Origin of the sequence: Paraburkholderia sp. SG-MS1, from assembly GCF_012275575.1 — a bacterium.
GTDB lineage: Bacteria > Pseudomonadota > Gammaproteobacteria > Burkholderiales > Burkholderiaceae > Paraburkholderia.
Genome location: NZ_NPIH01000101.1, coordinates 1 through 49,294, shown reverse-complemented (window position 1 = coordinate 49,294; position 49,294 = coordinate 1). Strand labels below are relative to the sequence as shown.

Here is a 49,294-nt window from a genome sequence, read left to right as displayed (position 1 = left end):
GCACGACGCCATCGCCGCCCTGCATCACGCCGGCATCGCGCTCGATGCGCCGCGCAGCGCCGCGCTCTACGTGCAGCGCAATGGCGAACGCATTCCGCTGTTCGGCGGCTGCGACGCGGGCGGCTACTTCACCGCCGCGTGCGCCGCCCATCCATTCGATACGCGCGGCTATTCGATGGACGTCAACCCGAACGGCGACACCTACCTGCAGCTCGTTTCGTTCGACGGGGATCAGGTGCTTGCGCGGACCTTGCTCGCGTCGTCCGAATCCGGCGACCCGGCCTCGCCCCACTATGCCGACGCGACGCGCGACTATGCCGCGCGACGCTGGCTGAGCATTCCGTTTTCCGAAGCGTCGATCGCGCGCGATTCCGCGTTGCGCGTGCACACCTTGAGTTCGTCGGATGCGCCAGCGCGCTAACCGCCCCACTGGCATGGAGCATCTGGGCGCAGGTCCATTCAACTGGCCAACAGGTCGACGCGGCGTCGAGCCGCATCGAACGTGAGCATCACGTGATCGTCCCACGCGAGATCGAGCGTGATCAACGCACCGCCGCTCATATTCATGCTCGACCGACATCTCTGGCTTTATACCCGGCTTTCATTCATACCGGTTGCGTGCCGTTCAAATCACCATTGCGATAGGCCGGGCTAAAAGCATAATCGACGGGGTTCGCCCATTCGTTCCAGCCACGCCCGGCACCGACGCGCCCGGCAAGGCCCCACTCATGCGGTTTAGCTGTATCGGACTTTGTGCGCCCGGCGCCGGCATCGCGTCGCTTTCAATTGCATTGGCGCGGTGATTTGACAAGCAGGTCAAACCTTGTAAGATCGACGGAAGTTTTTGCCGTGGGCATTAAGAAGTATCAAGTATCAAGTATCAAGCTCGTTGTCCGCATGAAAGCGCATTGCTGAAACACCGGATCAAAATGCTGGCCTTCAGTGAGAATACGCATGAAACACCTTTCTTCCATTACAACGCGGGTTCAGGCAACTTGCAATTGGACGCAAGCGTGCAATACGCCGGCTGCAACGGCCGCTCGGCAGCCATAAGAAAAACACCGCCGTCACACTGCAAGACCGTCAGACTGCAAGCAATTCAAAGCGAAAAAGAGTGCCTTCACCGAGGAGTTTCTCTTGCCCTGCTCCGCGTCAAGCTTATGTAGTCGTGCCGTATTCGTTGTCATCACCGGTTTGCCGCTGGTGCTCGCCGCCTGCGGCGACAGGCAGGATGCGCCCGCCGCGGCCATGCCGCCGGTGCCCGTACTGGTGGAGACGGTGGCCGCGTCGAACGTGCCGGACGTCGTCGAACTGCCTGGCCGGATCGAGGCGGTCCGCACCGCGGAGATCCGCGCGCGGGTCGACGGCATCGTCGAGCGCACGCTTTATCGGGAAGGCACGGACCTGAAGGCCAACGCGCCGCTGTTCCAGATCGACGACCGGGACTACCGCGCACAGTTGCAGCAGGCGCAGGCTGCATTGACGCGCGCGAACGCCGTGTACAAAAACGCGGCTTCGGTGGTGGATCGCTTCAGGCCGCTGCTCGAGCGGCACGCGGTCAGCGCACAGGAAAACGACGCCGCAGTCGCAACGATGCAGCAGGCCCAAGCCAACGTCGCCGATGCGCAGGCCGCCGTGACGCTCGCCAATCTGCGGCTCGAACGCTCGGTCGTCCGCACGCCGATCGCCGGACGCGTGGGCCGCGCGCAAGTCACCGAAGGCGCGCTCGTCAGCGCCGGCGCGGCCACGATGATGGCGCAGGTCAATCAGCTCTCGCCCATCAACGCGGTGTTCACGAAATCGAACACGGCGATGCTCGACGTCGAGCAACAGATCCAGTCGGGCACGCGCAAGGCGTTCGATATGAAACACGTCGAGGTCGAACTGCTGCTCGCCAACGGCCAGGTCTACGACGAGCGCGGCTTTCTCGACTTCGCCGACCTGGTCGTCGATCCGTCGACCGGCACGCAAACGGTGCGCGCCCAGTTCGCCAATCCATCGCGCACGCTGTTGCCCGGGCAGTTCGTGCGCGGGCGCATCATCACGGCGGGCAACCGGCAAGGCATCCGGATTCCCGAGCGCGCGGTGCAACTGGACAACGGCATCGCCAGCGTCGCGCTCGTCGCGGACGATGGCACCGTGGTTCACCGCAACATCGATCTCGGTGAGCAAGGCGAAGGACGCTGGACCGTGCGCGACGGGTTGAAGCCCGGCGAGCGTGTGATCGTCGACGGATGGCAGCGCGTCCAGCCCGGCCAGCGAGTCGATGCGCGGCCTGCCCCCGCAGCGGGGACAGCGGCGCCGACACCGGCTTCGGCCACGCGCTGACGGGAGCCCGATGAATCGTTTCTTCGTTTCCCGCCCGGTCTTCGCCTGGGTCATCGCACTGTTCACGGTGCTGTTCGGCACGTTGGCCGTCGCGCTTCTGCCAGTCGAACAATATCCGGACGTCGCGCCCCCCTCGCTCAGCATCTCGGCGATCTTCAGCGGCGCCGACGCGCGCACGCTCGATCGCACCGTTACCTCGATCATCGAAGACGAGATGAACGGCATCGAGAATTTTCTCTACATGTCATCGGTCAGCCGCTCCAACGGCACCGCGCAAATCACCGTGGTGCTCAAGCCGGGCACCAATCTCGACATCGCGCGCACCCAGGTGCAGGACCGCCTGAGCCGGGTCGAGCCGCGCCTGCCGCTGGAAGTGCGGCAACGCGGCATCAGCGTGACCAAGGCGTCGTCGGGCTTTCTGATGCTGCTCGCGCTGCAGAACGCCGACGGCTCCACCAATGCGACGGCGATGGGCAACTTCGCGTCCAGCAACATCGTCAATGAGTTGCGCCGGATCGACGGGGTCGGCGACGTGCAGCTGTTCGGCTCGTCGTACGCGATGCGCATCTGGCTCGACCCGACCAGGCTGGCGGGCTTCGGTTTGTCGGCGAGCGAGGTGTTGCAGGCCGTGCAGGAGCAGAACAGCCAGACGGCAGGCGGCGGACTCGGCGACCAGCCCAACGCGGGCGGCTCGGAATTCACCGCGCAGATCGTCACGCAAAGCCGCTTCTCGACGCCTGAGCAGTTCCGCGAAATCATCGTGCGCGCCAATCCGGACGGCTCGACCGTGCGCCTCGGCGATGTCGCGCGCGTCGAGCTCGGCAACGACAGCTACGGCACCCGGTTGAGCGTCAACGGCAAGGAGTCGGCCGGCATCGCGATCCAGCTCGCGAGCGGCGCCAACGCGCTCGCGGTCGCCAATCACGTGCGCCAGCGCATGACCGAATTGCAGCCGACCTTCCCGCGCGGCGTGACGTGGGCGGTGCCGTTCGATACGACGCCGTTCATCACGACGTCGGTCCATAGCGTGATACGCACGATGATCGAGGCGCTGCTGCTCGTCACCGTCGTGGTCTTCCTGTTCCTGCAGGACTGGCGCGCCACGCTCATTCCGACGCTGGTCGTGCCGGTCGCGCTGATCGGCACCTGCGCGGGGCTGTATCTGTTCGGGCTGTCGATCAACATTCTGTCGCTGTTCGGCATGGTGGTGGCAATCGGTATCCTTAACGACGACGCGATCGTGGTCGTCGAAAACGTCGCGCGCATCATGCGCGAAGAAGGGCTCAGCGCGCCGCGCGCCACCGTCAAGGCGGTCGGGCAGATTTCCGGCGCGGTGATCGCGAGTACGCTGGTGCTGGTCGCGGTGTTCATTCCGATGGCATTCTTCCCTGGCTCGACCGGCGGCATCTACCGGCAGTTCTCGGTGACGCTCGCGGTGTCGATCACCCTCTCCACCCTGCTCGCCCTCACGCTCGGCGCCGCGTTGTGTGCCGCGTTGCTACGCAACGAAACCTATAGCGACTCCGCGCCGACAAGCGCCGCCGGCAAACTGTTGCAGCGGGTGTTCGACGGCTTTAACCGCGGGCTCGGCGCGGGCACCGACCGTTATATTCGCGGCGTCGACGCGATGCTGCGCTCGCCGCTGCGCTGGCTGCTGCTGTTCGTGGTGGCCTGCGTGATGACCGCCTGGCTTTTCATACGGTTGCCGGGCGGCTTTCTGCCAACCGAGGACCAGGGACATCTGTTCATCACCTACACCGGCGCGCCGGGCTCCACCGAGCAGCGCACCCAGCATGCGGTCAACCAGGTCGAAGCGTTTTTGCGGCAACAGCCGCAGGTGCGTAACGTGGCCTCGGTCACCGGCTTCAGCTTCTTCGGCCAAGGTCAATCGGCGGCGCTCTCCTTCGTCGATCTGAAGCCGTGGGACGAGCGGCCAGGCGAGGCGAACTCCGCGAGCGCGCTGGTGCGCCGCGCCAACGGCGCGTTCCGGCAGATTCCCGAAGCGATGATTTTCGCGCTCGATCCGCCGGCCATCCCCTCGCTCGGCAACGCGACCGGCTTCACGATGAAGATTCAGGACCGTAGCGGCGTCGGCGGCGATGCGTTGCAACAGGCGGCGCGGCGCATCATGATCGAGGCGGCGCAAAGCCCGATTCTCGCGGGCGTGCGCTCCGAGGGCATGCCCGAGGCGCCGCAGCTGTACGTCGAGATCGACCGCGTCAAGGCGCGCGCGCTGGGCCTGCAGATCGGCCAGGTGAATCAGGCACTGGCGCTGTCGTTCGGCTCGAACTACGTGAACGACTTCGTGTTCGAGGGCAATGTGCTGCGGGTCTTTCTGCAAGCGGATGCCGAGCATCGGATGAGAGCGGAAGACGTGAGCGCGCTGCAATTGCGCAACAACCGCAACGAGATGGTGCCGTTCTCGGCATTTAGCCGCGTGCGCTGGATTTCCGGCCCGCAGCAGCTCGAACGTTATAACGGCTTTCCGTCGGCCACCGTGTCGGGCCAGGCGGCAGCGGGCCGCTCGAGCGGCGCGGCGCTCACTGAAATGGAACGCATCGCTTCGCATGTGCTCACCGGCAATCTCACGTACGAATGGACCGGCACCGCGTTCGAGGAGAAACAGGCCGGCGGCCAGATCGGCCTGCTGCTCGGTCTGTCGCTGGTGGTGGTGTTCCTGCTGCTCGCCGCCCTGTACGAAAGCTGGGCGATTCCGGCCTCGGTGCTGCTGATCATTCCGTTCGGCGTGATCGGCGCGGTGGTGCTGACGATGCTGCGCGGCCTCTCTGCCGACGTCTACTTCAACATCGGGCTCGTGACCATCATCGGGCTCGCAGCGAAGAACGCGATCCTGATCGTCGAGTTCGCGATCAAAGAGGAATCCGAAGGAAAAGACGCGATTGCCGCCGCGAAGAACGGCGCGCAGCAGCGTCTGCGTCCGATCCTGATGACCAGCGTCACTTTCGTGCTCGGCATGATGCCGCTCGTGCTCGCGACCGGCGCGGGCGCCGCGAGCCGGCGCGCGGTCGGCACCGGCGTGATGGGCAGCATGTTGACGGCGACGCTGTTCGGCATCTTCTTCACGCCGCTGTTCTATGTGGCCGCGCGTCGCTGGCTGAGCCGCAAGAAACGCAAGGTCGATCTCGACGACGATGACCTGTCCGCGCCCGCATCCAGCGGCGGCGAACCGGCGGGAGGCAAGCAAGATGCGTAAGCGCCTGCTCATCCCGCTCCTGCCGCTCGTCTGCTCGCTGGGCGCGTGCAATTTCGCGCCGACCTACCGCCAGCCCGAACTGCCGATTGCGGAGCGCTTCGACACCTCGGCGACGCTCCATGCCGAAGGCACTCACCTCGCAACCGAGGTCGACTGGGAAACGTTTTTCGCCGATCCGCACCTGAAGCTGCTGATCGCCACGGCGCTGCAACGCAACCGCGATCTGGCGGCGTCGGTCGCGCGCATCGAACAGGCGCGCGCGTTCTATCGCATCCAGAACGCGCAGCGCTTCCCGCAAGTCAACGTGAACGCCGGCGCGACGCGCACCAAAACGCCGCTCAGTTCGATCGAACCGGAACTTCCCGACAGCAACACGTCGATCCAGTTCAACCAGTACAACGTGCAGGCGGCGGTGACGTCGTTTGAACTCGACTTCTGGGGCCGCGTGCGCAATCTCAGCGACGCCGCGCGCCTGCGCTATCTCGCCACCGTCGAAGCGCAGCGCGCGTTCCGTTTGTCACTGATCGGCAATGTCGCGGCGAACTATTACGCGATCCGCTCGGGCGAGGAAGGCATCGATCTCGCCGAACGGACGCTGGCGAGCCGCCGCTATGCGCTGGAAGTCGCGAAGCTGCGGCTCGATGCCGGCGTGACGTCGATGGTCGACTACGAGCAGGCCGCGATTCTCGTCACGCAGGCGCAGACCCAGTTGGCGGAATTGCAAAGGACCACCGCGCAGCAGCGCAATCAACTGGAAGTGGTGATCGGCGGACCGCTGCAGGACACGCTACCCCCAGCGGCGCCGATCGCCGACGCGAAACAGTTCGGCGAGCTGGACCCGGGTTTGCCGTCCGCGTTGCTCGTCAATCGGCCCGACATCGTGCAGGCCGAACAGCAGCTTCGCGCAGCCGACGCGGACATCGGCGCGGCGCGCGCGGACTTTTTCCCGCGCATCGCACTGACGGGGAGTTTCGGTTATGTATCGGCGGAATTGAGCGACCTCTTCGTGCCAGGCAAACAGGCGTGGTCGGTAGGCGCGCTGGTCGCGATGCCGATCTTCGATGCCGGCCAGCGTCAGGCGCAACTCGCGCAGACGCGCGCACGGCGCGACGAACTGGTCGCCGATTATCAGCGCACCGTGCAGACGGCTTTTCGTGAGGTGTCCGATGCATTGGTCGGACGGCAACGCTATAAGGAGCAGATCACCGCGCAGGAACAGGCGGTCGAAGCGCAGCGGCAGCTCGCCGAAACGGCTGAGCTTCGCTATGAGAATGGGATCTCGATCTATCTCGAGGTGGTGGATGCGCGGCGCAATCTTTTTTCTGCCGAGCAACAGCTGATTCAGCTTCGCGCCACCGCGTTGCAGAACGGCGTATCGCTTTACGTCGCGCTGGGCGGCGGTCCCGACGCGCCGCCAATGCAACAGCTGCAAACGGTCGGGAACAGTCAGTCCAACTGAGGCACTGGCGCAATGTGCTGCGCGCAGTGCCGTTTTCGTCGATGCGTAGTTCGTCGATGTAATGCCGGCAGGTTAGCCGAGGTTCACGGTCACCGACGCTTCTTCACCATCGCGCACTACCGTCAGCGAAACGCTGTCGTCGGCCTGCGCGATCATCTGCTTGAGTTGCTGGACGCCGCGAATCAGCTTGCCATCCACCGCGACGATGATGTCGCCGGCCTGAATGCCCGCAGCGGCGGCCGGACCACCGGCCTGTTGCACGAGCACCCCGCCGGGCAGCGAGGCTTCCTGCTGCTCGTCCGCAGTCAGCGGGCGAACTGCCACACCGAGACGCGGGCGGGACTGCTCCGGCTGCGGCTGTTGTTGCGGTTGCCGCGCACGCGGCGACTCGGATGCAACTTGCGACGACTGCACACCGACCGTCACCGACAGCTTGCGCTCGGCGCCATTACGCCAGACGCTGAGCGTCGCCGTGCTGCCCGGCGTCAGTTGCGAAACCTGGCCCACCAGTTCGCGCGTGCCCTCGATGCGCGTGCCGTTCACGCTGACGATCACATCGCCCTGGCGCAAGCCGGCCGCTTGAGCCGGGCCGCTGGGATCGACCGAGCCGACCAGCGCGCCATGCGTCGAGGCCAGACCCAACGACTTTGCCTGCTCTGCGCTGACCGGTTGCACACCCACGCCGATGCGGCCGCGGCTCACATGCCCGGTGCTGACGAGCTGGTCTTTCACGTGCATCGCCGCGTCGATCGGAATCGCGAACGACAGGCCCTGGAAGCCGCCCGTGCGCGAATAGATCATCGAGTTGATGCCGATCACTTCACCGTTCAGATTGAAGAGCGGTCCACCCGAGTTGCCCGGATTGACCGGCACGTCGGTCTGAATGAACGGGATCGGGCTGTCGTCGGAGAACTGGCGCGCTTTTGCGCTGATGATGCCGGAGGTCACCGTGCTGTCGAAACCATAGGGAGAACCGATCGCCACGACCCATTCGCCGACCTTGCTGTTGGCCGGGTCGCCGATTTTCACGGTTGGCAGGTTCGATGCGTCGATCTTCAGAACAGCGACGTCGGACGTCTTGTCCGTACCCACCACGCGAGCGCGGAATTCGCGGCCGTCGGTCAGCTTCACGGTGACCTTGTCGGCACCTTCGACCACGTGATTGTTCGTCAGAACGTAGCCGTCCTGGCTGATGATGAAACCTGACCCGAGGGCCTCCCCGCCATGTCCGCCTTCACCGTCTTCACCACCGGTAGCGGCCTGCCTGGCGCCGATATGCACGACCGCCGCGCCGTAGCGCGAAACGATGCCGGAGAAGTCCGGCGCCGAGGAACGCGTGCCGGTGATGCCTGCCGAAGCGCCTGCGGCGGAGACTTCGCCGTGGGCATTGCTGACGGATGCGTCGGCTTCGCGGTGGCTGATTGCATAGGTACCGGCGATCGCCAGCACAACGCATGCGGCAGCGCTGCCGCGCCAATATTTCCTGGTGGTCATAGTCTGAAAGTGTGGGGTGGGTTACGTGGAGGTGGCGTACTGTAGGGGCCTCCTCTTAAAGGAGGCTTAAAGATGGTGAGCGATCAAGAGACACCTGTACGCCTTGATTCACGACCACACCAAGGCGCTTACGGACATTCGACGATCTTTACGCGCGCGTCGCCAAACGCCTTGTGGCCGGGCACCGGGGCCGTTTCAAAGCATCCGCCACGTCTTCCGTTTGAGAACTTGGTAAGTGATTTCCCCAGGATTGACCCCAGCTCATGCCCTTCCGATAATAGCCATATCGTGGACTATATGTCCACAATGCGGACACTTCAGAAAGGATCTCCATGCCCGAGGCTACCCACTCCCCCATGACGCCGTATCAGTTGCCTTTTCCAAAGGAAGCGCAGCAGGAAATCGTCGTTCCCTTCGCCATTCCGACTGATGAGCGCGTCTGGGTCCCGCAGGCGGAAAACGTCTCGTTCCGCCCGTTGTGCCTGAACGCGTCGCAGGGCTACTGGATGAACCTGCTGCGGGTTCGCAAGTCGGGCGTGCTGAGCCGCCATCGTCATCCGCAAAGCGTGCACGGCATGGTGCTCAAGGGCCGCTGGCGTTATCTGGAACACGACTGGGAAGCCACCGAGGGCAGCTATGTCTACGAGCCGCCCGGTGAAACGCATACGCTCTACGTGCCCGACGACGTCGAGGAAATGATCACGTACTTCCAGGTCAACGGGGTGATGTTCTACTGCGACCCCTACGGCAACTACACCGGCTACGAGGACGTGTTCACCAAGATCGACATGTGCCGCAAGCACTACACGGCCGTCGGCCTCGGTGAGGACTACGTGGACCAGTTCACCCGATGAGCGCGCCCGCGAGCCTTGCCCACTACGATTTCTCCGGGCGCGTCGCCGTCGTGACGGGGGCAGGCAGCGGCATCGGCCGCGCGATCTGCGAGGCGTTCGCGCGCAATGGCGCATCGGCAGTCAACTGGGACCGCGTGCCGGGTGAAGAGGACGCGCCCCGCGCGCTGCGTCACTTCCCGGTGGACATTACGCGCCCCGAATCGATCGAGACCGCACTCGCGGCAACACTCGACGCATACGGACGCGTCGACTATCTGGTGAACAACGCGGGTTTCGCAGGTCCTACGGTGCCGCTCGACGAATACGATCCGCTCGAATGGCAGCGCGTAATCGACGTGAACCTGCTCGGCACCTATCACGTCAGCCGCTTCGTCGTGCCGGTGATGCGCCGCGCGAACGCCGGGCGCATCGTCAATGTTGCGTCGCTGGCGGGCAAGGAAGGCACGCCGAACGCGTCTGCGTACAGCGCGGCGAAAGCCGGCGTGATCGCGATGACGAAGTCGCTTGGCAAGGAGCTCGCGCAGACCGGCATCCTCGTGAACGGCATCGCGCCCGCCGCGGTGAAAACCGCGCTGCTCGCGCAGATGTCGCCAGCCCACGTGCAAACGATGATCGATAAGAGTCCGCTGCGACGGCTCGGCACCACGGATGAAGTCGCGCAGCTCGCCTTGTGGCTTTGTTCGGATTCCTGCTCGTTCAGTACCGGCGCGATTTTCGATCTGTCTGGCGGACGGGCGACTTATTGACGTCTTCGTTGCAGATCGTGTTTTAACCGTTGTATTCGTACTATTCCAAACATCCGCAAGACCTCTTGCGCAGGAGACAAACATGCTTCAGAAGTCACAGCGTCTGAAACGTATTCAGGTGGTCGCGGTCGCCTTTCTGACGATTGCGGGCATCATCAATTACCTCGATCGCAGCACGCTGTCGATCGCGAATCACCTGGTGAGCGAGGAGCTTCATCTGTCCGCGTCGCAGATGGGGCTGCTGCTATCGGCGTTCTCGCTGTCCTATGCGTTCGCGCAGTTGCCGGTGGGCGCGTTGCTCGACCGTTTCGGCTCGCGCGTCATGCTCGGGCTCGGCATGCTGGTCTGGTCGATCGCGCAGGTGATGGGTGGCTTCATCCAGTCGCTCAATCATTTCCTGTTCGCGCGGGTCGTACTCGGCGTGGCCGAGGCGCCGCTGTTCCCGGCGGGCGCGAAGGTCGTCAACGAATGGTTTGCGGTACGCGAGCGCGGGCGGCCGACCGGCATGTTCATCTCGTCGTCGACCATCGCGCCGATGATCGCCCCGCCACTGCTCACCGTGCTGATGCTTTCGTTCGGATGGCGAACCATGTTCATCATCATGGGCGTGCTCGGCATTCTGGTGGCCGTGGGCTGGTACATGTTCTATCGCAACCGCGATGAACTGGTACTCACCGAAGCCGACACGGCGCACCTCGAAGAAGGTTCGCTGAACACCGAAGGTCCGAAAGGCCTGAGCTGGTCCGAATGGGGCGCGCTCTTCAAGCTGCGCAACACGTGGGGAATGATTTTCGGCTTCATGGGCGTGATCTACATGGTCTGGCTGTACCTCACGTGGCTGCCCGGCTATCTGGAGAAAGAGCGCCACCTGAGCATCGCGCATACCGGCTGGCTGGTATCGATTCCGTACATCTTCGGCACCATCGGCATGCTGAGCAGCGGCGTGATCGCCGACTATCTGCTCAAGCGCGGCATGGCGCCGATCCGCAGCCGCAAGTGGCCGCTGTGCATCGGCCTGATCGGCGCGGCGGCATTCACGGTGCCTGCCGCGTACACGCCGAGCACCACGCTCGCGATCGTCTATGTGTCCTGTGCGATGTTCTTCGTGAATATGTCGAGCGGCACCGCGTGGGCGCTCGTCAGCGTCGCGGCGCCGCGCCACCTCGTGGCATCGCTCGGCAGCATGCAGAACTTCGGCGGTTACCTGGGCGGCTCGTTCGCGCCGGTGATCACCGGCATCGTCGTCGATCAGACGCATTCGTTCGTCAACGCGCTGCTGATCAGCGCGGGCGTCGCGTTCGCCGCCGCCTTCGTCTACCTGTTCGTCGTGAAGGAAGTGGCTCCCGCGCCGCTGCCGAGCGCCGTCAAAACACAACCCACCTGAGCACTCGTTGCTGACTCACATGACATTCCAGAACAATCTACTTGAAGGCAAGGTCGCAATCGTCACGGGCGGCCTCTCCGGAATCGGCGCGGCCATTGCGAACGGGCTCGCGAAACTCGGTGCGCAAACGGTCGCGGCCGGTTTGCCGCTGCCCGAGGGGGTGCCGGATACGCTCGATCGCGAGATCCGGCGCGTCACGCTCGACGTGCGTTCGAGCGACGACGTCGCCGCGGCGCTGCAGGCGTTCGAGCGGCTCGACATCGTGGTCAATTGCGCGGGCGTGATCAGCCGGGTGGAAGAACACCGCATCGAGGTGTTCGAACGGGTGATGGACATCAACCTGAACGGCACGATGCGCGTGTGTTCGGCCGCGCGTGAATTGCTGAAGGCGTCGTCGGGCTGCATCGTGAATACGGCGTCGATGCTGAGTTTCTTCGGCGGCGGTCTGGTGCCGGCCTATAGCGCGAGCAAAGGCGCGGTCGCGCAACTGACCAAGTCGCTCGCGCTCGCCTATGCGGCCGACGGCATTCGCGTCAATGCGATCGCGCCGGGCTGGATTGCGACGCCGCTGACCCAGGCGTTACAGGACGACGACGGTCGCTCGCAGGCCATTCTGGATCGTACGCCGATGCGCCGCTGGGGCACGCCCGATGAAGTCGCGCAGGTCGCGGCGTTTCTGTGCACGCCGGCCGCGTCGTTCATGACGGGTGCGATCGTGCCGGTCGACGGCGGCTATCTGGTCGCGTGACGAACCGGCCCGGTGTCGATGGCATTGCGCCCGGGAAAGAAGGGCATAATTGCTCCACTGTGTCCGACCGTAGCCTGATGTCCACCTCCGATTCCAAGCCCTCCTCCGACACCGGCCAACCCGGCGAAAGCGTGGCCGCCGGCACGGCCAGTGCCGCCGATGCGAAGACCGTTGCCGGCGCCGCCGCGTTCTCCAAGTTCATTGCCGTGCTGCAACTGGTCGCCGATGCGCAGACGCCGCCCAACGTCGCCAGGCTGAGCGCGGCAAGCGGCTATCCGCGCCCTACTGTCCACCGTATCGTGGCCGCGTTGCAGGCCGAAGGGCTGATCGTCGGCGCGGGGAGCGGCAACACGTTCGCTCTCGGCCCACGCCTCGTCAACCTGGCGAGCCGCAGCTGGGAGCGCTCGGACTTGCGCCTCGCGGCGGTCGATGCACTGATGGAACTGCGCAATCTCACATCGGAAACGATCCATCTCGCCGTGCCGAGTCAGGGCGAGATGGTGTACATCGAGAAACTGGAAAGTCCGCACGCGGTGCGCATGGCGTCGCGCATCGGCACGCGGGTGTCGCTGACGTCGAGCTCGGTGGGTAAGGCCTATCTCGCGACGCTCGGCGTGACCGAACGCGAGGCGTTGCTGAAAGACGCGCCGCTGCGCCGCTTCACCGATCACACGCTCACTACGCTCGACGAGGTCCGTCGCGAGCTGATCGCCACGGAGCAACGCGGCTACGCCGAGGACCGCGAAGAGAACGAAGTCGCGATCTCCTGCTATGGTGCGGCGATTCGCGGCGCGGACGGACGCGCGCTCGGCTGCGTGAGCATCAGCATGCCGACCTTTCGCCTGGAGCGCGACGCGCAAACGCGCTATATCGAGCCGTTGCTGGCGGCTTGCCGGACTGTCGCGGCGCGTCTCGGGCCGGCTTCGGGACGCTGAGCAACGGGCGGTGCGCCCTCCCCGCGTCGCACGTCGTCAACACGGAAGCGGGCGCGGAATCTGCTACTCGATTAACCCGTTGATCGCTCGCCCGATACGCCGCTCAACGGCCCACCAGCGAGGCGACGCAATTTCAACGGAAGAATCGGGGCATCCGGTCGCGCATTCTTGAGCGTCAAGAGAAGCCGCCGGAGCCATCCGACCCGTCGAATCGAACGAGGAGAACCACGATGACCCTGCTCATTTACCTGGCCGGCTGGATCATTCTGATTGCCGGCGTGTCATGGGGACTGGTGACACTGCACGTCGCTCAACACACTGTCGAAATCGTGGCGGTCATTCTGCTGGGCGTGGCGGTAATTACCGGCGCCACGCGGGCACGCAGCCGCGACAAGACCTAGACTCGCACGCCCGTCCAAGCCTGACACCGTTCGGACGGGCGCATGGCTTATTACTCGCCGCTGCCCCCAACGACCCGCCGCCGGCATTGCCGCCGCATCCGAAACTGTTATTCTTCCCTCTCTCCCGACCGTCAACCGGTCGCCTGGCGCCATGGCGCGGCACTCCCCCATCGGCGCTCACGCGCCCGACCTCACAGAGACAGGAATTTGCATGTTCGGTTTTCTGCGCGGCTATTTTTCCAACGACCTGGCCATCGACCTCGGCACGTCGAACACGCTGATCTACATGCGTGGCAAAGGCATCGTGCTCGACGAACCCTCGGTGGTCTCGATTCGCCAGGAAGGCGGCCCGAATGGCAAGAAGATCATTCTGGCCGTCGGCAAGGAAGCGAAACAGATGCTCGGCAAAGTGCCGGGCAACATCGAGGCGATCCGCCCGATGAAAGACGGCGTGATCGCCGACTTCAACATCACCCAGCAGATGATCAAGCGCTTCATCCAGATGGCGCATGAATCGCGGATGTTCGCGCCGTCGCCGCGCATCATCATCTGCGTGCCGTGCGGTTCGACCCAGGTCGAGCGGCGTGCGATCAAGGAAGCCGCTCATAGCGCGGGCGCGTCGCAGGTCTATCTGATCGAGGAACCGATGGCCGCGGCAACCGGCGCGGGCCTGCCGGTATCGGACGCGACCGGCTCGATGGTGGTCGACATCGGCGGCGGCACAACCGAAGTGGGCGTGATCTCGCTCGGCGGCATCGTGTACAAGGGCTCGGTGCGCGTGGGTGGCGACAAGTTCGACGACGCGATCGTCAACTACATCCGCCGCAACTACGGCATGCTGATCGGCGAACAGACCGCCGAAGCGATCAAGAAGGAAATCGGCTCCGCATTTCCGGGCTCCGAAGTCAAGGAAATGGAAGTCAAGGGCCGCAATATGTCCGAAGGCATACCACGCAGTTTCACCGTGTCCAGCAACGAAATTCTCGAAGCGCTCACCGATCCGCTGAACCAGATCGTGTCGGCCGTGAAGATCGCCCTGGAACAGACGCCTCCCGAACTCGGCGCCGATATCGCCGAGCGCGGCATCATGCTGGCGGGCGGCGGTGCGCTGCTGCGCGACCTCGACCGGCTGCTGGCGGAAGAAACGGGGCTGCCGGTGTTCGTCGCCGAAGCGCCGCTCACGTGCGTGGTGCGCGGCTCCGGCATGGCGCTCGAACGGATCGAGAAATTCGGTGGCTTCTTCTCTTATGAATGAGCCCGCGCGGCGGTGAGTGATTGCGCCGCGTGTCTGCTGGCGACCGGATCACGCGCTGCCTGTGCGCCCGCGGCCTCATGCCTGTTGCGGCGTCGCACGGATTATTTTCGGCGCCGCGCGCGAACTTATACTTCCGACTCCGGCGCGCTCAAGCGCAACTCATCCCCGTAGCGGAGCAAGCATGCACGACTCGCGACTCGCCTGTGCCATCGACGGCATGGTCACCAGCCCCCATGCGTTGGCGAGCGAGGCTGGCCGCGACGTCTTGCGGGCGGGCGGCAATGCGATCGAAGCGGCCATCGCGATCGGCGCGGCGCTGTGCGTGACGTATCCGCATTTCACCGGACTCGGCGGCGACGCCTTCTGGGTGATCGGCGACCGCACGGGGACATTGCGCACGCTGTCGGGCATCGGCCAGGCCGCGGCTGAACTGCCCGCGTTCGATGCCGCGATTCCCGTGCGCGGCGCGGCGTCCGCGCTCACGACTGCCGCCACCGTCGATACCTGGCACCAGGCATACGAGATCAGTCAAAGCACGTGGGGCGGCACGCAGCCGTGGTCGTCGCTGTTCGAGCGTGCGCTCGATTATGCAAGCAACGGTTTTCCGGTCACGCCGTCCCAACATTTCTGGCAAAGCCTGCGCGCCGACGAACTGAGCGCATTACCCGGCTTCGCGGCGGCCTTCGCGCCGCATGGCAGGATTCCGGCCATCGACGAGCATTTTGCGCAACCGGCGTTGGCGAAAAGCATCGAACGGATTGCCCGTTTTGGCGCGCGCGAGTTTTATGAAGGCGAGCTGGCCGAGCGAATCGCACGCGGTTTGCAGCAGGCCGGATCGCCGCTCACCGCGAGCGATCTCGCCAGAACCCGCGCGCGCGACGAGGCGCCGTTACGGGTCGCGTATCGCGGCGGCGAACTGGTGAGCCTGCGCCCGCCCACGCAAGGGGTGACGACGCTGCAGATCATGGGTACGCTCGATCGCTTCGACCTCGCCTCGATTCGCGAAGGCAGCGCCGATTACTACCACCTGCTGGTGGAAGCGGTGAAATGCGCGTTCGTCGATCGCGACCGTTTCGTTTCCGATCCGGAGTTCAACGACGTGCCAGTCGAGCAGATGCTCTCGCGCGCGACCCTCGACGCGCATGCCGCGTCGATCGACTTGCAGCAGGCCCGCGCCTGGCCGCACGTGTTCCGCCCGGGCGACACGGTGTTCATCGGCGCGACGGATCGCGAGGGACGCAGTGTCAGCGTGCTGCAAACGGTCTACTTCGATTGGGGCAGTGGCGTGGTCGCGGGCGACACCGGCGTTCTGTGGCACAACCGCGGCGCGTCGTTCAGCACGCACCCCGCGCATCATAACGTCGTGCAACCGGGCAAGCGCCCCTTTCATACGCTGAACCCGGGCATGTATCTGAAAGACGGCCGCCCGCACTTGCTGTTCGGCACGCAAGGCGCCGACGGTCAGCCGCAAACGCTCGCCGCGATTCTCACGCGGCTGATCGACTACAGGATGAACCCGCTCACCGCCCTCGCCCGCCCGCGCTTTCTGCTCGGCAAGACGTTCTCCGACACGCGCGATGCGTTGAAGCTCGAAGAGGACGCGGGCGCCGACGTGTTCGCGGCGCTGGCCGCGCGCGGCCACGAGGTCAGTACGATCGCGGCGCAAAGTCCGCTCGCGGGTCACCCGGGCGTGATTCGCATCGATGCCGACGGCACGGTTTCAGGCGCGCACGATCCGCGCAGCGACGGGCGCGCGCTGGGCGTGTGATCAGGGTGGTGCCGGGGCTGCGCGATCGAACGGCTGAACGCCGTCACCCGAGCGTAAACCGGTCGCGTGTCGTCACATAGTCGCTCGCACCAAATCGGCCCACCGGAAAGTAGTGCTGCAAGCGCACGCGCCACGTCTCGATGTCGATCAGTTCGTCGCGCGCATGCAGCCGATGCACGCGGCCGATAAAGATCTGCCGGCTGCTCGTCTCCAACGTCTCCCAGATCGTGCATTCGAACGCGACCGGCGCTTCGGTGATGCGCGGCGGCGCAACGTGCGAACTCGCCACCGGCGTCAAGCCGACCTCCGCGAGTTCGCTCACATGAGGCGGCAGCCTTGCGCCGCAGCGATGCATTTTTTCGGCGATAGCCTCGTCCGCGAGATGCACGACGAACTCACCGGTCCGCATGATATTGGCCGCCGTGTCCTTGAGCGTGCCGTCCGCGCCGCGGTTCACGCTGATCATCACGATAGGCGGCTCTTCGCCGAGCATGTTGAACATCGAGAACGGCGCGGCGTTGATCGTGCCGTCGGGCCCGAGCGTCGTGACGAGCGCGATCGGACGCGGCACGATCAGGCTCGCCATCAGCTTGTAGCGCTGGTATTCGGTGATCGCTGCGAAATCAATTTCCATGTCGGTCCGCCTGGTTCGTGGTCGCGTGTCCAATGATGCCGAGTAATTGGCCGAGACTCCTCTCGCCACGCATCCGCGAAGTTTCAATGCGCTCTTCGAGATCGCGCAGATGCGCTTCCATATGCGCGATCGCGCCTGCCGCGTCGCGCGCCTCGATGCAATCGACGATGGCCGCATGCTCCGCGTGCTCGCACGGCGCATGCCCCGGCGGTTCGTACACACCCACGATCAGCGAACAACGCGACACCAGTTCCTTCAGATAGTTTTGCAGGATCGAGTTGCCCGCCAGCGCGGCGATGCGCATATGAAAGCCGCTCGCGAGCGTCGCCCACGATGGCTGGTCGAAACGATGCATCGCGTCGTGCTCGCTCGCGAGCTGCTGACGCAGCGCCTTGATATCGCGCGCGCTCGCACGCTGCACGGCCAGTTCGACGAGCATCCGTTCGACCGAGCGCCGCGCCTCGAAAATCTCGCGGGTTTCCTCGGGCGTCGGCTCCGCGATCACTGCGCCCTTGTTCGGCCGCAACACGACGATGCCGTCATAAGCGAGTTTTTCCAGCACGCGACGCACGACCGCGCGGCCCACACCGAATAGCTGGCACAGCTCGGGTTCGGGCAGCTTCGTACCGGGCGTCAAACGATGATTGAGCACGCCATCGAAAATCGACTGGTAGATGCGCGCATCGATGTCGGCCTCTTCACCACGAGCCTTTTTCGCGGTGGCCGCGCCGTCTCGCGGGCTCATACCGCAGCCGGGCGCACGATGCCGTCCCGCTCCAGATCGTCCATATGATTTGCGATCGCGCCCGGTGTGGTGATCCACACATCGCCTCGCGCACGCGCCGCGGCAATATGCTCGAGCGCACGGCGCAGATGCCGCAACCTGTACGGCTGCCCGACCAGATACGGATGCAGCGCGATGCCCATCACCAGGGCCTGCGGTTGCGAACCGCGATTAGCCTGTTCGAGCATCTCATCGAACTGGTCGACGATCATGTCGGCGAACGCACGGCCGTCCATGTGGCGGCCCACCATCATCGGCAGGTCGTTGAGTTCCTGCGGATACGGAATCGACCAGAGGGGCGCGCCGCGCGTGGCCATGCGCACGGGGCGGTCGTCGTGACACCAGTTCAGGGTGTAGCGATAGCCGGTCTCGGCCAGCAGATCGGGCGTCAGATGCGATTCGGAAATCCACGGCGACAACCAGCCTTGCGGCGGTGTACCGGACTCTTCCGCGATCCGTTCGCGGCAATGCAGAAGCAGGTCACGCTCGCCGCGTTCGTCGAGCTCGCTCTGCCGGTGCGCATTCGTGTGGCCATGACCAATCAGTTCATCGCCACGCGCAACGCAAGCCGCGATCAGTTCAGGACAGTGATCGTAGAGCGCGGTGTTGATCAGCGTGCCGGCGGGCAAGGCGAGTTGGTCGAACAGTTCGATGCAGCGCCACGCCCCGACGCGATTGCCGTATTCACGCCAGCTATGGTTCAGCACGTCCGGTTGCGGTGAAAGCGGCCCGAGCGCCGCACCGAGTCCTTCACCGAACGCAAAGTGCTCGATGTTGAAGCCGAGATAGACCGCAAGTCCCGCGCCGCCAGGCCAGCGGAACGCGTCGCTATCCGTGATCGGCCTATATGCAAAACGTCCATGCGTGGCGAGCGATTGACGCGCGCGGTTCTCTATTGCAGGCATGTGCGTGTCGTTCATGAGAAGAAACCGTGGATGACGAAAAACGCCGCGTCACGTCATGGATGAACCGGATTGACCGGTTCATGCCCCGAGACGGACCGCTGACGCACCGTGATCGCGCAAATCCATCCTGCTGATCGCTAACGATCGACGCTGCGGATCGTTTGCAATATGTGCGCCAACTCGTAGACGTTAGGCCCAACGGTACGTCCGCATACCGCGAGCGCCGTCGTGCGATGGATGGCACATGTCTTGCGTTTGCATCGCCTCGCATAGGTGGCGTAGCTGTTTTGGCGCGCGCCCACTGTTCGCCGTTCACGAGGACACTTCCTTCATGATTCAGCCTGCTTCAACGGTGCTCGATACTCAAGCCGCCGATATCGAACTGGTTCACGTGTCGAAGCAATACGGCGATTCGCTGGCCGTCGACGCGATCGACCTGCGCATCGCCGGCGGTCAATACTGCTGCCTGCTCGGACCGTCGGGCTGCGGCAAGACCTCGACTCTGCGCATGATCGCCGGTCATGAATCCGTCACCGATGGTGACATTCTGATCGCGGGCCGCAACGTCACGCGCGCCGAACCCGCCGCGCGCGGCACCGCGATGGTGTTTCAGAACTATGCACTCTTCCCGCATCTGAGCGCGCTCGACAACGTCGCGTTCAGCCTGAAGATGCGCGGCGTCGCGAAGGACGTGCGGCGCAAGCGCGCCGCCGAACTGCTCGAACTCGTCGCCATGTCCGCGTATGCCGCGCGCAAGCCGGCACAACTCTCCGGCGGCCAGCAGCAACGCGTCGCGCTCGCGCGCGCCTTGCTGAATCAGCCGGGCTGCCTGCTGCTCGACGAACCGCTCTCCGCGCTCGACCCGTTCCTGCGCGTGCAAATGCGCGCCGAACTCAAGCGCTGGCAGAAAGAACTCGGCATCACCTTCGTCCACGTCACGCACTCGCAGGAAGAAGCAATGGCGCTTGCCGATCTCGTCGTGGTGATGAGTCACGGCCGTATCGAACAGAGCGGCACACCGCATGAAGTCTTCAACCGGCCACGTACCGAATTCGTCGCGCGCTTTCTCGGCGGACATAACGTCTTCAACACGAATGGCCGCTCGTTTACCGTGCGCGCCGATCATCTGCGCGTGGTGCCGCATGGAGTTACACCCGTGCACAACGCCGGCGGCGAGGGCGGCCTGCCCCGCATCGGCGGCGTGCCCTGCAAGGTCCGCGAAGCCGAGTACCAGGGCACGCATTTGCGCATGACGCTCGATCCGCTCGACGGCTCGCCCGAACTGATCTCGCTCGTGAGCGACGGCGACTACGACGCGGCGCGGCTCGGCCCCGAGGCGCGCGTGGTGGTGTGGTGGAACGAGCAGGACGCGCATCCGCTCGCGGCCTGAGCGTTTGAACGCGGCCGGCGCGGCCCAGTGAACAAACCATTGAATGAGCGTCAATCGAACGTCAACTGAGGAGAAAGCAATGAACGAAACGAACGGGAGTCCGGCAGCGGCGGCAGTGGATGGAACGGATGTGAAGGAAAAGGGCCTGTCGCGCCGCACGTTCATCAAGGGTGCAGTGGCGGCGGCCGGCATTGCCGGTTTTCCGTACGTGCATGCGCAGGAAAAGATCACGTTGCGCTACCTCGGCACAGCGGTCAATCAGAGCGCCGACATCGCGAAGAAATTCAAGGAAGACACGGGCATCGAGATTCAATACGTACCGGTGACCACCGACGACGTCGCCAAGCGCATCATCACGCAGCCCAACTCGTTCGATATCGTCGACACCGAATATTTCGCGCTGAAGAAACTGATCCCGGCCGGCACGCTCGCGGGCATGGACTTCAAACGCATCAAGCTCGCCGACAAGATCACGCCGGTGCTCACGCGCGGCGAAGTCAACGGCAAGAAGATCGGCGACCAGGGCACCGCGCCGAAAAAGGTGATGTTCCTCACCGGCCCGCGCTCGACCCAGTTCTCGGCGACGCCGACCGAATGGATGACACTGATCCCGACCACCTACAACGCGGACACACTCGGCATTCGTCCCGATCTGATCAAGCGGCCGGTGGACAGCTGGGCGGAACTGCTCAATCCGCAATTCAAGGGCAAGGCGGCGCTGCTGAACATTCCCGCGATCGGCATCATGGACTCGGCGATGGCGATCGAGGCGATGGGCCATATGAAGTACGGCGACAAAGGCAACATGACGAAGGCCGAGATCGACCAGACCATCAAGGTCCTGATCGAGGCCAAGCATGCCGGCCAGTTCCGCGCGTTCTGGAAAGACTTCAACGAGAGCGTGAATCTGATGGCGTCGGGCGAAGTCGTGATCCAGTCGATGTGGTCGCCCGCGGTGACGAAGGTGCGCACGATGGGCATCGCGTGCAAGTTCCAGCCGCTCAAGGAAGGCTATCGTTCTTGGGCCTCGGGCTTCGGCTTTCCACGCTCGCTGCAAGGCAAGAAGCTCGACGCCGCCTATGAGTTCGTCAACTGGTTCCAGGACGGCTGGGCCGGCGCCTACCTGATGCGCCAGGGCTATTACCCCGGCGTGATCGAAACCGCGAAGACGCACATGCAGCCGTACGAATGGGACTACTGGATCGAAGGCAAACCCGCCGCGCAGGACATCAAGGCGCCGGACGGCCAGTTGCTCGAAAAGGCCGGCGCGGTGCGCGACGGCGGCTCTTACACGCAGCGCATGAGCGCGATTGCGTGCTGGAACGCGGTGATGGACGAGAACATCTACATGGTGCAGAAGTGGAACGAGTTCATCGCGGCGTGATCGAGCGTAACGCCGTGCGTTGTGTTTGCCGGTGCATGACGCGCCGGCCAACGCATCGGCAAACACGGCGCCGGTTCGCCGCGTAGAGATTTCCCCGCGCGCGGCGCTACGGCCGCGCACGTCAATCGACAGACACACTCGCCCATGGCAACGATCGACCTTCCCTCGCTCACGCAGGACGCGCCCGTCAAACATCGCCGTGCACCGGCATGGTTGCAGGCGACGCCGCTGTCGCTGACGTTCCTGCTGTTTTTCATCGTGCCGCTCGTGATCACGTTGATCGTCAGCTTCTGGGACTTCAACGAATACCAGATCATTCCGGCGTTCACGCTGAAGAACTACGCGGCGATTTTCGACGGCTGTTCGTCGATGACCGACGTCTGCGTAACCTTCAAGACGTACTGGTCGACGCTCAAGTTCTGCGCGATCGTGTGGGCCGTGACCTTGCTGCTGGGCTTTTCGATCGCTTACTTTCTCGCGTTCCACGTTCGCACGACGAGCATGCAGACGGTACTGTTTCTCGTCTGCACGATTCCGTTCTGGACGTCCAACGTGATCCGGATGATTTCGTGGATGCCGCTGCTCGGCCGCAACGGCCTCGTGAATCAGGCGCTGCTCGGCGCGCATCTGATCGATCAGCCGCTCGAATGGCTGCTGTATTCGAACTTTTCGGTGGTGCTCGCGTTCGTGCATCTGTACACGTTCTTCATGATCGTGCCGATTTTCAACGCGATGATGCGTATCGACCGGGCGCTGCTCGAAGCCGCGCGCGATGCCGGTGCGAGCGGCTGGCAGGTGGTGCGCGACGTGGTCCTGCCGTTGTCGAAGACCGGCATCGTGATCGGCTCGATCTTCGTGATCACGATCGTGATGGGCGATTTCCTGACCGTCGGCGTGATGGGCGGGCAGCAGATCGCGTCGGTGGGCAAGATCATTCAGGTGCAGACCGGCTACCTGCAATTTCCCGCCGCGGCGGCCAACGCGATCATTCTGCTCGCCGTCGTGCTGATGATCGTGTGGGGATTGACGCGCGTCGTCGATATTCGCAAGGAGCTATGAAGATGCAGACCATTCGCGTCAAACATCGCGAACGCCGTCCGGCCAGCTTCTACTGGCTCGCGCTGCTGTTCGGCCTGTTCGTGCTGTTCCTGTACGGACCGGTGATCACGATTTTCATTCTGTCGTTTCAAGGCCCCGAGGGCGGTCTGACCTTCCCGATGCGGGGTGTTTCGCTGCACTGGTTCGCGGTGCTGCGCAACGGCGTCGCCGATATCGACATCTGGGCCGCCTTCGGCCGGTCCGTGCGGCTCGCTTTGGTGGTCACGGTGCTGACGGTGGTGTTCTCGGTCGCGGCGGGTCTCGCGTTCCGTCGAAAATTTCGCGGCGACACTGCGGTGTTCTACGTGTCGGTGGCGAGTCTGATCATGCCGTCAATCATCGTGTCGCTCGGTATCGGCCTGACGTTCCGGCTGCTGGATAACGGCGTGAAGTACCTCGCGTCGGCGTGGGGCTATCAGTCGTTCGCCGATGCCTATACGACCTCGATGGGCCTCTTCACGTCCGCGCTCGGCGCGCATCTGACGTGGACGCTGCCGTTCGGCCTGCTGGTGATGTTCGCGGTGTTCAACCGCTTCAACCCGGCTTACGAGGAAGCGTCGCGCGATCTCGGTGCAACGCCGTGGCAGAGCTTCCGGCATGTCGTGCTGCCGATCATCGGGCCTTCGGTGGTCGGCGTCGCGATGTTCGGCTTCACGCTGTCATGGGACGAGATCGCCCGCACCTCGCAGGCGATCGGCGAACAGAACACATTGCCGCTCGAATTGCAGGGGCTCACGACGTCGGTGACGACGCCGGTCATCTACGCGCTCGGCACGATGACGACCGTGTTGTCGTTCACGGTGATGGGCACCTGTCTGCTGGCGGTGAAGCTGCTGGCACGCCGGCGTACCGTGGCGGCGCTCAAATAAAAGCGACGCGGCCGTGCATGCGAAAGCCATTGCACGCACTCTGCTAAGAATCGGCGAAATACTTCGTTGCTGGCGCCCCGCGTCCTCCCGTACCGTACTCCGATTGCGCCGCGTACGCGCTTCATTTCGGAGAACACATGTCAGCAGTTCAATCACAACACAGCCCGGTTCATCCCGTCGCCGACGCCGCTCAACTGTTCGGCGACGACCCGCTGACCCGCCGCTTCGCGCCGCTCCTCGCGCGCATCGCCGAAGGCGCGGTGCAGCGCGAGCAACATCGGGAACTCGCCTACGAACCGGTGGAGTGGCTGCGTGAAGCGGGCTACACGCGGCTGCGCGTGCCGCAACAATACGGCGGCGAAGGCGTCTCGCTCACGCAGTTCTTCGCGCTGGTCACGCGCCTCGGCGAAGCCGATTCGAATCTGCCGCAAATCCTGCGCGTGCATGGTGGCTTTGTCGAATCGCTGCTGGAAAACAGCGACGCGGCGCTGCGCGACCGCTGGCTCACGCGCGTGGCCCAAGGGCAGATTGTCGGCGGCGCGGTGTCCGAGCGTACCGGCGTGACCAACAACAGCGTGCGTCTCACGCAGACCGACGGTGCGTGGCATCTCGACGGCGAGAAGTACTACACCACCGGCACGCTCTACGCCGATTGGGTGGACGTCACCGCGCATGATGGCCAGAGCGACGTGCGCGTGCTCGTCAAGGCCGATACGCCGGGCGTCGAACGTATCGACGACTGGGACGGCTTCGGCCAGCGTCTGACCGGCAGCGGTACCGCGCGTTTCGAGCGCGTGCCGGTTTCACCCGACAATCTGTACCGTCGCTACCAGGCGTCCGAACCACGCCGCAACAGCCTGCTGACCGCGTACTACCAGGCGCTGCACGTCGCCAACCTCGCGGGTATCAGCCGCGCGGCGCTGCGCGACGCCGTGACCTTCACGCAGGCAAGGACGAGAACCTTCGGCATCCCCGGCGAGTCGAGCCCGCGCGACAATCCGCTCGTGCATCGCGTGGTCGGCCGCCTCGCGAGTCTCGCTTACTCGACGCAGAGCATCAGCGCAGCGCTGGCGCGTGCAATCGACGAGGTTTGCGTCGCGCGCGCCGAGGGCCGCACCGATGAGCAAACCTATATCCGCCTCGACATCCAGACCTTTCAGGCGCAGCAGATCGTCATCGAGCAAACACTGCAGGCGGCCACGCTGCTGTTCGAAGTGGGCGGCGCATCGGCCACCAGCGAATCGCGCCGCTTCGACCGCTACTGGCGCAATGCGCGAGTGCTCGCCTCGCACAATCCGGCGATCATTCGGGAGGCGGCGATCGGTGACTTCTATCTGAACGGCAAGGCGCACAACGAACGGTTCGGCGTCGCGCGTGAAGGCTCGCCCGCTTGATGGGCTCGACTGAGTGACTGGCCTGCACTGTTCGGCACAGGAACGTGCTGAACAGTGCCTTTCCTTACTTCGCCGACGGCGTCCAGATCCGGATGTCGGTCGCCTTCAGTGCAGCGGGAATGAGTCCGGCCGCGCGATACGTATCCGCGATACGCTGCTGCTCCGCCAACTGATCGCGCTGCACCGGCACGATGTCATAGCTGCGGCGGCTATTGGCCAGCTCGACTGTCGGCGCGGGAATGTTCCCCCACACCGGGCCGAGAATCTGCGCGGCGTCCTGCGGATGCGCCTTGACCCATTTGCCGGTCGTGTTCAGTTCATCGAATACGACGCGCAGCACGTCCGGATGCTTGTCCGCGAACGCGGTCGTCGCCGTATAGAAACGGTTGTATTGCGCGACTCCGCTGGTGCCGTCGGCAATCACGCGCACGTGCGCATCACGCTGCTGCGCGGCGAGGAACGGGTCCCAGATCGCCCATGCGTCGATGTTGCCGCCGCGAAACGCGGCGAGCGCGTCGGGCGCTTCCAGATAGCGCACCTGAATGTCGTTGATGGTCATTCCCGCTTTGGCCAATGCGCTCAGCAACAGGTAATTACAGCCCGAGCCTTTCGCCACCGCGACGCGTTTTCCCTTCAGGTCCGCAACCGAGCGGATCGGCGAGCCCGGCGGCACGATGATCGCCTGAGCCGTCGGCGCCGAGGTTTCCTCTGCGTAGTAAGTCAGCGGCGCGTTGGCGGCCTGCGTGAAAAGCGCGAATGCATCGGCGACGTCCGCATGCAGATCCACACTGCCCGCGTTCAGCGATTGCAGCAGGCCCGTCGAGAACTCGTGCCAGCTCACGTCATAGCCCAGCGGTTTGAGCTTCTTCTCCAATGCACCGGTGCGCTTGAGCAGAATGAACAGCGTCGACGAACGCTGATAGCTGATCGAAACCGTTTCGTTGGCTTGTGCGAAGCCGGCGGACAGCACCCCGCCGATCAACGTCAATGACACGCAAAAGTGCAGCAGACGGCGAGAGCCGGAGAAAGTGACAGGCATCGATCGAATTCCAGAAAGGTAGGCGCAATCGCTGAATATATAAAAGTTCGCGGCACGTCCATAGACCGATTTCATCGAACGATATAGACAGAAATTGGAACGCGTGGCGACGGCATCCCGCATCATTCAAAGCTTTGATGCGAGTCGAACAAATCGCAAGCACCGCTTTTCCGTGGAGATTTTCGCTTTATGTCGACACTGCCTCCGCGCTTCGGCGTCTGGGCCCTGGTTCATGGCAGCCGCGCCGCACTGCAGGACCCCGATGAACCGTACGACGCGTCATGGGCGCGCAACAAAGCTCTCGTACTCGAAGCCGAGCGCCTCGGCTACGACTCGGTGCTCGTCGCCCAACACACGATCAATCCGCACAATCCCGACTTCGATCAGCTCGAAGCGTGGACCGCGTCGGCCGCGCTCGCGGCGTTGACCGAACGCATCGAAATCATCGCGGCCATCAAGCCTTATCTGTATCACCCGGTCGTGTTGGCGAAAATGGCGCAGCAGATCGAGCACATCAGCGGCGGGCGCTTCGCAATTAATCTTGTCAATGCGTGGAATCGCCCGGAGCTGGAGCGCGCCGGTATCGGCTTTGCGGAGCACGACGCGCGTTACGCGTATGGGCGCGAGTGGATCACCGTGGTCGATGCGTTGTTGCGCGGCGAACGCACGCGTTTTCACGGCGAACACTTTAATGTGGATGACTATCTATTGCGCCCTGCCGATCCGTATCGCGAACGGCCGCTCATCTACGTGGGCGGTGAATCGGAGCCCGCGCGCCAGCTGGTCGCCGACAAAGGCGACGTGTGGTTCATCAACGGCCAGCCGTTGCCGGACGTCGAAGCGCTGATCGCCGACCTGCGCGCCCGCAAGCGGCCTGCGGCGCACGCGCCGTTGCGTTTCGGCCTGTCGGCATTTGTGATCGCCCGTGAAACCGACGACGACGCAACCCGGCACCTCGATCATCTGTTCGCCCTCGCCGCGAGAGATGCGCCGCTGCGCGCGCAGCAGAAATCGAACATCGACCCGAAGGCGGTGATGTTCCAGACCTTCGCGCAAACGCCGCGCGTCGGCTCGAACGGCGGCACCGCGGCGGGACTGGTCGGCAGCTATGACACGGTCGCCGCGCGCATCGCCCGCTTTCATCACGCGGGGATCGAATTGTTCATGCTGCAATTCCAGCCGTTCGAGCGCGACATGCGCGTCTTTGCGGAAGAAGTATTGCCCCGCGTGCGGCGCCTGACTCGCTGAGCGACCTGACTGGCCGATGCAGCTACGCGCGATATCCGGCTTGATGCTTCGATGTGGCACAGTATCGTCAGGCGCACGCGTTATGCTTGCGCCGCCGAACCGCCCCGACAAGCGCCATGACGACACTGCCCGCCTACGAGCCCCCGGTCGACGAAGACCAGCTTCTGCTGAAATGGATTCGCCGCGCGCGTGAATCCCAGATGAGCCATTACGACATGGCGGATCTGCTGTCGGCGCGCGACCGTCAGCTCGGCTGGCTGGTGACCGCCCTCACCGCGTTCGTGGGGACCGCCGTGTTCGCGTCGTTGACGTTGACGGCGGTGACGATTGAACAGCGGCTCTTCGTGGGGTTCGTGAGCGCCGCGGCCGCCGTCTCGGCCGCGTTGAAACTGTTCCTGCGCTACGCGGAGCGCGCGGAGAAACACCGCGCGGCCGGCGCACGCTATGGCGCCGTGCGTCGCAGGCTCGAAGCAGTATTCGCCGGCGACGCCGACGCGCGCGACGGCCACTACCTCACCGCGATTCGCGACGAGCTCGACCGGCTTGCTCAGGATTCGCCGAACGTGCCGCCGCGCATCTTCTATCGCACGCAACGCATGCTGTCGACAAACACTCAGCGCAGCCGCGACGCGTGAGCCATCGGTTTCTAGCCATCGCCACGCCAGAAAGACCACCACGTCGCCCGCTTCGACATTCGCTCAAAGATCGTCGACGCCGATCCCCAACTCCGCCGCCATCCGCCGCACGATCGCATGAAGCCGGGCCACCTCATCGGCGAGCCGCTTCTGCTCGGCCTTGATCGCTTCGAACGCGGACAACGGCACCGTGTCGTCCTCGCCGGCCGGGTGCGCGATCTCGCTTGCGCTCACCTCGCCGCACAGCAGATGCATCCAGCGATGCTCGCGCTCTCCCGGCGTGCGGGCCAGCTTCACGACGCGGGGCGGCGCGTTGCCGGCCAGTTCGTCGAGAAACGCCTCGACCGACGAGATGTCGGCAAAGCCATGGAAACGCGCACTGTTCAGGCGCAATTCAGCTGCCGTCTGCGGGCCGCGCAGCAACAAGGTGGTCAGCAGGGCCGCCGACTGGCTCGGCAACCCAAGCACGCGATTCATGTTGTGCTCGAAGCGCGGCACGCGGCTGCTGCTGCCTTCCATGACGAGGCTCAATCGTTTCAGGCCATCGACGGCGCTCAGCACTTCGGCCTCGGTCGCGTTCATCACGGGCGCGCGGCCGGTTTTCTGATTGCAGCCCAGCGTCAGCGCGTTCAGCGAAAGCGGATAACTGTCCGGCACGGTGTGCTGCTTTTCGACGAGCACGCCGAGCACGCGCCCCTCGAGCAGCGTCAGTTCACGAATCGGGGGACGGGAGGAAGCATCGGGAGTGGTGTTCATGGATGATGGTGCGGCATGAGTCGCCGGGTCTCGTGGATGATGCGCGTTACCGTTGTGTAGCGAGGCGGCGCGTTCTGGTTGGTGGCCACTATGATAAACGCCAGCGGTCGGGACGGCGCACGAATCTCGATGACGGATGAGCCGCCCTACACCGCCCGCGCGCCATTCTTTTCCGATTGACTCATTTCCATATTAGAGATAATTTCCCGAATATGGAAAATCCAGCTACCGACGACACGCTCATCGACCGCCGCATCGCGCAGCGTTTGCGGGCCTTGCGCGCGGAGCGCAACTGGTCGCTCGACGACCTTGCCACGCGCAGCAACGTCAGCCGCGCCACGCTGTCGCGGCTGGAAAATGCAGCCGTGAGTCCCACCGCGAGCGTGCTCGGTCGGCTCTGCGTGGCGTACGGGCTGCCCATGTCGCGGCTGATGCGCATGGTCGAGGAGGACTTCGCACCCCGGGTGCCACGCACCGCGCAACCGGTCTGGAGCGACGCGAGCGCGGGCTTTCGGCGCCGCTCGGTGTCGCCGCCCGCGCAAGCGCTCGCGGGCGAGGCGCTGGAATGCGAACTCGACGCGGGCGCGTGCATCGCGTACGACGCCTCGCCACGCCCCGGCCTCGAACATCATCTGATCCTGCTGGAGGGCCGGCTGCAGATCACCGTCGACGGCCAGCGCCACGACCTCGCCCCCGGCGACTGCCTGCGTTATCTGCTGTTCGGCCCGAGCGCCTTCGTGACGCCCGCCGATAGTTCGGCACGCTATCTTCTCTTCATCGTGTGAGCCAGCATGAGCGCGATCACCATTACGCCTTTTTCCGCCGACGACCTCGTTCGGCACCTCCCCGAACTCGGCGCGCTGCTGCATGCCTGTGTGCATGACGGCGCGAGCGTCGGCTTCGTGATGCCGTACGGCGTCGCCGATAGCGAAGCGTTCTGGCGTGGCAAAGTGCTGCCCTCGTTACGCGCGGGCGGACTGATGCTGTTCGTCGCGCGCGAGGGCGACGCGATCGCCGGCACCGTGCAACTGGATTACGACACAATGCCGAACCAGCGTCACCGCGCGGAGGTGCGCAAGCTGCTGGTCCATCCCGCGTTTCGCCGCCGGGGCATCGCGCGGGCGTTGATGACGGAACTGGAGCGCCATGCGCGGCACTTGCGGCGCAGCCTGCTCACGCTGGACACCCGCACCGGCGACCACGCCGAACCGCTCTATGCCGCGCTTGGCTATCAAACCGTCGGCGTGATTCCAGGCTATGCCCAAGCCCCGCACGACGAAGGGCGGCTCGACGCCACCACCGTCATGTACAAGGCGCTGTGAATGGGTGCGCGCCGCTTGCGGCAGGCGTCGGCCATCAGGCCGTCTTCGAATATTTGAACGTGCCCTGCGCGCTCGCGATCAACAGCTTGCCGTCTACCCATGCTTCGCCGCGCGAAAAGAAAATCGAGCGGCCCTGGCGTTCCAGAAAGCCCTTCGCCGTCACCGATTCGCCGAGTCCCTTGTCGAGATAGTTGGTGGTCAGCGACAACGTGAATGCATGCCGCGCCGGTTGTCCTACCGCCGCATGCAGACCCGCATAGCCCGCCGCCGCATCGAGCAGCGTCGCGATCGCGCCGCCTTGCAGCACGCCCTGGCGATTGAGCTTGCTCGCATCAATCGCCATGACCAGCTCCGCGTAGCCGTCGCGCCATTGCGTCAGACGCACGCCGAGCGATTCGAGAAACGGGTTGTCGATGGGAAAGTCGGGCATGGTCGAAGCCTTTGCTGTTCAGGGTGAGGAAGGTGTGGCGCGCGAGCGGCGGGCACGCCGGTGACGAGCCGTCAGCATACTAGCGTTCGGTATGGAACATCGGCGATGCGCGCGTGCAGTTCACATCACGAGCGGATGGATGCCCGGCGGTGTATTGTCCAATGGGTGGGCGTTCAAAGGAGCGCAGCCGGGTCCGGCGCAGCCCTAAGCCTTTCCGGCCCACCTGCAAAATCCCACGCATCTGCTAGTGTTGTTCAATCACTGTTCTCCGTGGAGGACCCATGTCATCCGCTCGCGCCGACAAACGCAAGCTACCTGGCGCAGGCTGGGAGACGGGCAAAGGATCCGGCGCCGGCGCTCGCCTGAGCGATGCGCAAATCGCCGCGGAAGCGACCCGCCGCCTGGCTTGGGACTCGGCGGTCCCTGAACATAGCGTGAAGGTGAAGGTCTCACGTGGCCGCATCACGCTGCACGGCGAGCTGCAACGCCCGCAGCAAAGAACCGCTGCGCTGGAAGACGTGACGCGCCTGTTCGGCGTGACAGGCGTGCTGGATCACACCGTCATCAAGGCTAAATGAAGCGCAAGAGACGGTAACGGCCTCAGCCGGCCTCTGCTCGCAACAACGTCCGGCAATGCCGTGCTATCTGCTTTTCCTCTTCAGTGTGAAGCGTCATCACCTTGCCAGCCGGATCGCCTTCCGTCAGCCCCATGAAAGCGAGCCCGTCGCACACGCGCCGGCGAATCGTGGCGCTGTGTTCGCCGATCCCGCCCGTGAACACCAGCAGATCGATCCCGCCGAGCAACGCCGCATAGCCGCCGATCGTCTTGCGCACCGCGCCCGCGAACACGTCGAGCGCGAGCGATGCGTTCGCGTCGCCCGCCGCCGCGCGCTTTTCCAGCGCCTGCATATCGCTCTCGCCGTCGGCATAACCGGCGAGGCCGCTGTGACGATTGAGCAGCGTCTCCAATGCATCCGCACCGAGCTTCTCGACGCGCATCAGATACAGCAGCACACCGGGATCGAGATCGCCGCAACGCGTGCCCATCGGCACGCCGCCGGTCGGCGTGAGACCCATTGACGTATCGATCGATTGGCCATCGCGCAACGCACACACGCTCGAACCGTTGCCGAGATGCGCGAACACCGCGCGTGAGGGCATCTGCGAGCCGAGCTGCGTCACCAGCGATTCGTACGAAAGCCCGTGAAAGCCGTAGCGGATCACGCCGGCCTGCGCATAGCGGCGCGGCAACGCGAGTTGCGCCGCGCGCGGCGGCAGCGTCGTATGGAACGCCGTGTCGAAACAGGCGAAATGCGCCGCGCCGCCGAAAATCTTCGTGGCCTCGTCGATCAGCGCGAGCGCCGGTGGAATATGCAGCGGCGCGAAGTGCACCGCCTCCTGCAGACGGCGGCGCAGCTCGGGCGTGATGCGCTGATGCGCGCGCAAATGCGGGCCGCCATGCACGACCCGATGGCCGAGCGCCGCCGGCTGCGCATGGTGCTGTTGCGCCAGCACCTGCGAGAGCTTGCGCAATGCATCGGTTTGCGACTCCAGCACGTGCTCCTGCTGCACCAGCACGCCGCCGTCGGGCGAACTGATCCGCAAGCTCCCGTCGCTGCGGCCGATCCCCTCGGCGCTGCCCTCCAGCAGCAGGGATTCATCGTCGTCCACGTGTGCGAACAGCCCGAATTTCAGCGACGACGAGCCGCTGTTGAGCACCAGAATCGTTTGCTTCGCCGCTGCGTCTTCCGTGTGCATCGTCGCCCTCGCTCAGCTCTTCCAGGTCCAGTTGCGGATCTCTTCCTTGTCGATACCCTCGGCATGCGCATACGCGAGATGCTCGATGACCTGCCCGCGCAGCCATTCCTTCGCATGATCGCCGACGCCGCGCAAGGCCGGCACGCGATCGATCACGTCGATCGCGAGCGAAAAGCGGTCGACCTGATTGACGATCGCCAGTTCGAGCGGCGTGTTGATGTTGCCTTTCTCGTGATAGCCGTGCACATGCAAATTCTCGTGATTCGCGCGGTTATAGGTGAGCTTGTGCACGAGCGACGCATACGAATGGAAGTTGAAGATCACCGGCTTGCTGGTGGTGAACAGCGAATCGAAATCACGGTCGGACAGTCCGTGCGGATGCGCATGCTCGGGCATCAAGCGGAACAGATCGACCACGTTGACGAAGCGGATCTTCAGCGCGGCGAAGCGCTCCTTCAGAATCTGCACGGCGGCGAGCGCTTCCATCGTCGCGATGTCGCCCGCGCAGGCGATCACCACGTCCGGCTCGACGCCCTGATCGGTCGACGCCCAGTCCCAGATACCGATGCCCTTCGTGCAATGCGTGACGGCCGCGTCCATGTCGAGATACTGCGGATGCGGCTGCTTGTCGGACACGATCACGTTGACGTAATCGCGCGAGCGCAGGCAATGATCGGCCACGCTCAACAGGCAGTTGCCATCCGGCGGCAGATAGATGCGCACCACGTCCGGGCTTTTATTGGTGACGACGTCGAGAAAGCCTGGATCCTGATGCGTGAAGCCGTTGTGATCCTGACGCCAGACGAGCGACGTGATCAGCAGGTTGATCGACGGCACCGGCTGGCGCCAGCCCAGCTCGCGCTTGGCCTTCTCCAGCCACTTCGCGTGCTGGTTGAACATCGAGTCGATCACGTGGACGAACGCCTCGTAGGTCGCGAACAGGCCATGCCGGCCGGTCAGCACGTAGCCTTCGAACCAGCCTTCGAGCGTGTGTTCGCTGAGCATTTCCATCACGCGGCCGTCGGGCGCGAGTTCGCCGCCGTCCGCGTCACCGGGTTCGGTGTCGGCGAGCCAGGTTTTCGGCGACGCTTCATAGACCGCGTTGAGCTTGTTGCTCGCGGTTTCGTCGGGACCGAACAGGCGGAAGTTCGTCATGTTCTTGCGCATCACGTCGCACAGAAACTTGCCTAGCACGCCGGTCGGCGACGTGTACGAAGCGGCCGGCTTTTTCACCGTCACCGCGTAGTCGCGAAACGGCGGCATGTCGAGCGCCTTGCACAGCAACCCGCCGTTCGCATGCGGGTTCGCGCTGATGCGGCGCGCGCCCTCGGGCGCGAGTTCGCGCAGTTCGTCGACCAGACGGCCACCCGCGTCGAACAGCGACTCGGGCCCATAGCTGCGCAGCCAGCCCTCGACCAGTTTCAGGCTCTTGCCATTGGTGACCGGATCGAGCACCGGCACCTGGTGCGCGCGCCACGAGCCTTCCACCTTGTGACCGTCGACTTCCTTCGGGCCGGTCCAGCCTTTCGGCGAGCGCAGCACGATCATCGGCCAGCGCGGCCGCGTCGCGTCGCGATTCGCGCGCGCATGCTGCTGGATCGCGCGGATTTCGCCGATGCACTGTTCGAGCGTGGCAGCCATCTGCTGATGCATCGTGTCGGGATCGTCGCCTTCGACGAAATACGGCTTGTGCCCATAGCCGATCAGCAGCGCTTCGAGTTCCTCGCGGGGAATCCGTGCGAGGATGGTCGGATTGGCGATCTTGTAGCCGTTCAGATGCAGCACCGGCAGCACCGCGCCATCGCGGATCGGGTTGAGGAATTTGTTCGAATGCCATGAGGTGGCGAGCGGCCCGGTTTCCGCCTCGCCGTCGCCGATCATCACGGCGACGATCAGCTCGGGGTTATCGAACGCGGCGCCGTAGCCGTGCGACAGGCTGTAGCCGAGTTCGCCGCCTTCGTGGATCGAGCCCGGCGTCTCCGGCGTGCAATGCGAACCGATGCCTCCGGGAAACGAGAACTGCCGGAAGAAGCGCCGCATGCCGGCCTCGTCTTCGCTGCGGTCCGGATAGATTTCCGAGTAGTGGCCTTCGAGATAACAGTGCGCAAGACTCGCCGGCGCGCCATGTCCGGGGCCGGATAGATAGATCACGTCCAGATCGAGCTTGCGGATCAGCCGGTTCAGATGCACGAGTACGAAGCTCTGGCCCGGGTCCGAGCCCCAGTGGCCGAGCAGCCGGTTCTTGATGTGTTCGGGTTTGAGCGGTTCGCGCAGCAGCGGATTGTCGCGCAGATAGATCATGCCTACCGACAGATAATTGCACGCGCGCCAATAGCGATCCATCTTGCGCAGCGTGTCGGGGTCCAGCGTTTGGGACGGAGCGGGATGCGAGCTTGCTTCAACCATGGCGTCACTCCTTGAAAAGGACTGTCAGGCAGGTTAGCGGGTGCTGCAGCGGGTGTTCGTGATGATGGCGTGATGAGGCGTCGTTATGCCGATGGCGTCGATAGCGTCAGTAAGGCCCGTGAAAGCGATAGCGGGGCCGCTGCGTCATGCGCGGCGCAGGTGGCGTGGGCCGATCTGCGCAGCTGCATCAGCCGGGATTTCACGGCTGTTTCCCGAGTGTCGCCCGCGCTCGTCACGCGAGTGTGACAGACGGCGCGCGCCATGGTTCGACGTTTTCGCGCAATGCGCCGCCAGCGTCGGTGGCGAGATGCGCGAACGCCGTCTTGCGCTAGACTCCGAACACGTCCCGATCGAACCCGGCACGCTGGCTAAACTGGCGCGACCGCTCGACACCACCCAACCGAATGCGCAGCGGCGGCACGCGTCTGACACGTCCCGCTCCCCTTCCCTTCACCTATAACGACCGCCATGTCTAAACCCAGTCCCGCCAAAGTGCTCGTGACCCTTGTCCTGTCGATCGTGTTGCTGAGCGCGGGACTGACTATCCTGATCGGCCTGTTCGGCGTCCTGGTCAAGCTGTTCGGCGCCGGCTAGCGCGCCGCCGGGCGGGCATCCGCGAGAGATAATGTGTATCCTGATTGCTGTCCTGGCGCCGCCGTGGCGCCCTCATCGATAGCAAGGAGATTTCATTGACGGACTCCGCCAATACCGCCCCGCCGTCCCGAGCGCAGATCGATCCCGAACTGCTCGCACTCGCCCAGGAGGTCTTCGACCTCGCGCGGCGCGGCGATGCATCGATGCTCGCCGCAGTGCTCGAAAAAGGCGTGCCGCCGAATCTGCGTAACGACAAGGGCGACAGTCTCGTGATGCTCGCGAGCTACCACGGTCACGTGGATGCGGTGCGCGCGCTGCTCGAGCGCGGCGCCGATCCGGATCTGCGCAACGATAACGGCCAGACGCCGATCGCCGGTGCCGCGTTCAAGGGCTTCGACAAGGTCATCGAGACGTTGCTTGCGCACGGCGCGGACGTCGAGGGCGCATCGCCGGACGGCCGCACCGCGCTGATGGTGGCCGCGATGTTCAATCGCACCGCGATCGTGGACTTGCTGATTGCGCACGGCGCGAACCCGAATGCTCACGACGCGAACGGCGTGAAGGCCAGCGACGCAGCCGCGCGCATGGGAGCCGGCGAGGCGCAGGCGCGGTTGAAGGAGTTGGGCGCCTGACGTGCTGCGTCTGCGTCTGCGCGTCTGCGTGTCGCCCGCCATCAGATACACGGACCTGCGGGCGGCGCGCACGCAGACGAAGAGCGCTGCGTCTACCCGCGCGCGCCCATCAACGCATCGACGTCGAAATCGGCCAGCTCACCAATCCGCTCGATGCTTACATCGGCAGGCGGATTGCTTGCAATCTCCTTCGGATCGACAGCATAGTGCCCCTGGCGTGGAAAGACCGTTGTCAGCTTTCCGCCCCATGCCTTCTTCATGGCCGTGAGGATCCGCAGCTTGTCGTCGACCATCACGTAGTGGCGCGCCGGGTAGCATTCCATCACCTGATCGAGCATCAGTTCCTTGTGGATGTAAATCAGCACACGACCCTCGACTTCGTCCCACAAGCCCGAACGCGCAATCTTGCGCGGCTGGAACACCACGTCGCCGTCGGAGAGAATCACCGTGGGCCCGCGCGTGCCCAGATGCCGCAACGCATCCAGCGCGCCCGGATAGAGCCGGTTCGCGAACGGATACCCGATCAGGAACGACGCCATCAACAGCAGCCGCGTGTCGCGCGGATGCTCCACCCGGTAACGCTGCAGCGCACCCAGGTAATCGGCATAGCCCAGCTCCGCGCGCAGATCCTCGAAGATCTGCCAGTAGCGCGCGCTGTTCTCCGCGCCGAACTCCCGGGTCATGTGCGCGCGCAAGTCCGTGAGCACGTGATCGTTGTCGAGCAGGGTGTTGTCGCAGTCGAACAGAAACACGACGTCGTGCGGCGTGGAGGGAGTGTCTGGCATCGCGGGGTCCTTGGCTGAAAGTGGGTGCGCCTCGGTGAGGGTTGCAGTGAGCTCTTCGGTGGGCGCTCCGCTCAGCCCTTTGGCGCACTGCCCGGCTCGGCCGTTTTTTCGACGTGGCCGCCGAAATCATGCCGCATGGCCGATAGCACGCGGTTCGCGAAGTCCGCTTCGCCGCGCGAACTGAAGCGCGCGAACAACGCCGCGCTGAGCACCGGCGTGGGCACGCCTTCGTCGATCGCGGCGGCCACCGTCCAGCGGCCCTCGCCCGAATCGGAGACGCGGCCGGTGTAATTCTGCAGATCGGCGTCGCTGACGAGCGACCCCGCGATCAGGTCGAGCAGCCACGAGCCGATCACACTGCCGCGCCGCCAGACTTCGGTGACCTCGGCGAGATTCAGATCGTATTGGTACAGCTCGGGACGCCGCAGCGGCGAGGTTTCCGCATCGGCTTCGCGCGCGTGCTTGCCGGCATCGGCGTGGCGCAGAATGTTCAGGCCTTCCGCATAGGCGGCCATGATGCCGTATTCGATGCCGTTGTGGACCATCTTCACGAAGTGCCCCGCGCCTTGCGGTCCGCAATGCAGGAAGCCCTGGTCGGCAGTGCTCCCGCTCGTCGCGGTGCGGCCCGGGGTGGGCGGCGCCGCGGCGGCGCCCGGCGCGAGCGTCGCGAAAATCGGTTCGAGCCGCTTCACGACCTCAGGCTCGCCGCCGATCATCAGGCAGTAGCCCCGCTCGCGGCCCGCAACGCCGCCGCTCGTGCCGACGTCCACATAGTGAAGCTGGCGTGCGCCGAGTTCGTTGGCCCGGCGGATGTCGTCGTGATAGTAGGAGTTGCCGCCGTCGATCACGACGTCGCCGGGTTCCAGCAAGGGCACGAGCTTTTCGAGTGTCGCGTCGACGACGGCGGCCGGCACCATCAGCCACACGGCGCGCGGCTTCTCGAGTTGCGCGACGAGGTCCTGCAGCGACGCCGCGCCCGCCACGCCTTCCTGCTTCAGCCGGTCTACCGCGGCGGACTGCACGTCGTAGGCGATGCATTGCTGACCGCCTTTGGTCAGGCGTCGCACCATGTCGGCGCCCATGCGCCCTAATCCAATCATGCCTAGCTGCATATCTCGCTCCGGAAGGTGGCTCGTTGCGCTGCCCGATGTGGGTTCGGCGTGTTGCTGCGATGCGGTTGTTGCGCCGGGTGTTATGCCGGGTGTTATGCCGGTGGCAGCTCTGGTTGCGGCTCCGTCGTTGCCTGGTTTTTGCTCCGTCGTTGCCTGGCTGTTGCCTGGCTGTTGCCTGGCTGTTGCCTCGGCGATGAACTCAACGGTCGATTCAGCCGCAAATTCAGCGGTGAAGCAGGCGGCCTCGCCTCACCCACGCAAGCTACTTTAGTCGCGTGGAGGCAAGCATGCCGGACATGCCGTAGCCGTCTGGTTCATTCCGACATGCGCAGCGCGCATCGCCGCGCGCGTGAAAAGACGATACGCCTCTTTGCAGAGGCGTGGCGTAACGTAAAGTTCCTGGCGCGTGCGTTATTCACGCCTCTATGCCTGGCGGGCACGCATGCGGCTGCCGATGTGCCACATCGCGCTCGCGTGCGTCACCTCATTCGCCACGCCCCGTCACCCGTTGACGCCGCTTCGCCTGCAGCTTGGCATACTGTTCGCGTGCGAAGCGCTTCACCGCGCGCCACATCAGCGGATAACGATACCCGGGCACCGCGAACAGCACCCATGCACAGAGCGCCAGCAAGCCGCAGAACAGAAATGTGCCGCGATAGCTGAACGCCTGCACCAGCAGGCCCGACAACACGCCCGACAGAATCGAGCCGACCCGCGCCGCGTTGAAGAACAGCGCGGTGGCGCGGCCGGGCGAGTGCGGCATCAGGTCCTGCACGTAGGTCATGCCGAGACACGAAGTCACGGCGACCACGAACGCATTGAGCATCTGCATCGGGATCAGCACGTTGACGTTGCCCGCGAGCGACATCCCGACGAAATACACCGCATGCACCGCCGCGCACGCGGCCAGCCAGTTCGGCTTGTGCAGCGCCGACGACTTCGCGCCGAGCGCGAGCATCATCGGAATTTCCATTAGCGCGCCGAGGCCGAGCATCACCGAAACGTCCAGATGCGAGCCGTTCAAACCATGCACGATGTAGAGCGGCAGCACGATCATCGTCGCGTTCGCGGCGAGGCCGAGCAGCGTGAGCGCGGCCACCGCGCGGCCGATGTCGTTGGCCGACGCGACGCCGGGCAGGTCTTCGTGCGCGTCCTCGCCCGGCGCGGTCAGCGGCGGGACCGTGATCGACGCCGACGGTTCGGACGCGGTGTCCTGCACCGTGTGATCGCCCAGATGACCTTGCGGCTCGCGCATCCGCCAGACGATGAACGCGCAGGTCGCGAAGCTCGCCGCCGCGAACAGAAAGAGTCCATAAAAGCTGGTGGCCGCAAGCACCAAGGCGCCCACCGATGGCCCGAATACCCACGCCGCAGACAGGATGGTCCGCAACGTCGCGCTCGCGAACACGCGCTCGCCGGGGTCCGGCACCGGCAGCGCCGCGCGGCTGAACGCGAACACCATCGAGATGGCCGAGCCGCCCGCGCCGATGAAGACGATGCCGACCAGCAGCAGCAGCCGGTAATCGCGCACGACGCACAGGCACAGATAGCCAAGCGCGGCGGCCACCAGCGCAGCCAGCAGCAAAGGCCGATGCTGTCCACTCTTATCGGTCCACCGGCCGGCGAGCGTGCTGGCGAGCACCCCGCTCGCGGCGATCAGTGTCATGAAGACGCCGAGCCTGAACGGCGTCATGCCGGCGCGCTCGACGCCGAACAGCGATAGATACGGCGCGGTGAACGACATCGCCACACCGAGCATGAGAGTGGCGGCGGCCAGCGGCTTGAAGCCAGGGATACGCAGCAGGTCGAAAAAACGCGAAGTTTTCAACACGAGGGCGGTGGGTCAGATGGAGCGAGCCGGGTCGGCACAACGTGCGCCGTAAGTTCGGGGCCGGAACGACCGGGGCATTATCGACCTAGCTCGCGGGCGCGTAAACCCGCGCCGCGCCGTCCCACATGCATGTTGCACCGCGTCGTTAGAACGATAGCAGCGTGTTGACAACCAACTGAGTGCACGCTCGCCGCTACTTGCCGTCGGTTGCGCGCATATGCTGCGCTTGCGCCTTGTAGTCGTAGGTCGGATAAAACTCGGTGCGATAGCCGCCCCACGCGGTCGACTCGATCGCCCGGTTGACTTCGCGCAGCCGGCTCGCGGGCACGCGCAGCGTGACCACCTGGCCGATGCCCATCATCACGTACCACGACACGACTTCGATGCCCGGCGGTGGAAAGGTCTTGAAGAAGCCTTGCGCGCGAAGCTGGTCGTTGATCTTCGGCAGCGGTTTGGATTCGTCGTGGCGCAGGAAGATGGTGAGCAGGAAGGTATCGTCGGGAGCGGATGGCGACGGTGCCGCCGTGGGGCCTGGCGCGCCCGCTATGGCGGGCGTGTCAGATGAGCCGGCCACAGGCGCGGCGGCGGACTGCGCGCCGCACGCCAACGGCGCGGCGGCGAGCGACGCCGCCAACGCCATGCACAGCGCGCCCCGGCGACATCTCCCGACGCTTCCGATCGATCTGCCTACAACCGTTGAAAATGCAAAGTGCATGAAAAATCTCCCTGATGTCATCCGATGAAATTCTTTTGACGATTCGCTGCGCATCGCGAATTCATCGCCCCTTCGCCGCCTCATAGCACGACGTAGCCGCGCTTTTCGAGCGTCCAGCGATGCCACCGATTCCCGTAAGCGCCGCAAGCGACGCCGAACAGAATCGACAGCACGAGTCCGGCCAGGTCGGCCGTTTCGCCCCATAAGCCCATGCCGAACAGGATCAGACTGACCCCCAGCATGACAAAGGCGGCAAACCACATCTTCTTCGATAGCGCCCAGATGAAACCCAGCAGACACGCGCCCCAACTGAAGCCGGTCGCGACCGCGACGGTGTCGTCCGTGGCCGGATGTTGCAGATAGATCCTTGCTCCCATTTCCCTTCCCGAACGCGATGACTCGCCGTCTCGTGACGGCGCACGGACGATGTTTAACACGTCAACGCGCCACGCATGTGAATTCGCGTGCCAACCGCGCGATCAGCCTGGCCGTTGCGGCTCCTGCGCGGCAAGCCAGCCCCGATGACGACCCCAGGCATTGCTGCTACTCTTGGCGAATCTCCGCGCAGGGACCGCCGCACCGCTCAAAGCCCCTGCACTGAACAGCATTGGAGCTCGCATGGCAACCCAGACCGCCTATTCATCCCAAGCCCCTTCGCGCGCCGAACTCGACGCACTGCCGGGCGTCACCGTCGTCGAATTCGGCACCGACTGGTGCGGTTACTGCCAGGGCGCGCAGCCGTCGATCATCAAGGCGCTGGCGGCGCATGCAGGCCTTCGTCATTTGAAAATCGAAGATGGTCCCGGACGGCCGCTCGGCCGTTCGTTCAAGATCAAGCTGTGGCCGACGCTGATAGTCATGCGTGACGGCGCTGAAGTCGCGCGCGTGGTTCGGCCAACCGGCGCTGCGCAAATCGAGGATGTATTGACGTCGATCTGAAGCTGCGGGCCGCGCGTGACCGACGGTCGAGTTGGAGTTCGCGTCCGTGTCCGCTATTCCGATTCACGTATCTTCCGATTCACGCGCCCGTCACTGCACCGAAGCCATAGCGCCTCAAGCGCTTCGCGCCGGCACACCCACCCCCTCGCTCACCCATCATGCGACAAGCCATCCATCATCTGAGCATCAAGGCCCGCACGCGCGGTCTCACCGAGTTCACCGACGAAGCGCGCCGCTTTGTCTCCGGCACAGGCATCGAGACCGGCCTGCTGACGCTGTTTTGCCGCCATACGTCAGCCTCGCTGCTGATTCAGGAGAACGCCGACCCTTCGGTGCAGCGCGATCTGGAGCGCTACTTCGCGAGCCTCGCGCCCGAGGATGCCGAGCGTTACGAACACGACGCCGAAGGCCTCGACGACATGCCGGCGCATCTGCGCACGGCACTCACCCAGGTGCAACTGTCGGTGCCGGTCGAGCACGGACGCATGGCGCTCGGCACATGGCAAGGGCTGTATCTGTTCGAACATCGCCGGCACGCGCAGCCTCGTGATGTCGTGCTGCATCTGCTGGGTGAGTGAACGCCGGATTAATCGCAGGGCGAAGCGATCGCCGCGCCATCGTCCGCAATGAGCGGCAACGGCGAGTCGCCGCGTGAAAGGCAGAACGCCCTGCTGCTAGATCGGCGCCCCACCGAACGCCTGCCGCTGCGTCAGCGACACGAACGCCTGCGCGTCGCGCGCCGCCTGCACCACCGCCGCCATCCCGAAGAACTCATGCGTCGCGCCGCGATAGTTGCGGTGCTCGACCGCCACGCCCGCAATGTGCAGCTTCTGCGCTAGCTTCTCGCCATCGGAGCGCAGCGGATCGATGCCCGCGGTCACGATCGTCGTCGGCGGCAGCCCCGACAGATCGGTGCTGACCACATCGATCAGCGGACTCGTCAGATCGCTCTCGCTGTTGATCACGTTATGCATGAACCACAGCATCATCGGCTTGTTCAGCGGCCTTGCGTTGCGATTCTCCTCGTAGGAAATCGACACGATGTTGTTGCTCGCCACCGGATAGATCAGCGCCTGATGAAGCGGCATGCGCGTGCGCGTGTCGCGCGCGCGGATCGACACGTGGATCGCCAGATTGCCGCCCGCGCTCTCGCCCATGACCGCGATCCTGTCCGGCTCGCCGCCGAGACTCGCCGCATTGCCGACCAGCCAGCGCCACGCGGCGAACGCATCGTCGTGCGCGGCCGGCAAACGATGCTCGGGCGCCTGGCGATAATGCGCGGACACGACGATAGCCTTGCTCTGCGCGGCCATCGCGCGCGGCGTGGCATCGTAGGTATCGAGATCGGCGATCACCCAGCCACCGCCGTGAAAATAGAGAATCACCGGAAACGGTCCCTCGCCTTGCGGCGTGTACACGCGCGCCGGGTTCGTGCCGGCCGCGCCGGGAATCTCGATCTCCGTCGTGCGCACGGCTTCCAGTTCCAGCGACGGCCTCGCGCTATACGCGGGATCGGCCATCAGTTTGCGCACGGCGTCGGCGGGCGTGGGCTGCTGCCTTGCCTGCTCGACCGAACATTCTTCGATCGGCTTCGGTTTGAGGCTCTTGAGCGCGTCGAGCACGGCTTTCATGTCGGGATCGGCGTGGCCCGTGGGGTCCAGTCCGACCATACCTTTGATGGTGTCACCGAGTGTCATGGACAAGCTCCTGATGGATAGAACGCACGATCCCATCGGAGGCTTTGAAGGTTGCGCTCGACGCCGTGCATGCGAGCGGATTTGAGCAAGCGCTATACCCGTTCGTTACATGCCGCAGTGTCGCTGCAACGCCGGGTTCGTCACACCTGCACCCTGCAGGCAACGCGCAAAGGCGAAGAGCGCCTCGCACCACGAGCCACGATCAGCCGCAGCCGATCACTGCACCGCAGGTTGAGCCTCTTCGCCGCGCTGCCGGTTTTACTGCCCCTTCGTATCACTGCTGGCATCCGCGCCCGGCATGTTGGTCGAGTCGGTTGCCGGCTTGGTCGTCTTCGAATGCTTCATTTGATGCTTCTTCGAATGCGTGGTGGTGCCGGGCGCCTGCATGTCGCCACCTTCACGCGTGCTGCCGGCCGTGGTGCCGCCGCTCGGATCGTTGCCCGCCGGGCCGCCACCGCCAGCGCCACCGCCGCCTGCCTGGGCCATCGCGAGAGAGGAAGCGGCGAGCATCGTCGAAACGAGTAGTGCGTGTCTGAGCTTCATGACTGTTCTCCTGTCCAAAAAGTGAGTGGGCCGCGCCGGTTGCGCCAACCGGATCCGCAGGCCTCGACTTCTTTTTAGCAAGGGCTATGCCGCAACGCATGCGCCGTTTCGACCATTGCCGCGAGCGGCGCGGTGCGCGCAAGTGCTTACGGTTCGCAAGCCACCAGCGCGTGCAGTTCGTCGATATTGAACGGCTTCGCGAGAATCGCCACGCCGAGGCGTCGCGCGCGTTCGAGTTCGTCGGCGTAGCCGGTCATCAATGCAATCCTCTGCGACGGCCACGCGCTGCGGACTTTTTCCGCGAGATCGATGCCGTTCAGTCTGCCGGGCATCTGGATATCGGACAGCACGAGTTCAAAACGCGCGCCGCCGCTCAAGACATCGAGCGCCCGATCGGCAGTCGGCTCGTGGCGCACTTCGCAGCCGAAGGTCTCCAGCACCGCCGTCACGCCGGCCGCCACGTCCTCGTTGTCTTCCACCAGCAACACGACGCCGGACGGCGCCTGCGCCGGCTGCTGCAGCACCTCGTCCGCCGTCGCCTTGCGCTCGCGATGCCGCGGCAGATAAAGCCGCACCGTGGTGCCGCTGCCCGGCACGCTGTCGATCTTTGCTGTGCCGCCCGCCTGCTCGCACATCGACAGCACCTGGGCGAGACCGAGCCCCGTGCCCGAGCCGCGCAGCTTGGTGGTGAAAAGTGGTTCGAATGCGCGGCGCACGACGGCTTCGGGCATGCCCTCGCCGTCGTCGGAACAGGTGATCAGCACGTATTCGCCATCGGGCAGCAAGGTATCGCTGCCGACCAGCCGGTTATTCTGGCAGCGAATCACGAAGTGGCCGCCGTGCGGCATCGCGTCGCGCGCGTTGACGGCCAGGTTCATGATCGCGAATTCGAGGTCGGTCGGATCGGCCAGCACCGGCCATACGTTCTCGACCATGTTCAACGCGAGCTCGACGGTGTCGCCGAGCGCCGCGTCGATGAGCGGCGCAGCGGTAGGCAACCAGCGCGCGAGGTCGATCGCCTCCTGTTTGAGCGGCTGCTTGCGCGCGACGCTCAGCAGACGCCGCGTCAGCGCTTCGGCGGTGGCGGTGGCGCGCTCCACCGCGAGCACTTCCTTTTCAAGGTTGTTGTAGTGCTTGAGCCGTGCCAGCTCGATGTTGGCAGACACGACCATCAGCAGGTTGTTGAAGTCGTGCGCGACGTTGGCGACCAGATTGCCGAGTGCGCCCATGCGTTGCAGTTGACGGCTCGACGCCTCCGCGGACAGGCGCATCGCCACTTCGCCTTGCCAGCGTTCCCAGGCCCGCCGCTCGCCGGCGAGTTGCCGCAGCGAATAGAACACCAGCAGCCAGATTGCCAGGCAAGGCGCGGCCGTGAGCGCCGCGATCAGCAGGAAATGCCGGCGCCATGCGCTCGCGATTGACGAGATCGCATACGCGCTCACCACATAGAGCGGATAGTCGCCGACGCGGCGAAACGCAAGCAGCCGCTCGACGCCATCCACGGTCGAATGCAAACGGACATGTCCGAACAGTTGCTTGTCGCGCAGCGCCACACTGAACGCACTGCGCGGGGTCGGCTTCGCGCCCGGCGGCCACGGCGGATAGCGCACCAGCAGACTGCCGTCCTGGCGATACAGACCCAGCGCGAGCGACGGATCGCCCTCAGTCAGTTCGCGGTAGAAGCGCGAAAAGTACTCGTTACGTAGCGCCACCGACACCGCGCCGATGAACTGCCCGTCCGCGCCCGAGCGGCCGATCATCGTGGTGAACACGTTAGTCTTCGACACCGGCCCGAACATCGGCAGCGAGAAATACGGCTGCGGGCGCATCGCTTTCGCGGTCATGAAATCTTCGCGCTGACTGATCGACATGGCCGGCGCGGGATACGCGAGGCTCGACACCAGCAGGTCGCCCTGCGCGCCGAGCAGATAGATCGACGACACCTGCGGAAAGTCGCCACCGACTTCGCGCAGGCGTTCGTGCAATTCGGCTTCGCGCGCGCGCATCTGCGCATCGTCGGCGCTGCCCAGCAATTCGACGATACGCGAAGCCATTTGCCGGTTCAGGTCCATCACCTTGACGGCCTGCTCTTCGGTCACGCGCGCGAGCCGGTCGATCATGTTGTTCGAATCAGCAATGCGGCGCTGGTAGTCGAAGTAGCCGTAACCCGCGAGGCAGGCAAGCGGAAACACAATCGACACGGCCAGTACGATCAGCAGCATGCGCCGCGTCGCCGCGAAGTTGCGTGATGGCATCGGGAAATCGACTGCAACACGTTCCACACGCTGCACGGCACGATCTCCATGAAAATTGAAAAACAATCAAAAAAAACCTCATGCCCATGCGCGTCGTACAGGCGTCTTTGCACGCGACGGGCCGGGCACGTGATCGAGCACTATGTCCCTTTGTGTGGAATTTACCGCACTTCCTTGGTTCTTCCAAAGCGTGTTGAAGGCGCGGTGGGCGTCGCTACGCGAGCGTCGGCGCGGGCACATGGATTGCTGAGCCACCTGCATCCCACGCGTTCGAGGGGAGTTTGCAGCGCGGCGCGGCAGGCTCCGACCCGGCTTCGCCTCGCATGCAGACACTCGATGCCAGCACGTGGGCCCGACCTGTTCCGCGAGAGACCCGACCATGTCCCTGACTGCACGCCGCGTCGCCCAGTTATCGCAATTGCGCGCCGATCGAGCCGAGCGCGTCGAGGTGGATGGCGAGGCGATCCTGCTGGTGCGCGACGGCGACACGGTCCATGCGTACGCCGCCGATTGCCCGCATGCGGGTGGTCCGCTCGAACAAGGCGCGCTTTGCCGCGGGCGGATCATCTGTCCGTGGCACAAGGCAAGCTTCGATGCCGCCACCGGCGACTTGCTCGAACCGCCCGCGCTCGTCGCGCTCGATCGCTATCCGGTCGCGGTGAGCGGCGACGACGTGATGGTCACTCCGCAGAAGCTCTCGCAACCGCTGCAGCGCGCCGCCGCGCGCGAGCCGCACTACGCGGTAATTGGCGCGGGGGCCGCGGGTGCCGCAGCCTGCGCTGCATTGCGGGAGCGCGGCTTCGACGGCCGCATCACGCTGATCGGCGACGAGCCGCATGCGCCCTACGATCGCACCGCGCTGAGCAAGTTCGTGCCCTCGTCCGACATGGCGCCGGCCGATGTGCCGCCGCTTCTCGCACCCGACTGGCTGGCGCAGCACGGCATCGAGCGGATCGTCGCGAGCGTTGCGCGCCTCGATGTACCCGCGCGCACGATCTATTTCGAAACCGGCGGATCGCTCACCTACGACACCGCATTGCTCGCCACCGGCAGCGTGCCGAAGCTCCCCGCGATTTCCGGTTGCGAGTTGGGCGGCGTGCACGTGCTGCGCACTCTCGACGACGCCGCCGCATTGATCGACGCGCTCGGCGACGATGCCCAACACCCACAGGTGGCGATTCTCGGCAGCAGCTTCATCGGCCTGGAAACGGCGTCCGCGTTGCGCAAGCGCGGTACGCCGGTAACCGTGATTTCGCCCGACAAGGTGCCGTTCGCGAAACAGTTCGGCGAGCGCGCGGGCGCGATGTTCCGCGCGTTGCACGAACACAATGGCGTGGTGTTTCATCTCGATGCGAAGGTCGCGTCGCTCGAAGGCGATGAAGGCAACGTGCATCAGGTGATGCTCGAAAGCGGCGAACATGTCGCCGCCGACGTGGTGCTGCTGGGCACCGGCGTCTCACCGGCCACCGGCTTTGTCGAGGGCTTGTCGTTGCAGAAGGATGGCGGTGTAATCGTCAATGCGGGCATGCAGGCCGCGCCGGGTCTCTATGCGGCAGGCGATATCGCGGTCTTTTCGTTGCACGAGAATCAGGAGCCGTTGCGTGTCGAACACTGGCGCGTCGCGCAGCAGCACGCGCGGATCGCCGCCGAAAACATGTGCGGCGCGCGCAACCGCTATAAGGGCGTGCCGTATTTCTGGACCTATCACTACGGCAAGCGCTTCGAATATCTTGGCCATGCGAACGAGTGGGATGAGATCCTCGTCGACGGCGAAATGGAGCGTCAGCAATTCGTCGCGTTGTATCTGAAAGACAATAAGGTGGCCGCAGTACTCGCGTGCGAACGCGAAGCGCTTACCGCGCGTTTGATCGACGCGATGGGACGGGAGTTGTCGCGTGATGCCGCGCTTGCGATGATCGCGGCGGAGCATGCGTCGCGCGTCGATGACCGCGACGCTGCGCCACTTGCGGCATTGGATTGATTACCTGAAGGAGAAGCCGTTATGACAGCACATAAGGAAAAGCACCCGCACGCCGACAAGAGCGAAAAGCAGATCGACAAAGAGGTCGAGGACAGCTTTCCCGCGAGCGACCCGCCGTCCACCGGCGGCACCACCAAGATCGTTCCTGACAAGGAGGCGGCTGCAAAGGAGAAGGCGTCGGCTGAGAAACCAGCCCGCCATTGAAGCGTTGCGGGTCGAACTCGACGTAGCGCATCGTTATTGCCCGCCGCTTTCCATCGGCGGGCATTTTATTGCGTGTATGCATTTGCGGTTCAACCATCGGCCATCACCGCCTCTTCCTCCACCGCTTTTGCCGCATCGATTCGCCGGCAAGCCGCCAGTACTTCCTGCAACGATGTCGCGTAATACGCCGCGCCTATCGCGCTCTGCAGATCGGCGCTCCACTTCTCCGTATCCTCCGCCGCCCACAAACCGACCACGATCGACACCTTCGGCAAGCGCGCGCGGATGCGCCTCACCATATAGCGCAAATGCGAAGGAATGCCATCGATCTGTAAATAGAAAATGCAGACGATCCCCACATCGTCCGCGGCGAGCGTGTCGATCGACGCGCGCGATGCGGCCTCGTGCGGCAGCGAACGTGCTGCAAACCCATGCTTGCCCAGCAACTGCAACAGGATCGCCGTCGCCAGCGAATCGAGCGGCCCGCGTCCGGGAATGCACAAGACGCGGCTATTGACGGCGTGAAATGCCGCGGAAGGCTCGTTCGCGGTCCCGCTGTCCGGCGTCGTTCGCGCCGTCCCGACAGAAGCAGGCGTGCGCTGCGTTTCAAGCGTCGGCTGCGCCTGCCTGTCCGAGGGCGCCATCGGCCCCACCGCGCTCCAGTTGTCCTCCACCGCGAGCGGCATCGGCTCGCGGTCTTCGTAGCCGTCCAGACCATCGACCAGATCGTTGATCGTCGCTTCGATCCGCGCCAGTTGCGGCGCCGTCACGCTGCCGCGCATCACGTCGTTCGCCGCGAGCTGCAGGCCCTTGATCGCGACGTCGTCGTAATACGACGACAACGAGCAATCGCGCAGCAACGTTTCGGCTTGCTCGACCGCTTCATCCGGATCGCCGGCCAGCGCCCGCTGGTAGAAGTTTTCGATGGGCGTCAGCGCCGGCTGGTCGCCGAGCAATACGTCGAGAAACTCGAGACGCCGCACATGCCGGCCGAGCACGAGCAGACACAACGTCAACGGCGTCGAGAGAATCAGCCCTATCGGCCCCCAGATCCAGCTCCAGAAAATCGCGGCCACCACGACCGAGAATGGCGACAGCCCCGTGCTGCGTCCGTAGAGCAGCGGCTCGACCACCTGCCCCACCAGCAACTCCACCGTGACGAACAGCGCCAGCGACCAGATCGCCATCGCCCAGCCAGGACTCACGGCGGCGGCGAGCGCGGTGGCGAGCGTAGCCGAAATCCAGATGCCGACATATGGCACGAGCCGCAACAACGCGGCGAGAATGCCCCACAGGATCGGGCTCGGCACGCCGATCAGAAACAGCCCGCTGCCGATCACCACGCCCACGCCCGCGTTCAGCCCGAGT

46 protein-coding genes are annotated in these 49,294 nt (G+C 64.6%); 28 read left to right on the top strand and 18 right to left on the bottom strand.

Annotated features, from left to right (window positions below; translation table 11 throughout):
- From CIC12_RS06955 to CIC12_RS06940, 4 genes are all read left to right on the top strand, one after another.
- On the top strand, window positions 1-421 hold a 421-nt coding region (locus CIC12_RS06955; protein WP_174771946.1), incomplete at its 5' end, for a penicillin acylase family protein.
- Window positions 422-1,137: 716 nt separating this feature from the next.
- Window positions 1,138-2,328, top strand: coding sequence for an efflux RND transporter periplasmic adaptor subunit (locus CIC12_RS06950; protein WP_168663426.1), 1,191 nt, complete (start codon window positions 1,138-1,140; stop codon window positions 2,326-2,328).
- Between the two features lie 10 nt (window positions 2,329-2,338).
- Window positions 2,339-5,542: a multidrug efflux RND transporter permease subunit gene (locus CIC12_RS06945; RefSeq protein WP_168663424.1), complete on the top strand. Its 3,204-nt coding sequence runs from the start codon at window positions 2,339-2,341 to the stop codon at window positions 5,540-5,542.
- Window positions 5,535-7,001: an efflux transporter outer membrane subunit gene (locus CIC12_RS06940; protein ID WP_168663422.1), complete on the top strand. Its 1,467-nt coding sequence runs from the start codon at window positions 5,535-5,537 to the stop codon at window positions 6,999-7,001. The genes CIC12_RS06945 and CIC12_RS06940 overlap by 8 nt, the downstream gene beginning before the upstream one ends.
- A 72-nt stretch (window positions 7,002-7,073) precedes the next feature.
- Here the strand turns inward: CIC12_RS06940 and CIC12_RS06935 are convergent, their stop codons facing one another.
- Entirely contained in the window at window positions 7,074-8,495 is a 1,422-nt protein-coding gene (locus tag CIC12_RS06935; protein WP_168663420.1) for a trypsin-like peptidase domain-containing protein, read from the bottom strand.
- 332 nt (window positions 8,496-8,827) lie between these two features.
- Here CIC12_RS06935 and CIC12_RS06930 point away from each other — a divergent pair, with 332 nt between their 5' ends.
- The 8 genes from CIC12_RS06930 to ggt all read left to right on the top strand — a co-directional run bounded on the left by CIC12_RS06930 (window position 8,828) and on the right by ggt (window position 16,586).
- Entirely contained in the window at window positions 8,828-9,349 is a 522-nt protein-coding gene (locus tag CIC12_RS06930) for a 2,4'-dihydroxyacetophenone dioxygenase family protein (RefSeq protein ID WP_168663418.1), read from the top strand.
- Window positions 9,346-10,095 carry an SDR family NAD(P)-dependent oxidoreductase gene (locus tag CIC12_RS06925; RefSeq protein ID WP_168663416.1) on the top strand — a complete coding sequence of 250 codons (750 nt, stop codon included), beginning with the start codon at window positions 9,346-9,348 and terminating at the stop codon, window positions 10,093-10,095. Before CIC12_RS06930 ends, CIC12_RS06925 begins: the two co-directional genes overlap by 4 nt.
- Before the next feature lie 82 nt (window positions 10,096-10,177).
- Entirely contained in the window at window positions 10,178-11,479 is a 1,302-nt protein-coding gene (locus CIC12_RS06920; RefSeq protein WP_168663414.1) for an MFS transporter, read from the top strand.
- Between the two features lie 19 nt (window positions 11,480-11,498).
- Window positions 11,499-12,227 (top strand): SDR family NAD(P)-dependent oxidoreductase, encoded by a 729-nt coding sequence (locus CIC12_RS06915; protein WP_168663412.1) that lies wholly within the window; start codon window positions 11,499-11,501, stop codon window positions 12,225-12,227.
- Window positions 12,228-12,304: 77 nt separating this feature from the next.
- Window positions 12,305-13,162, top strand: coding sequence for an IclR family transcriptional regulator (locus tag CIC12_RS06910; RefSeq protein WP_168663410.1), 858 nt, complete (start codon window positions 12,305-12,307; stop codon window positions 13,160-13,162).
- Between the two features lie 230 nt (window positions 13,163-13,392).
- Complete coding sequence (locus CIC12_RS06905) at window positions 13,393-13,563, top strand: hypothetical protein (protein WP_168663408.1); 171 nt, start codon at window positions 13,393-13,395, stop codon at window positions 13,561-13,563.
- Between the two features lie 211 nt (window positions 13,564-13,774).
- Window positions 13,775-14,818, top strand: coding sequence for a rod shape-determining protein (locus tag CIC12_RS06900; RefSeq protein WP_121322348.1), 1,044 nt, complete (start codon window positions 13,775-13,777; stop codon window positions 14,816-14,818).
- Window positions 14,819-14,999: 181 nt separating this feature from the next.
- Window positions 15,000-16,586, top strand: a complete 1,587-nt coding sequence (ggt, locus tag CIC12_RS06895) for a gamma-glutamyltransferase (protein ID WP_174771945.1) — start codon at window positions 15,000-15,002, stop codon at window positions 16,584-16,586.
- A 43-nt stretch (window positions 16,587-16,629) separates the two neighbouring features.
- Here ggt and CIC12_RS06890 read toward each other — a convergent pair whose 3' ends face one another.
- From CIC12_RS06890 to CIC12_RS06880, 3 genes are read right to left on the bottom strand one after another with little or no spacing between them, the layout of a single operon-like run.
- Window positions 16,630-17,220, bottom strand: a complete 591-nt coding sequence (locus CIC12_RS06890) for a flavin reductase family protein (RefSeq protein ID WP_168663406.1) — start codon at window positions 17,218-17,220, stop codon at window positions 16,630-16,632.
- Window positions 17,210-17,965, bottom strand: coding sequence for a GntR family transcriptional regulator (locus CIC12_RS06885; RefSeq protein WP_168663404.1), 756 nt, complete (start codon window positions 17,963-17,965; stop codon window positions 17,210-17,212). Before CIC12_RS06885 ends, CIC12_RS06890 begins: the two co-directional genes overlap by 11 nt.
- Window positions 17,962-18,924 carry a polysaccharide deacetylase family protein gene (locus CIC12_RS06880; protein WP_168663402.1) on the bottom strand — a complete coding sequence of 321 codons (963 nt, stop codon included), beginning with the start codon at window positions 18,922-18,924 and terminating at the stop codon, window positions 17,962-17,964. The genes CIC12_RS06885 and CIC12_RS06880 overlap by 4 nt, the downstream gene beginning before the upstream one ends.
- Window positions 18,925-19,240: 316 nt before the next feature.
- Here CIC12_RS06880 and CIC12_RS06875 point away from each other — a divergent pair, with 316 nt between their 5' ends.
- From CIC12_RS06875 to CIC12_RS06855, 5 genes are all read left to right on the top strand, one after another.
- The gene (locus CIC12_RS06875) at window positions 19,241-20,299 is read left to right on the top strand and encodes an ABC transporter ATP-binding protein (protein WP_168663400.1); all 1,059 of its coding nucleotides are present in this window, start codon (window positions 19,241-19,243) and stop codon (window positions 20,297-20,299) included.
- Between the two features lie 79 nt (window positions 20,300-20,378).
- Window positions 20,379-21,683 carry an ABC transporter substrate-binding protein gene (locus CIC12_RS06870; protein WP_168663398.1) on the top strand — a complete coding sequence of 435 codons (1,305 nt, stop codon included), beginning with the start codon at window positions 20,379-20,381 and terminating at the stop codon, window positions 21,681-21,683.
- A gap of 144 nt (window positions 21,684-21,827) precedes the next feature.
- On the top strand, window positions 21,828-22,742 hold the full coding sequence (locus tag CIC12_RS06865; protein ID WP_168663396.1) for an ABC transporter permease: 915 nt from the start codon (window positions 21,828-21,830) through the stop codon (window positions 22,740-22,742).
- 2 nt (window positions 22,743-22,744) lie between these two features.
- Window positions 22,745-23,650 carry an ABC transporter permease gene (locus CIC12_RS06860; protein WP_168663394.1) on the top strand — a complete coding sequence of 302 codons (906 nt, stop codon included), beginning with the start codon at window positions 22,745-22,747 and terminating at the stop codon, window positions 23,648-23,650.
- 137 nt (window positions 23,651-23,787) lie between these two features.
- Entirely contained in the window at window positions 23,788-25,044 is a 1,257-nt protein-coding gene (locus CIC12_RS06855) for an acyl-CoA dehydrogenase family protein (protein WP_168663392.1), read from the top strand.
- A gap of 64 nt (window positions 25,045-25,108) precedes the next feature.
- On the opposite strand, the gene CIC12_RS06850 is transcribed toward CIC12_RS06855, so the two are convergent.
- Entirely contained in the window at window positions 25,109-26,083 is a 975-nt protein-coding gene (locus CIC12_RS06850) for an aliphatic sulfonate ABC transporter substrate-binding protein (RefSeq protein ID WP_168663390.1), read from the bottom strand.
- A 189-nt stretch (window positions 26,084-26,272) separates the two neighbouring features.
- Between CIC12_RS06850 and CIC12_RS06845 the strand changes: the two genes are divergently transcribed.
- Entirely contained in the window at window positions 26,273-27,331 is a 1,059-nt protein-coding gene (locus tag CIC12_RS06845) for an LLM class flavin-dependent oxidoreductase (protein ID WP_168663388.1), read from the top strand.
- A 116-nt stretch (window positions 27,332-27,447) separates the two neighbouring features.
- A complete protein-coding gene (locus tag CIC12_RS06840; protein WP_168663386.1) occupies window positions 27,448-27,966 on the top strand; it encodes an SLATT domain-containing protein in 519 nt (172 codons plus the stop codon).
- Window positions 27,967-28,029: 63 nt separating this feature from the next.
- Here CIC12_RS06840 and CIC12_RS06835 read toward each other — a convergent pair whose 3' ends face one another.
- Entirely contained in the window at window positions 28,030-28,722 is a 693-nt protein-coding gene (locus CIC12_RS06835; protein ID WP_168663384.1) for a YceH family protein, read from the bottom strand.
- A 212-nt stretch (window positions 28,723-28,934) separates the two neighbouring features.
- Between CIC12_RS06835 and CIC12_RS06830 the strand changes: the two genes are divergently transcribed.
- Complete coding sequence (locus CIC12_RS06830; RefSeq protein ID WP_168663382.1) at window positions 28,935-29,507, top strand: helix-turn-helix domain-containing protein; 573 nt, start codon at window positions 28,935-28,937, stop codon at window positions 29,505-29,507.
- 6 nt (window positions 29,508-29,513) lie between these two features.
- Window positions 29,514-30,044 carry a GNAT family N-acetyltransferase gene (locus tag CIC12_RS06825; protein ID WP_168663380.1) on the top strand — a complete coding sequence of 177 codons (531 nt, stop codon included), beginning with the start codon at window positions 29,514-29,516 and terminating at the stop codon, window positions 30,042-30,044.
- 34 nt (window positions 30,045-30,078) lie between these two features.
- Here CIC12_RS06825 and CIC12_RS06820 read toward each other — a convergent pair whose 3' ends face one another.
- The gene (locus CIC12_RS06820; protein ID WP_168663378.1) at window positions 30,079-30,474 is read right to left on the bottom strand and encodes a PaaI family thioesterase; all 396 of its coding nucleotides are present in this window, start codon (window positions 30,472-30,474) and stop codon (window positions 30,079-30,081) included.
- Window positions 30,475-30,755: 281 nt separating this feature from the next.
- Here CIC12_RS06820 and CIC12_RS06815 point away from each other — a divergent pair, with 281 nt between their 5' ends.
- Window positions 30,756-31,052: a BON domain-containing protein gene (locus CIC12_RS06815; protein WP_168663377.1), complete on the top strand. Its 297-nt coding sequence runs from the start codon at window positions 30,756-30,758 to the stop codon at window positions 31,050-31,052.
- Window positions 31,053-31,074: 22 nt separating this feature from the next.
- Here the strand turns inward: CIC12_RS06815 and CIC12_RS06810 are convergent, their stop codons facing one another.
- Both CIC12_RS06810 and CIC12_RS06805 read right to left on the bottom strand, forming a co-directional pair.
- Complete coding sequence (locus CIC12_RS06810) at window positions 31,075-32,232, bottom strand: acetate/propionate family kinase (protein ID WP_168663375.1); 1,158 nt, start codon at window positions 32,230-32,232, stop codon at window positions 31,075-31,077.
- 12 nt (window positions 32,233-32,244) lie between these two features.
- Complete coding sequence (locus CIC12_RS06805) at window positions 32,245-34,638, bottom strand: phosphoketolase family protein (protein WP_168663373.1); 2,394 nt, start codon at window positions 34,636-34,638, stop codon at window positions 32,245-32,247.
- Between the two features lie 468 nt (window positions 34,639-35,106).
- Here CIC12_RS06805 and CIC12_RS33600 point away from each other — a divergent pair, with 468 nt between their 5' ends.
- Window positions 35,107-35,232, top strand: coding sequence for a hypothetical protein (locus CIC12_RS33600; RefSeq protein ID WP_274597544.1), 126 nt, complete (start codon window positions 35,107-35,109; stop codon window positions 35,230-35,232).
- 95 nt (window positions 35,233-35,327) lie between these two features.
- Complete coding sequence (locus CIC12_RS06800) at window positions 35,328-35,864, top strand: ankyrin repeat domain-containing protein (RefSeq protein ID WP_168663371.1); 537 nt, start codon at window positions 35,328-35,330, stop codon at window positions 35,862-35,864.
- 92 nt (window positions 35,865-35,956) lie between these two features.
- Here CIC12_RS06800 and CIC12_RS06795 read toward each other — a convergent pair whose 3' ends face one another.
- The 5 genes from CIC12_RS06795 to CIC12_RS06775 form a co-directional block, all read right to left on the bottom strand.
- Window positions 35,957-36,649 carry an HAD family hydrolase gene (locus CIC12_RS06795; protein WP_168663369.1) on the bottom strand — a complete coding sequence of 231 codons (693 nt, stop codon included), beginning with the start codon at window positions 36,647-36,649 and terminating at the stop codon, window positions 35,957-35,959.
- Between the two features lie 71 nt (window positions 36,650-36,720).
- On the bottom strand, window positions 36,721-37,761 hold the full coding sequence (gene gnd / locus CIC12_RS06790; protein WP_168663366.1) for a phosphogluconate dehydrogenase (NAD(+)-dependent, decarboxylating): 1,041 nt from the start codon (window positions 37,759-37,761) through the stop codon (window positions 36,721-36,723).
- 484 nt (window positions 37,762-38,245) lie between these two features.
- Window positions 38,246-39,592, bottom strand: coding sequence for an MFS transporter (locus CIC12_RS06785; protein WP_168663364.1), 1,347 nt, complete (start codon window positions 39,590-39,592; stop codon window positions 38,246-38,248).
- A 193-nt stretch (window positions 39,593-39,785) separates the two neighbouring features.
- Entirely contained in the window at window positions 39,786-40,232 is a 447-nt protein-coding gene (locus CIC12_RS06780) for a hypothetical protein (protein ID WP_168663362.1), read from the bottom strand.
- 155 nt (window positions 40,233-40,387) lie between these two features.
- Window positions 40,388-40,684, bottom strand: coding sequence for a DUF2628 domain-containing protein (locus tag CIC12_RS06775; RefSeq protein WP_168663360.1), 297 nt, complete (start codon window positions 40,682-40,684; stop codon window positions 40,388-40,390).
- Between the two features lie 241 nt (window positions 40,685-40,925).
- Between CIC12_RS06775 and CIC12_RS06770 the strand changes: the two genes are divergently transcribed.
- Together CIC12_RS06770 and CIC12_RS06765 are read left to right on the top strand one after the other, a co-directional pair.
- The gene (locus tag CIC12_RS06770; protein WP_168663358.1) at window positions 40,926-41,246 is read left to right on the top strand and encodes a thioredoxin family protein; all 321 of its coding nucleotides are present in this window, start codon (window positions 40,926-40,928) and stop codon (window positions 41,244-41,246) included.
- A 158-nt stretch (window positions 41,247-41,404) separates the two neighbouring features.
- Window positions 41,405-41,824: a secondary thiamine-phosphate synthase enzyme YjbQ gene (locus tag CIC12_RS06765; RefSeq protein WP_168663356.1), complete on the top strand. Its 420-nt coding sequence runs from the start codon at window positions 41,405-41,407 to the stop codon at window positions 41,822-41,824.
- 96 nt (window positions 41,825-41,920) lie between these two features.
- Here the strand turns inward: CIC12_RS06765 and CIC12_RS06760 are convergent, their stop codons facing one another.
- The 3 genes from CIC12_RS06760 to CIC12_RS06750 all read right to left on the bottom strand — a co-directional run bounded on the left by CIC12_RS06760 (window position 41,921) and on the right by CIC12_RS06750 (window position 45,777).
- Entirely contained in the window at window positions 41,921-42,943 is a 1,023-nt protein-coding gene (locus CIC12_RS06760; protein ID WP_168663354.1) for an alpha/beta hydrolase, read from the bottom strand.
- Window positions 42,944-43,201: 258 nt separating this feature from the next.
- Entirely contained in the window at window positions 43,202-43,486 is a 285-nt protein-coding gene (locus CIC12_RS06755) for a hypothetical protein (RefSeq protein ID WP_168663352.1), read from the bottom strand.
- A gap of 146 nt (window positions 43,487-43,632) precedes the next feature.
- Window positions 43,633-45,777, bottom strand: coding sequence for a hybrid sensor histidine kinase/response regulator (locus CIC12_RS06750; protein WP_342030506.1), 2,145 nt, complete (start codon window positions 45,775-45,777; stop codon window positions 43,633-43,635).
- 343 nt (window positions 45,778-46,120) lie between these two features.
- On the opposite strand from CIC12_RS06750, the gene CIC12_RS06745 reads away from it, so the two are divergent.
- Both CIC12_RS06745 and CIC12_RS06740 read left to right on the top strand, forming a co-directional pair.
- Entirely contained in the window at window positions 46,121-47,722 is a 1,602-nt protein-coding gene (locus tag CIC12_RS06745) for an FAD-dependent oxidoreductase (RefSeq protein WP_168663348.1), read from the top strand.
- Window positions 47,723-47,743: 21 nt separating this feature from the next.
- Entirely contained in the window at window positions 47,744-47,926 is a 183-nt protein-coding gene (locus tag CIC12_RS06740; RefSeq protein ID WP_168663346.1) for a hypothetical protein, read from the top strand.
- Between the two features lie 89 nt (window positions 47,927-48,015).
- Here the strand turns inward: CIC12_RS06740 and CIC12_RS06735 are convergent.
- On the bottom strand, window positions 48,016-49,294 hold a 1,279-nt coding region (locus CIC12_RS06735; protein WP_168663344.1), incomplete at its 5' end, for an AI-2E family transporter.

What these genes read in the sequence shown, in the direction of transcription:
- CIC12_RS06825 (WP_168663380.1), top strand. Translation starts at nt 29,514, where the DNA reads ATGAGCGCGATCACCATTACGCCTTTTTCCGCCGACGACCTCGTTCGG.
- CIC12_RS06795 (WP_168663369.1), bottom strand. Translation starts at nt 36,649, where the DNA reads ATGCCAGACACTCCCTCCACGCCGCACGACGTCGTGTTTCTGTTCGAC.
- CIC12_RS06875 (WP_168663400.1), top strand. Translation starts at nt 19,241, where the DNA reads ATGATTCAGCCTGCTTCAACGGTGCTCGATACTCAAGCCGCCGATATC.
- CIC12_RS06910 (WP_168663410.1), top strand. Translation starts at nt 12,305, where the DNA reads ATGTCCACCTCCGATTCCAAGCCCTCCTCCGACACCGGCCAACCCGGC.
- CIC12_RS06885 (WP_168663404.1), bottom strand. Translation starts at nt 17,965, where the DNA reads ATGAGCCCGCGAGACGGCGCGGCCACCGCGAAAAAGGCTCGTGGTGAA.
- CIC12_RS06855 (WP_168663392.1), top strand. Translation starts at nt 23,788, where the DNA reads ATGTCAGCAGTTCAATCACAACACAGCCCGGTTCATCCCGTCGCCGAC.
- CIC12_RS06930 (WP_168663418.1), top strand. Translation starts at nt 8,828, where the DNA reads ATGCCCGAGGCTACCCACTCCCCCATGACGCCGTATCAGTTGCCTTTT.
- CIC12_RS06845 (WP_168663388.1), top strand. Translation starts at nt 26,273, where the DNA reads ATGTCGACACTGCCTCCGCGCTTCGGCGTCTGGGCCCTGGTTCATGGC.
- CIC12_RS06925 (WP_168663416.1), top strand. Translation starts at nt 9,346, where the DNA reads ATGAGCGCGCCCGCGAGCCTTGCCCACTACGATTTCTCCGGGCGCGTC.
- CIC12_RS06740 (WP_168663346.1), top strand. Translation starts at nt 47,744, where the DNA reads ATGACAGCACATAAGGAAAAGCACCCGCACGCCGACAAGAGCGAAAAG.
- CIC12_RS06830 (WP_168663382.1), top strand. Translation starts at nt 28,935, where the DNA reads ATGGAAAATCCAGCTACCGACGACACGCTCATCGACCGCCGCATCGCG.
- CIC12_RS06820 (WP_168663378.1), bottom strand. Translation starts at nt 30,474, where the DNA reads ATGCCCGACTTTCCCATCGACAACCCGTTTCTCGAATCGCTCGGCGTG.
- CIC12_RS06765 (WP_168663356.1), top strand. Translation starts at nt 41,405, where the DNA reads ATGCGACAAGCCATCCATCATCTGAGCATCAAGGCCCGCACGCGCGGT.
- CIC12_RS06770 (WP_168663358.1), top strand. Translation starts at nt 40,926, where the DNA reads ATGGCAACCCAGACCGCCTATTCATCCCAAGCCCCTTCGCGCGCCGAA.
- CIC12_RS06850 (WP_168663390.1), bottom strand. Translation starts at nt 26,083, where the DNA reads ATGCCTGTCACTTTCTCCGGCTCTCGCCGTCTGCTGCACTTTTGCGTG.
- CIC12_RS06760 (WP_168663354.1), bottom strand. Translation starts at nt 42,943, where the DNA reads ATGACACTCGGTGACACCATCAAAGGTATGGTCGGACTGGACCCCACG.
- CIC12_RS06815 (WP_168663377.1), top strand. Translation starts at nt 30,756, where the DNA reads ATGTCATCCGCTCGCGCCGACAAACGCAAGCTACCTGGCGCAGGCTGG.
- CIC12_RS06860 (WP_168663394.1), top strand. Translation starts at nt 22,745, where the DNA reads ATGCAGACCATTCGCGTCAAACATCGCGAACGCCGTCCGGCCAGCTTC.
- CIC12_RS06920 (WP_168663414.1), top strand. Translation starts at nt 10,178, where the DNA reads ATGCTTCAGAAGTCACAGCGTCTGAAACGTATTCAGGTGGTCGCGGTC.
- CIC12_RS06865 (WP_168663396.1), top strand. Translation starts at nt 21,828, where the DNA reads ATGGCAACGATCGACCTTCCCTCGCTCACGCAGGACGCGCCCGTCAAA.
- gnd (WP_168663366.1), bottom strand. Translation starts at nt 37,761, where the DNA reads ATGCAGCTAGGCATGATTGGATTAGGGCGCATGGGCGCCGACATGGTG.
- CIC12_RS06835 (WP_168663384.1), bottom strand. Translation starts at nt 28,722, where the DNA reads ATGAACACCACTCCCGATGCTTCCTCCCGTCCCCCGATTCGTGAACTG.
- CIC12_RS06840 (WP_168663386.1), top strand. Translation starts at nt 27,448, where the DNA reads ATGACGACACTGCCCGCCTACGAGCCCCCGGTCGACGAAGACCAGCTT.
- CIC12_RS06780 (WP_168663362.1), bottom strand. Translation starts at nt 40,232, where the DNA reads ATGGCGTTGGCGGCGTCGCTCGCCGCCGCGCCGTTGGCGTGCGGCGCG.
- CIC12_RS06935 (WP_168663420.1), bottom strand. Translation starts at nt 8,495, where the DNA reads ATGACCACCAGGAAATATTGGCGCGGCAGCGCTGCCGCATGCGTTGTG.
- CIC12_RS06755 (WP_168663352.1), bottom strand. Translation starts at nt 43,486, where the DNA reads ATGAAGCTCAGACACGCACTACTCGTTTCGACGATGCTCGCCGCTTCC.
- CIC12_RS06810 (WP_168663375.1), bottom strand. Translation starts at nt 32,232, where the DNA reads ATGCACACGGAAGACGCAGCGGCGAAGCAAACGATTCTGGTGCTCAAC.
- CIC12_RS06945 (WP_168663424.1), top strand. Translation starts at nt 2,339, where the DNA reads ATGAATCGTTTCTTCGTTTCCCGCCCGGTCTTCGCCTGGGTCATCGCA.
- CIC12_RS06745 (WP_168663348.1), top strand. Translation starts at nt 46,121, where the DNA reads ATGTCCCTGACTGCACGCCGCGTCGCCCAGTTATCGCAATTGCGCGCC.
- CIC12_RS06805 (WP_168663373.1), bottom strand. Translation starts at nt 34,638, where the DNA reads ATGGTTGAAGCAAGCTCGCATCCCGCTCCGTCCCAAACGCTGGACCCC.
- CIC12_RS06915 (WP_168663412.1), top strand. Translation starts at nt 11,499, where the DNA reads ATGACATTCCAGAACAATCTACTTGAAGGCAAGGTCGCAATCGTCACG.
- CIC12_RS06890 (WP_168663406.1), bottom strand. Translation starts at nt 17,220, where the DNA reads ATGGAAATTGATTTCGCAGCGATCACCGAATACCAGCGCTACAAGCTG.
- CIC12_RS06880 (WP_168663402.1), bottom strand. Translation starts at nt 18,924, where the DNA reads ATGAACGACACGCACATGCCTGCAATAGAGAACCGCGCGCGTCAATCG.
- ggt (WP_174771945.1), top strand. Translation starts at nt 15,000, where the DNA reads ATGCACGACTCGCGACTCGCCTGTGCCATCGACGGCATGGTCACCAGC.
- CIC12_RS06940 (WP_168663422.1), top strand. Translation starts at nt 5,535, where the DNA reads ATGCGTAAGCGCCTGCTCATCCCGCTCCTGCCGCTCGTCTGCTCGCTG.
- CIC12_RS06870 (WP_168663398.1), top strand. Translation starts at nt 20,379, where the DNA reads ATGAACGAAACGAACGGGAGTCCGGCAGCGGCGGCAGTGGATGGAACG.
- CIC12_RS06900 (WP_121322348.1), top strand. Translation starts at nt 13,775, where the DNA reads ATGTTCGGTTTTCTGCGCGGCTATTTTTCCAACGACCTGGCCATCGAC.
- CIC12_RS06905 (WP_168663408.1), top strand. Translation starts at nt 13,393, where the DNA reads ATGACCCTGCTCATTTACCTGGCCGGCTGGATCATTCTGATTGCCGGC.
- CIC12_RS33600 (WP_274597544.1), top strand. Translation starts at nt 35,107, where the DNA reads ATGTCTAAACCCAGTCCCGCCAAAGTGCTCGTGACCCTTGTCCTGTCG.
- CIC12_RS06775 (WP_168663360.1), bottom strand. Translation starts at nt 40,684, where the DNA reads ATGGGAGCAAGGATCTATCTGCAACATCCGGCCACGGACGACACCGTC.